The sequence below is a fragment of the Pseudomonas sp. Q1 genome (assembly GCF_009935975.1).
Taxonomy (GTDB): domain Bacteria; phylum Pseudomonadota; class Gammaproteobacteria; order Pseudomonadales; family Pseudomonadaceae; genus Aquipseudomonas; species Aquipseudomonas palleroniana.
The window spans coordinates 1-57,450 of the sequence record NZ_QODI01000024.1 but is presented as its reverse complement, the minus strand read 5'-3'; the positions used below and the strand labels follow the sequence as shown (position 1 = coordinate 57,450).

The following is a 57,450-nucleotide window of genomic DNA, read 5'->3' as shown; positions in this document are numbered from 1 at the left end:
TTCACCTTCGCCGCTACCTTTGTGCAGGCCGGTTTCTTCGCCGAGGATGCCGTGGGTAGGGTAGGCCTTGCGCAGAGCGTCGATGATTTTCTGTTCGGCGGCGCGATCCACCTCGGATACATAATCCTTGGCGTCTTTTTCGTCGACCTTGATGGTATCCAGGCGCTCGATGGAGCGGAAGATCAATTCACTGGCGCTGCGGGCGGCGCGCAGCGCGATATTCAGCATGGGCTGCATGGATGTGTCACCTAAGGTTGTTAAAGAAAGCCGCGCATTCTAGCAGAAACTTTCTTCAGGTGAAGGACGACGTTCGCTTTCGTGGCATAACCTTAGGCTGTTCTGTAAGATTTGCTCCCCTTTCCCGTGTCCGAGAGCGCCTCCCTTGCTGCAAAACATTCGTGTCGTCTTGGTCAATACCAGTCATCCCGGCAACATCGGTGGGGTGGCGCGAGCCATGAAAAACATGGGGCTGACGCGCCTGGTGCTGGTCGAACCGCGTGTGTTCCCGCACCACGAGGCCGATGCTCGCGCTTCGGGCGCCAATGACATTCTTGCGAAGGCTCAGGTTGTTGCTACCTTGGAAGACGCCTTGGTCGGCTGCAACCTGGTGCTCGGCACCAGTGCGCGTGACCGTCGTATCCCATGGCCACTGCTGGACCCGCGTGAATGCGGTACCAAAGTGGTGGAGGAGGCGGCTGGTGGCGCTGAAATCGCCTTGGTGTTCGGCCGTGAAGACTCCGGCCTGACCAATGAAGAGCTGCAGCGATGTCATTACCACGTGCACATTCCATCAGACCCCGGGTTCAGTTCGCTGAACCTTGGGGCGGCCGTGCAGGTGTTGACCTATGAAGTGCGCATGGCCTGGCTGGCGGCTGCCGGCCAGCCGAGCAAAGTGGAAAAGGAAGAGGTTGCCTCGACCAAAAGTGGCGAACTGGCCACCATGGACGAGCTGGAACGATTCTATGAGCACCTGGAGCAAACCCTGGTAGCCATCGAGTTCCTCGATCCTGAAAAACCACGGCACTTGATGGCGCGCCTACGCCGCTTGTACGGGCGTAGCTCGGTGAGCCGGGCAGAAATGAATATATTGCGTGGCATCCTCACGGAAACCCAGAAAGCGGCCCGTGGTGAGCTTCTTGAGCGGAAGGATTAAAAATGTTCGAGCGTTTGCGAGAAGATATCCAGAGTGTTTTCCACCGTGACCCGGCGGCGCGCAACGCCTTTGAAGTGCTGACCTGCTATCCGGGCATGCACGCGATCTGGCTTCACCGCCTGTCCGGCGCCTTGTGGGGCGCGGGCTGGAAGTGGCTGGCGCGACTGGTCTCGAACTTCGGGCGCTGGTTGACCGGTATCGAGATTCACCCGGGGGCCAAGGTAGGGCGCCGCTTCTTCATCGACCATGGCATGGGCATCGTGATTGGCGAGACGGCCGAGATTGGTGATGACGTCACTCTCTATCAGGGCGTGACGCTCGGCGGTACCAGTTGGAATAAAGGCAAGCGCCACCCGACGCTGGGTGATGGCGTGGTGGTCGGGGCTGGGGCCAAGGTGCTCGGGCCGTTTACCGTCGGTGCCGGTGCCAAGGTCGGCTCCAACGCGGTGGTGACCAAGGCTGTCCCACCGGGGGCTACCGTTGTCGGCATTCCGGGCCGAATTATCGTCAAGCCGCAGGCCGACGACGAGCAGGAAGCCAAGCGCAAGGCCATGGCCGAGAAGATCGGCTTCGATGCCTATGGCGTCAGCGAAGACATGCCTGACCCGGTGGCGCGTGCCATTGGTCAGTTGCTCGACCACCTGCAGGCGGTCGATGGCAAGTTGGATGGCATGTGTGGCGCGCTGAAGGAGCTGGGTAGCAGCTACTGTGCGAAAGATCTTCCTGAGCTGCGCGAAGAAGACTTCGCCGAGATCAAGAGCGAAGCCGCTACCAAGGCCAGCTGAGGCTCGATGAGCCCCAAAAATCCAGTGTGGGAGGGGGCTTGCTCCCGATGGCAGGGTGTCAGTCGCCACATTTGTGACTGATGCACCGCTATCGGGAGCAAGCCCCCTCCCACATTTTGATCTCCATTGGTCCCTGGGTTTCTACGCGGCCTTGTTCGCGCTGTTCGTCCCCAGCCCATCCTGCTATGATTCGCGCGCCCTTTTTACGGGTAATCCTGACTAAAGTACTAGGTCTTATAGTTGACTTAAATACTCGGGAATCGCATACTTGCTCCCATTCTGAAACACCTTGGTACTTGTCCATGAGACTGACTACAAAAGGCCGATACGCGGTGACCGCCATGCTCGACTTGGCCTTGCACGCGCAAACTGGGCCGGTGTCCCTGGCCGATATCTCCGAGCGCCAAGGCATTTCCCTGTCCTACCTCGAGCAACTGTTCGCCAAATTGCGTCGGAGTAACTTGGTTTCCAGCGTGCGTGGGCCGGGTGGCGGCTACCAACTGTCCCGCGATATGCAGGGCATCCAGGTAGCCCAGGTGATCGATGCGGTCAACGAATCCGTCGACGCAACCAAATGCCAGGGCCTGGGTGATTGCCATGCCGGCGACACCTGCCTGACGCACCACCTGTGGTGCGACTTGAGCCTGCAGATCCATGAGTTTTTGAGTGGTATCAGCTTGGCTGATCTTGTGACTCGCCGTGAGGTGCAAGAAGTAGCCCAGCGTCAGGACCAGCGCCGTTGCAACACCAAGGCGCCGCGTCTGGACAAGATTGAAGCGTCCGCCGTCGAGTGACAGCCGAAGAGCTAACGGTGCGCCAGCCAGCCTGATTTAGGAGAAAGTCCATGAAATTGCCGATTTACCTTGATTACTCAGCGACCACCCCGGTTGATCCGCGTGTCGCGCAAAAGATGAGCGAATGCCTGCTGGTTGACGGAAACTTCGGCAACCCAGCCTCCCGTTCCCACGTTTTCGGCTGGAAAGCCGAGGAAGCGGTCGAGAACGCTCGTCGTCAGGTCGCGGACCTGGTTGGCGCCGACCCTCGTGAAATCGTCTGGACTTCCGGTGCTACCGAGTCCGACAACCTGGCAATCAAGGGCGCCGCGCATTTCTACGCGACCAAAGGCAAGCACCTGATCACCACCAAGATTGAGCACAAGGCTGTCCTGGACACCATGCGCCAGCTGGAGCGTGAAGGTTTCGAGGTTACCTACCTTGAGCCAACCACCGACGGTATCGTCACCCCGGCCATGATCGAAGCCGCGCTGCGTGAAGACACCATCCTGGTTTCCGTGATCCACGTGAACAACGAAATCGGCACCATCAACGACATCGCGGCCATCGGCGAGCTGACCCGCTCCAAAGGTATCCTGCTGCACGTCGACGCTGCCCAGTCCACTGGCAAGGTCGATATCGACCTGTCGAAACTGAAAGTCGACCTGATGTCGTTCTCTGCCCACAAGACCTATGGCCCTAAAGGCATCGGCGCGCTGTACGTGAGCCGCAAGCCTCGCGTGCGCATCGAAGCCACCATGCACGGTGGCGGTCACGAGCGCGGCATGCGTTCCGGTACCCTGGCGACCCACCAGATCGTCGGCATGGGCGAAGCGTTCCGTGTGGCCAAGGAAGACATGGCTGCCGAAAACGTGCGCATCAAGGCGTTGAGCGATCGCTTCTACAAACAGGTCGAAAACCTTGAAGAGCTGTACATCAACGGCAGCATGACTGCTCGTGTACCGCACAACCTGAATTTGAGCTTCAACTACGTCGAAGGCGAGTCGCTGATCATGGCGCTCAAGGACCTGGCGGTTTCGTCCGGTTCGGCCTGCACCTCGGCCTCTCTTGAGCCGTCCTACGTGCTGCGCGCCCTGGGCCGCAACGACGAACTGGCACATAGCTCGATCCGCTTTACCTTCGGCCGCTTCACCACTGAAGAACAAGTCGACTACGCCGCGCAGAAAGTCTGCGAAGCCGTCAACAAGCTGCGCACCCTGTCGCCGCTGTGGGACATGTTCAAAGACGGTGTCGATATCTCCAAGATCGAGTGGGCGGCACACTAAATATAGAAGCCGCCACCCAAGCTCTGTAGGAACGTGGCGGAAAACGCAGGCGTTTCTACAGGGTTCCAGAGCGGCCCTGATGAGTGAGGATTCAGTACCATGGCTTACAGCGAAAAGGTCATCGACCACTACGAAAACCCGCGCAACGTCGGCAAGATGAACGCGGAAGACCCTGATGTCGGCACCGGCATGGTCGGTGCTCCGGCGTGCGGCGACGTGATGCGCCTGCAGATCAAGGTCAACGAGCAGGGCATCATCGAAGATGCCAAGTTCAAGACTTATGGCTGCGGTTCGGCCATCGCCTCCAGCTCCCTGGCGACCGAGTGGATGAAAGGCAAGACTCTGGATGAAGCAGAGACCATCAAGAACACTCAGCTGGCCGAAGAACTGGCCCTGCCGCCCGTGAAAATCCACTGCTCGGTACTCGCGGAAGACGCCATCAAGGCGGCCGTTCGCGACTACAAGCAGAAGAAAGGCTTGATCTAAGCATTTGGCGACGAGTAAGGAGTCAACGATGGCTATCAGCATGACAGAAGCGGCTGCACGGCACGTGCGACGCTCCCTGGATGGGCGCGGTAAAGGTGAGGGGATTCGTCTGGGTGTGCGCACCACGGGCTGTTCCGGCCTTGCCTATGTGCTGGAGTTTGTCGACGAGGTGGTTGCGGAAGACCAGGTGTTCGAAAGTCACGGCGAGAAAGTGATCATCGACCCTAAAAGCCTGACTTACCTGGACGGCACCGAACTCGATTTCGTCAAGGAAGGGTTGAACGAAGGCTTCAAGTTCAACAACCCCAACGTGCGCGGTGAGTGTGGCTGCGGCGAAAGCTTCAACATCTGAGGCTATTCGTGGGTACTCCTTGTCATTTCGCTTTATTCGAGCTGCAGCCGAGCTTTCGGCTGGACCTTGAGCAGCTTGCCACGCGCTACCGAGAACTGGCGCGCGGCGTACATCCGGACCGCTTCGCTGACGCTTCCGAGCGTGAGCAACGCCTGGCGCTGGAGCAGTCTGCCAGCCTCAATGAAGCCTATCAGACGCTCAAGAGCCCGCCCAAGCGCGCGCGTTACCTGCTCGCGATGAAGGGTGGCGAGTTGCCGCTGGAAGTGACGGTGCACGATCCGGACTTCCTGATGCAGCAGATGCAGTGGCGCGAAGAGCTTGAAGACTTGCAGGACGAAGCCGATCTGGCCGGTGTCGCGGTCTTCAAGCGTCGTCTGAAAGCGGCCCAGGATGAGCTCAACGAAAGCTTCGCAGCCTGTTGGGATGATGCAGCGCAACGTGAGCAGGCCGAACGCCTGATGCGGCGCATGCAGTTCCTCGACAAGCTCACCTACGAAGTGCGCCAGCTAGAAGAGCGCCTCGACGATTAACCCAGTGCTGCCCGTGTCGCACGCCTGATAGACAGATAAGACCTGATTACCATGGCTCTACTGCAGATCGCCGAACCCGGCCAAAGCCCTCAACCGCACCAGCGTCGCCTGGCGGTCGGGATTGACCTGGGCACCACCAATTCCCTGGTTGCTGCCTTGCGCAGCGGCCTGTCCGAGCCGCTGCCCGATGCTGACGGCCAGGTTATCCTGCCGTCCGCCGTGCGCTACCACGTCGATCGCACCGAAGTCGGTGAGTCGGCCAAGTTGGCAGCGTCTACCGATCCTTTGAATACCGTACTGTCGGTGAAGCGCTTGATGGGTCGTGGTCTGTCCGACGTCAAGCAATTGGGCGACCAGCTGCCTTACCGCTTTGTCGGCGGCGAGTCGCACATGCCGTTCATCGACACCGTGCAGGGCCCGAAAAGTCCTGTGGAAGTGTCGGCCGATATCCTCAAGGTGCTGCGCCAGCGTGCTGAACACACCTTGGGCGGCGAACTGGTCGGTGCGGTGATCACGGTTCCCGCTTATTTCGATGACGCCCAGCGCCAGGCCACCAAGGATGCGGCCAAGCTCGCCGGCCTGAACGTGCTGCGCCTGCTCAACGAACCGACCGCTGCGGCTGTGGCCTATGGCCTGGACCAGCACGCCGAGGGCCTGGTTGCAATCTACGACCTGGGCGGCGGCACCTTTGATATCTCGATCCTGCGCCTGACCGGCGGTGTCTTCGAAGTGCTGGCCACCGGTGGCGACAGCGCCCTGGGCGGCGATGACTTCGATCACGCTATCGCTGGCTGGATCATCACCAATGCCGGTTTGTCCGCCGATCTGGACCCGGGCGCCCAGCGCAACCTGCTGCAAGCTGCCTGCGCGGCCAAGGAAGCGCTGACGGATGCGGCCTCTGTGCAAGTGTCCTACGGCGACTGGTCGGCCGAGCTGACTCGCGAAGCCTTCGATGCGTTGATCGAGCCGATGGTGGCCCGTAGCTTGAAAGCCTGCCGTCGCGCGGTGCGTGACTCCGGTGTCGAGCTGGAAGACGTCGGTGCGGTGGTGATGGTCGGCGGTTCTACCCGCGTGCCGCGTGTCCGCGAGGCGGTGGCCGAAGCTTTTGGTCGTCAGCCGTTGACTGAAATCGACCCGGACCAGGTCGTCGCTATCGGCGCAGCGATCCAGGCCGACACGTTGGCGGGTAACAAGCGTGACGGCGGCGAACTGCTGTTGCTTGACGTGATTCCGCTGTCCCTGGGGCTGGAAACCATGGGTGGCCTGATGGAGAAGGTGATTCCACGCAACACCACCATCCCGGTCGCCCGCGCTCAAGACTTCACCACTTATAAAGATGGCCAGACGGCCATGATGATTCATGTGCTGCAAGGCGAGCGCGAGTTGATCAGCGACTGCCGCTCCCTGGCGCGCTTTGAATTGCGCGGTATTCCGGCAATGGTGGCGGGTGCGGCGAAGATTCGCGTGACCTTCCAGGTTGACGCCGACGGCTTGCTGAATGTGGCTGCGCGTGAGCTGGGGTCGGGGGTTGAAGCCAGTATCCAGGTCAAGCCGTCCTACGGCCTGACTGACGGCGAAATCGCCAAGATGCTCAAGGATTCGTTCCAATATGCCGGTGATGACAAGGTCGCCCGTGTCTTGCGTGAGCAGCAGGTGGATGCCCAACGTCTGCTCGAAGCGGTGCAGGGCGCCCTCGATGCGGATGGCGAACGCCTGCTGGATGCCGAAGAGCGCATGGTCATCGACCTGCAGATGCAGGAATTGGCCGAACTGATGAAAGGCACCGATGGGTACGCCATCGAGCAACAGACCAAGCGCCTGTCGCAAGTGACCGATGCTTTTGCCGCCCGCCGCATGGATCAGACGGTGAAAGCCGCACTGGCCGGGCGCAACCTGAATGAAATCGAGGAATAATTAATGCCGCAGGTCATTTTTCTGCCACACGCCGAGCATTGCCCGGACGGTATGGTCGTGGAGGCTGAGACCGGCAAGTCCATCCTCGAAGTTGCCCATGACAACCACATCGAGATCGAGAGTGCCTGTGGCGGTGTCTGCGCCTGCACCACCTGCCATTGCATCATTCGCGAGGGTTTCAACTCCCTTGAAGAAGCCGATGAGCTGGAGGAAGACTTTCTTGATCGTGCGTGGGGCCTTGAGGCGCAATCGCGCCTAAGCTGTCAGGCAAAGGTCGGGACTGAAGACATCACTGTCGAAATTCCGAAGTATTCGCTCAACCATGCGGCCGAAGCGCCGCATTGATTCAAGGAAATGTCATGAGCCTGAAATGGGTTGATGTACAAGAAATCGCCATTCTGCTGGCTGATGGTTATCCGGATCTGGACCCTTATTCGCTGAACTTTGTCGCTTTGCGTGACATGGTCATGGCTTTGCCGGGGTTTGAGGATGAGCGGGACCGTGGCGGCGAAAAGGTCCTGGAAGCTATCCAGACCGCCTGGAAAGAAGAACAGGACTGACGCCTTCCTCACGCAGTTAGGCAATACCCAATAACCCGCGTATAATTCTCGGGTTTAATTTTTCGTAAATTACCGTTTCTGGAGTTACACCATGGCTGTTCAACGTACTTTCTCCATCATCAAGCCTGACGCTGTTGCAAAAAACGTCATCGGCGAGATCACCACTCGTTTCGAAAAAGCCGGCCTGAAGGTTGTAGCTTCGAAACTCAAGCAACTGTCCAAGGCTGAAGCTGAAGGCTTCTACGCTGAGCACAGCGCTCGTGGTTTCTTCGGCGACCTGGTTGCCTTCATGATCTCTGGTCCTGTTGTTGTTCAGGTTCTGGAAGGTGAAAACGCTATCGCTCTGAACCGTGAGCTGATGGGCGCTACCAACCCTAAAGAAGCCGCTGCCGGCACCATCCGTGCTGACTTCGCCGAGTCCATCGACGCCAACGCTGTTCACGGTTCGGACTCCGAAGCCGCTGCTGCTCGCGAAATCGCTTACTTTTTCGCTGCTACTGAAGTAACCGCTCGCTAAGCATCGGCTTAAAGAGTGAGGGTGAATCCATGACTACATCGACTGTTAAAACCAACCTGCTGGGGCTGACTCAACAGGAAATGGAAAAATTCTTCGACTCAATCGGGGAGAAGCGTTTCCGTGCCGGTCAGGTAATGAAGTGGATTCACCACTTTGGCGTCGACGATTTCGATGCCATGACGAACGTCAGCAAGGCCCTGCGCGACAAGCTCAAGGCCATTGCCGAAGTCCGTGGTCCTGAAGTGGTCAGCGAGGACATCTCCAGCGACGGCACCCGTAAGTGGGTGGTGCGCGTGGCGTCCGGCAGCTGCGTCGAGACCGTATACATTCCCCAGGGCAAGCGCGGCACCTTGTGCGTTTCGTCCCAGGCAGGCTGTGCCCTGGACTGCAGTTTCTGCTCCACCGGCAAGCAAGGCTTCAACAGCAACCTCACCGCCGCCGAAGTCATCGGCCAGGTGTGGATTGCCAACAAATCCTTTGGCAGCGTCCCGGCGACCGTCGACCGTGCCATCACCAACGTGGTGATGATGGGCATGGGTGAGCCGCTGCTGAACTTCGACAACGTTGTTTCGGCCATGCACCTGATGATGGACGACCTGGGCTACGGCATCTCCAAGCGCCGTGTGACCCTGTCGACCTCCGGCGTGGTACCGATGATCGATGAGCTGTCCAAGCACATCGACGTCTCCCTGGCGTTGTCGCTGCACGCACCCAATGACGCATTGCGTAACCAATTGGTGCCGATCAACAAGAAGTATCCGCTTAAGATGCTGCTCGAATCTTGCCAGCGCTACATGTCGTCCCTGGGCGAAAAGCGCGTGCTGACCATCGAGTACACCTTGCTCAAAGACATCAACGACAAGGTTGAACACGCGGTCGAGATGATCGAGTTGCTCAAGAACATCCCGTGCAAGATCAACCTGATTCCGTTTAACCCGTTTCCTCATTCTGGCTACGAACGGCCGAGCAACAACGCCATCCGTCGTTTCCAGGATCAACTGCACCAGGCCGGTTACAACGTCACCGTACGCACCACGCGTGGCGAGGACATCGACGCCGCCTGTGGCCAATTGGTAGGGCAGGTGATGGACCGCACCCGCCGCAGCGAGCGTTACATCGCGGTGCGTGAATTGAACGCCGCCGACGATTTGCCGCAAATTGCTGTGAATCGAATCTGAGAGAGGATCTCTATGCCCTTGCGCCTTGCGCTGCTCTTGCTTGTTGCCGGCCTTGCGGCCGGTTGTGTTTCATCGGGCCATGAGCGCCCGTTGCAGACCGGTAAAGGCCGTGATGAGGCGCGAGTTGCCTATGTGCAATTGGGCTTGGGTTACCTGCGCCAAGGCATGAGCGAGCAGGCCAAGGTGCCCTTGAAAAAGGCCCTTGAACTGGACGGTGGCGATGCCGACGCGAATGCCGCCCTGGCCCTGGTGTTCCAGGCCCAGGCCGAGCCTGAATTGGCCGAGCAGTATTTTCTCAAGGCCCTGGCCTCCCGACCTGCTGACCCACGGTTGCTGAACAATTACGGCAGCTTCCTGTTCGAGCAGAAACGCTATGACCAGGCCGCAAGTTATTTCCAGCAGGCATCCGCCGATACTCTTTACCCGGAGCGGTCGCGGGTATTCGAGAACCTGGGCGTCACTTCGGTGCGTCTCGGTCAGCGCGACAATGCCCGCCAGCAACTGGAAAAAGCCCTGCATTTGAATAGTCGCCAGCCACGGGCCTTGCTCGAAATGGCTGAGTTGTCTTACGAAGACAGGCATTATGTGCCGGCACGTGACTATTACGAGCGCTTTAGCCTGCTCAGCGGGCAAAATGCACGTAGTCTATTGCTCGGTGTGCGCTTGGCGACGGTTCATGACGAACCTGATACCGCCGCACGTTTTGGCCAGCAACTCGAACGACTCTATCCCGGTACGCCGGAATATCAGCAATACCTGTCGGAGTAATGATGAAAGCGGCGCCCCCGGAAGTTGTAGCAGCTAATCGCGTAAACCCAGGCGAGACCTTGCGTCAGGCCCGCGAAAGCAATGGCTGGTCGCTGGCAGAAGTGGCCCTCAAGCTCAATTTGACCAGCACGTCCCTGGCCAACCTGGAGGCCGGCGCGTTCGACAAGTTGCCGGGGCATACCTTCGCCCGCGGCTATATCCGTGCCTACGCCAAGTTGCTGGGCATCGACCAGGCCGTGCTGGTCCAGGAATTCGACCAGTTCACCGGTACCGACTCCCAGGGCAGCAATGTCCATGGCCTGGGGCGTATCGAAGAGCCCGTGCGTGTATCCCACACCATTTTGCGTATTGTCAGCCTGTTGCTGCTGGTCGCCGTGATCGGCGGTGGTTTCGTCTGGTGGCAGGACCAGACCTCCCAGCGCAACAAGGATTTGACCAGTAACGCCCTGGAGCACGTCGAAGTCGAAAGTGCCGACGGCACCACCCAGATCCATCCGTTGGATGAGCCGGAAGACCAGGCCGTTACCGAAGCCCAGGCTGCGCCTCAAGCGCCGGCTGTCGCCGATCAGCCGGCCCAGCAAGAGCAAACCCCGCCTGCTGCGACTGCTGCCGTACCGACGCCAGCCGTACCCGCTACGCCTGCCGCTCCAGTTGCCCAGGCTCATGTGCCGGTCGCACCGGTGCCGGCGCAAGCCGCGGCCGTGCCGGCTACCCCGTCCGCTCCGGCGGTTTCCGCGCCGACCACGCCTGCGTTGATCGCCGGTGATGGCCACATCCAGATCACGTTCATCGCTGACTGCTGGACACAAGTCACCGATGGCAATGGCAAAGTGCTGTTTAGCGGTCTGAAGCGTAAGGGAGATACGCTCGACCAAGGCGGCAAGCCTCCTTTGACGCTGCGTCTGGGCTATGCCCGTGGCGCGCAAGTGGCCTACAACGGCCAGCCTGTGGACGTGGCGCCGTTCACCAGTGGCGAGACTGCTCGCCTCAAGTTGGGACAATAGTCATGCACGGCGAATCTCCAATCAAACGTCGCGTATCGCGCAAGATCTGGGTCGGCTCGGTGCCGGTGGGTGGTGATGCCCCCATCGCGGTACAAAGCATGACCAACAGCGACACCAACGATGTGGCTGCCACCGTTGCCCAGATCAACCGTCTGGAAGCCGCCGGCGTCGACATCGTGCGGGTTTCCGTGCCGGATATGGACGCTGCCGAAGCGTTCGGCCGCATCAAGCAGTTGGTCAAGGTGCCCTTGGTCGCCGACATTCACTTCGACTACAGGATCGCCTTGCGCGTCGCCGAGCTGGGCGTGGACTGCCTGCGCATCAACCCGGGCAACATCGGTCGCGAAGACCGGGTACGTGCGGTGGTGGATGCGGCCCGTGACCGTGGCATTCCGATCCGTATCGGCGTCAACGCCGGCTCCCTGGAAAAAGACCTGCAAAAGAAATACGGCGAGCCTACCCCGGCGGCGCTGGTTGAATCGGCGTTGCGCCACGTTGAACACCTCGAGCGCCTGAATTTCCAGGACTTCAAGGTCAGCGTAAAGGCCTCCGACGTATTCATGGCGGTCGAAGCCTACCGCTTGCTGGCCAAGGAAATCGTGCAGCCGCTGCACCTGGGTATCACTGAAGCGGGCGGTTTGCGTTCAGGCACAGTGAAATCTGCAGTGGGTCTCGGTATGCTGCTCGCCGAAGGGATTGGCGATACTATCCGCATCTCCCTGGCGGCAGACCCGGTAGAGGAAGTGAAGGTCGGTTACGACATTCTCAAATCCCTGCATTTGCGCTCCCGTGGCATCAACTTCATTGCCTGCCCGAGCTGCTCGCGGCAGAACTTCGACGTGGTGAAAACCATGAACGATCTTGAAGGGCGCCTCGAAGACCTGCTGGTGCCGCTGGATGTTGCGGTGATCGGTTGCGTGGTCAACGGCCCCGGTGAAGCCAAAGAGGCGCACATCGGTTTGACCGGTGGCACACCGAACCTGATCTACATCGACGGCAAGCCGGCGCAGAAGTTGACGAATGACAATCTGGTGGATGAGCTTGAAAGGCTGATCCGCGAGAAAGCGGCCGAGAAGGTCGCGGCTGACGCAGCGCTGATCGCGCGCGGCTAAGAACGAATTTAAGGATTAGATGTGAGCAAGTCTCTGCAAGCCATCCGTGGCATGAACGACATCCTGCCGGAGCAGACGCCACTGTGGCGTTACTTCGAGAGCACGGTCGCGCGTCTGTTGGATAACTACGGTTACAAGCAGATCCGCATGCCGATCGTCGAGTTCACCGAGCTGTTCAAGCGCTCCATCGGTGAAGTAACCGACATCGTTGAAAAAGAGATGTACACCTTTGAAGACCGCAATGGCGACTCCCTGACCCTGCGTCCGGAAGGTACCGCCGCGTGCGTGCGCGCCGTGCTCGAACATGGCATTACCGGTGGTGGCCAGACCCAGAAGCTCTGGTACATCGGCCCGATGTTCCGCCACGAGCGTCCACAGAAAGGGCGTTATCGCCAGTTCCACCAGATCGGTTGCGAAGTCTTCAACCTGGACGGCCCGGACATCGACGCCGAGCTGATCGTGCTGACCTGGCGCCTGTGGGGCCAGTTGGGCATCCGCGATGCGGTCAAGCTCGAACTCAACAGCCTGGGCACCAGCGAATCCCGGGGCCGCTATCGCGAAGCCCTGGTCGAGTACCTGTCCGCCCACCTGGACAAGTTGGATGAAGACAGCCAGCGTCGTCTGAAAACCAACCCGTTGCGCGTATTGGATACCAAGAACGCCGACACCCAGGCCGTACTGGTCGACGCGCCGAAAATGGCCGACTACCTGGACGACGAGTCCCGTACGCACTTCGAGGGCCTCAAGGCTCGCCTGGATGCCGCCGGTATTCCGTACGTGATCAACCCGAAACTGGTTCGCGGCCTCGATTACTACAGCAAGACCGTGTTCGAGTGGGTCACCGACAAGCTTGGCGCCCAAGGTACCGTGTGTGCCGGTGGTCGCTACGACGGCCTGGTTGAGCAGATGGGCGGCAAGCCGACTACCGGCGTGGGTTTCGCCATGGGGATCGAGCGGCTGATCCTGCTGCTGGAAACCCTGGAGCAGATCCCTGAAGAGATTTCCCGTCAGGTGGACGTGTACCTGTGCGCCTTTGGCGAGGCCGCCGAACTGGCGGCCCTGGCCTTGAGCGAAAAAGTACGCGACCAACTGCCGAACCTGCGCCTGCAGATCAATGCCGGTGCCGGCAGCTTCAAGAGCCAGTTCAAGAAGGCTGACAAGAGCGGTGCACTGTATGCGCTGATCCTCGGCGATGACGAGCTGGCCCAGCAAGTGATAGGTTTCAAACCCCTGCGTGGCCAGGGCGAACAACAAAACATTGCCTTTGATGCGCTCGCCGCGCACTTGGCCACCTGCGTCGTGCAGGGTTGAGCTGTCGAACAGCCGAATTTAGCGATTAAGGAGTATTGGGGTGTCGAGTACTGATGATGAGCAACTGGCCGAGTTCAAGGACTGGTGGCAGCGTAACGGCAAGCCCCTGGTTACTGGCGGTCTGCTGGCGTTAGTGGTGGTGTTCGGCTGGCAAGCCTGGCACAAGTATCAGGCTAACCAGTCCCAAGGCGCCTCGATCCTCTATCAGCAATTGCTGGAAACCACGCTGACCCCGAATGGCAAGCCTGACCCGGCGCAGGTTGCCGACCTGGCCGGCAAGCTGAAAAGCGAATTTGGCGGTAGCACCTACGCCCAGTACGGTAGCCTGTTCGTCGCGAAAGTCGCGGTCGACACCGGCAAGCTGGATGATGCAGCCGTTGAGCTGAAGGCTATCGCCGACAAGCCGACCAACCCGACCCTGGGTGAGATCGCACGTCAGCGCCTGGCACAGGTATTGGCGGCACAGAACAAGGCTGACGAAGCACTCAAACTGCTCGACGGCGATGCTGACAAGGCATTTGTGGCCACTCGTGAAGAGCTCAAGGGCGACCTGTTGGTCCAATTGGGTCGTACCGACGAAGCCCATGCTGCGTACCAAAAAGCCAAGGCCGCGCTGTCTGATGAAGCGGCGGTCGGTGGCTTACAAATCAAGCTGGACGACTTGGCCAAAGGGGATGCGTGACGTGATCCGTTGGAAACATGCAGCATTGCTGGCTCTGGCCGTTCTGGCCGCGGGTTGCAGCAGCAACAGCAAAAAAGAACTGCCTCCGGCCGAGCTGACCAGCTTCAAGGAAGAAGTGGTCCTGCAAAAGCAGTGGAGCCGCTCCGTCGGTGACGGCCAGGGTGATCTCTACAACCTGTTGCAGCCGGCAATCGACGGCGACAACATTGTGGCCACTGACTCCACTGGCGTCGTTATGTCCATGGACCGCATGAACGGCGACGTCAAATGGAAGAAAGACCTCGACATGCCGGTTTCCGGTGGTGTGGGCGTCGGCTACGGCATGGTGTTGATCGGTACGCTCAAAGGCGAAGTGGTCGCCTTGGACTCGAGCAACGGTGAAGAGAAATGGCGCGCTCGCGTGACCAGTGAAGTCCTCTCCGCGCCTGCCACCAACGGCGATATTGTCGTGGTGCAGACCCAGGATGACCGTCTGATCGGCCTGGATGCCGCCACCGGCAACCAGCGCTGGTTGTATGACAGCACCCCGGCGGTGTTGACCTTGCGCGGTACCAGTGGTCCGATTGTGACCAATAACCTGGCCGTTGCGGGCCTGTCCACCGGTAAAGTGGTCGCCCTGGATACCCAGAACGGCGTGCCGGCCTGGGAAACCCGTGTTGCCATCCCGCAAGGTCGCTCCGAGCTGGATCGCGTGGTCGACATCGACGGCGGCTTGCTGCTGTCGGGCGAGACGATCTACGTGGCCACTTATCAGGGGCGCGTTGCTGCGCTGGACCTGCAAAGCGGCCGGATCAACTGGCAGCGTGATGCTTCCAGCTACGCCGGTGTCGCCCAAGGTTTTGGCAGCGTCTACGTAAGCCTGGCGTCCGGCACCGTTGAAAGTGTCGACGAGCGTTCCACTACTGCACTTTGGAGCAATGACTCGCTGGCTCGCCGTCAACTGTCGGCGCCGGAAGTGTTCTCCAGCTACGTGGCGGTAGGTGACTTCGAAGGTTACCTGCATCTGCTGAGCCAGGTGGATGGTCGTTTTGTCGGTCGCGAGCGTATCGACAGCGACGGCCTGCGTGTTCGTCCGCTGGTCGTGGGTAACATGCTTTATGTGTTCGGCAACAGCGGCAAGCTGGAAGCCCTGACCATCAAGTAAGAACTATGCTTGGGGCTAGCCCCTCAAGCAGCTTCACCTGTAGGAGCTAGCAAGCTCGCCCCTACAGTCGAGCACCAGCCGCTGCCTTGCAGCGGCTTTTGTATTTTCTGAAATAACGAAGTGGAGAGCCGCATGGTTCCCGTAATCGCCCTGGTGGGCCGACCTAACGTCGGCAAGTCCACCTTGTTCAACCGCCTGACCAGGACTCGCGACGCCATCGTCGGCGACTTGTCCGGTCTGACCCGTGATCGCCAATACGGTGAGGCAAAGTGGCAAGGGCGCTCCTACATTATTGTCGACACCGGTGGTATTTCCGGTGACGAGCATGGCATGGACGAAAAAATGGCCGAGCAGTCGCTGCTGGCCATCGAAGAAGCCGATGTCGTGTTGTTCCTGGTGGATGCCCGTGCGGGCTATACCGCTGCCGACCAGATGATTGGCGAGCACCTGCGCAAGCGCAACAAGCGTTCCTATGTGGTCGCCAACAAGATCGACAACATCGATCCTGAGTTGGCCCGTGCCGAATTCAGCCCGATGGGCCTGGGTGATGCGATCCCGATCGCCGGTGCCCACGGTCGCGGCATCAGCCAGATGCTGGAAATTGCCCTGAGCAGTTTCCCCAAGGATGATGTCGAGGAAGAAGAGGGTGAGGAAGAGATCGTCGCCGAAGGTGAGGAAGCCAAGCGCATTCCAGGCCCGAGCGAGAAAGACGGTATCAAGATCGCCATCATCGGCCGCCCGAACGTCGGCAAGTCGACGCTGGTCAACCGCATGCTCGGTGAGGACCGGGTTATCGTGTACGACCAACCCGGCACCACCCGCGACAGCATCTACATCCCGTTCGAACGTAACGAGGAAAAGTACACGCTGATCGACACCGCCGGTGTGCGCAAGCGCGGCAAGATCCACGAGGAAGTTGAAAAGTTCTCCGTGGTGAAAACCCTGCAGGCCATCAAGGACGCCAACGTGGTGATCTTTGTGATGGACGCCCGCGAAGGCGTGGTAGACCACGACCTCAACCTGCTGGGCTTTGCCCTGGAGGCCGGTCGCGCATTGGTCATCGCGATCAACAAGTGGGACGGCATGACGCCGAGCGAGCGCGATTTCGTCAAGACCGAGTTGCAGCGTCGCCTGTTCTTCGTCGAGTTCGCCGATATCCACTTTATCTCGGCACTGCACGGCACTGGCGTGGGCAACCTCTATGCGTCCGTACAGAACTCGTTCAGGTCTGCGGTTACCCGCTGGCCCACAAGCCGCCTGACCCAGATCCTGGAAGACGCCGTTGGCGAGCACGCGCCGCCGATGGTCAACAACCGCCGGATCAAACTGCGTTACGCCCACTTGGGCGGTGCCAACCCGCCGATTATCGTGATCCACGGTAACCAGATCGAGAAGGTGCCGAAGTCCTATGTGCGTTACCTGGAAAACACCTACCGTCGTGTCTTGAAGCTGGTCGGTACGCCGATCCGTATCGAGTTCAAAGGTGGCGAGAACCCATACGAAGGCAACAAGAACACCTTGACTGACCGTCAGGTGAACAAGAAGCGTCGTTTGATGAGCCACCATAAGAAGGCCGACAAGAAGCGCCGCGATAAGCGCTGATTTCGATCTTGCAAAAAGGGCTCTTGATGAGCCCTTTTTTGTGCACGGTGGTTTGTGCCTTGACCCGATGCAACCAGCAGCTTAAAACTTGAGGCTTACCTGCAGGGGCCTTTCGATGATCACCAGCAAGCTGCCGAATGTCGGCACGACCATTTTCACCACCATGTCGCAACTCGCTGCCGAAACCGGCGCGCTCAACCTGTCCCAAGGGTTTCCGGACTTCAACGGCCCCCAGGGTTTGCTCGACGCGGTGGGCAAGCACATCGCCCTGGGCCACAACCAATATGCGCCAATGACCGGCCTGCCGGTGCTGCGTCAGCAGGTGGCCGCCAAGATCGCCCGCAGTTATGGCGCCACGGTCAATGCTGACACTGAGGTGACCATCACGCCCGGCGCCACTGAGGCGATTTTCTGCGCGATCCAGGCGGTGATTCGCCAGGGTGATGAAGTCATCGTGTTCGACCCTTGCTACGACAGCTACGAGCCCTCCGTCGAACTTGCCGGCGGTCGGTGCATCCATGTGCAGTTGAGCCTGCACGGTTTTGCCCTGGATTTTGAAAAGATCAAGGCTGCACTTTCGCCGCGCACGCGCATGATTATCCTCAACACCCCGCACAACCCTACTGGCGCATTGATCAGTCGTGCCGAGCTGGACCAGTTGGCCGAACTGATCCGCGACCGTGATATTTATCTGGTCAGTGATGAGGTTTACGAACACTTGGTATTCGATGGCGTGCCCCACGTCAGCGTATTGGCCCATGCAGAGCTGTACTCGCGTGCGTTCGTGGTCAGTTCTTTTGGCAAGACCTACCACGTCACCGGCTGGAAAACCGGCTACGTCGTCGCGCCACCGGCCCTGACGGCCGAACTGCGCAAGGTGCATCAATATGTCAACTTCTGCGGAGTGACCCCGCTGCAGTATGCTTTGGCCGACTTCATGGCCGAACATCCGGAGCACGTCGACGAACTGCCGGCGTTCTATCAAGCCAAGCGTGATCTGTTCTGCGACCTGCTGACCCCGTCGCGCTTGAGCTTTACCCGGGTGAGCGGTACTTACTTTCAACTGGTGGATTATTCGCAGATTCGCCCGGACCTGGATGACGTCGCCATGTCACTGTGGATGACCCGTGAACACGGTGTGGCGACCATCCCGGTCTCGGTGTTCTATCAGCACCCACCCCAAGGCCAGCGCCTGGTGCGCCTGTGCTTTGCCAAACGCGAGGAGACGCTGCGACAAGCGGCCGAAAAACTATGCGTGATCTGAGTACATTGCCGAATCTGAATATTGCCCTGGTCCAGACCCACTTGGCCTGGCATGACCGCCAGGCCAACCTTGAACACTTCGAGCTGTTGCTGGAGCAGGTGACAGGGGCTGACCTGATCGTGTTGCCGGAAATGTTCACCACCGGTTTTTCGATGGAGTCGGCCACGCTCGCCGAGCCGGAACAGGGGCCTACCCATCAATGGCTTAAGGCCCAGGCAGCGAAGCACAACGCGGTAATCACCGGCAGCGTCATCATCCAGGCGGCGGACGGCAGCCACCGCAACCGCCTGCTGTGGGCGCGCCCGGATGGCGAGGTGCTGCATTACGATAAACGCCACCTGTTCCGTATGGCGGGCGAGCATGACCACTACACGCCGGGCGAGCGCCAGGTACAGTTTGAATTGAAAGGCTGGCGTATTCGCCCGCTGATTTGCTACGACCTGCGCTTCCCGGTGTGGAGCCGCGACGCCCAGGACACCGATCTGCTGCTGTACACCGCCAACTGGCCGGGTGCCCGCCGCCTGCATTGGAACCGCCTGCTGCCGGCGCGAGCCATCGAAAACCTGTGTTACGTGGCTGCAGTGAACCGGGTGGGCACCGATGGCAAAGGCTTTGCCTATACCGGTGACAGCCAGGTGCTGGATTTCCAGGGCGAGACCTTGCTGAGTGCCGGCGAGGCGGATGGGGTGTTCCAGGTGTGCCTGGTCGCGGCGGAGCTGGCGGATTATCGCACCCGGTTTCCAGCGAACCTGGATGCCGATAGTTTTCAGTTTGTCTGATCGGTTCTCGCTGTTTGTCATTTCGCCATCGGGAGCAAGCCCCCTCCCACCATTTGGAATGCATTCCAAGTGTGGGAGGGGGCTTGCTCCCGATGAGGCCAGACCGAACGCCCTGATATCTCAAACAAAAAAGGCCCCTGGATTCTCACCCAGGGGCCTTTTGCATTTCAGCGGTAGGGCTTACGCCGCTTTCGCTTCCAGCTGGCTCAACGAACGGTTCAGCGCACTGAACACCGCTTTGAAGCTCGCCGTAGTGATGTTTTCATCAATGCCCACGCCGTGCACCGGGCGCTCGCCATTCACACGCAGCTCAATGTAGGCCGCCGCCTTGGCATTGGTACCTGCGCCGATGGCATGTTCGTTGTAGTCCATGATCTCCACCTTGATCGGCAGGGCGGCGACCAGGGCTTCCAGGGTACCGTAGCCCTTGCCGTGCCAGCGCAGGTTGGTTTCACCCTGGCCCTTGCCCGAGACTTCGACTTCTACCGAACTGTTGCCGTTCTCTTCCTGCAGGCGGTGGCTGACCAGCGCGTACGGGGTGTTGGCTTGCAGGTACTCGCGCTGCAGCAACGCGTAGATCTGCTGTGCGGTCATCTCCAGGCCGATGCGGTCGGTTTCGGCCTGCACCACCTGGCTGAATTCGATCTGCATGCGGCGCGGCAAGCTGATGTCGTATTCCTGCTCCAACAGGTAGGCGATACCGCCTTTGCCCGACTGGCTGTTCACTCGAATCACGGCCTCGTAGCTGCGGCCGATGTCGGCCGGGTCGATCGGCAAGTACGGCACTTCCCACAGCGCATCGTCTTTCTGCTGGGCGAAACCCTTGCGGATTGCGTCCTGGTGAGAGCCGGAGAAGGCGGTGTGCACCAGGTCGCCGACGTAGGGGTGGCGTGGGTGCACCTGGATCTGGTTGCACTCCTCGACGACTTTGCGCACGCCGTCGATGTCGGAGAAGTCCAGCTGTGGGTCGAGGCCCTGGGTGTACATGTTCAGTGCCACGGTGACCAGGTCGACGTTACCGGTACGCTCGCCGTTGCCGAACAGGCAGCCTTCGACACGGTCGGCACCAGCCATCAGGCCCAGCTCGGTGGCGGCAACGCCGGTGCCACGGTCGTTGTGGGTGTGCAGGCTGATGATCACGCTGTCACGACGGTTGATATGGCGACCGAACCACTCGATCTGGTCGGCATAGATGTTCGGCGTCGCGCATTCAACGGTGGCCGGCAGGTTGAGGATCATCTTGTGCTCAGGTGTCGGGTTCCACACCTCGATCACTGCATCACACACTTCCTTGGCGAACTCCAGCTCGGTGGCGCTGAAGGTCTCCGGCGAGTATTCGAAGGTCCAATGGGTTTCAGGCTGCTGGGCGGCGTATTTGACGAACAGCTTGGCGGCGTTGACCGCGATGGCCTTGATGCCTTCCTTATCCTGGTTGAACACGATGCGACGGAACGACGGCGACGTGGCGTTATACAGGTGCACGATGGCCTTCTTGGCACCGCGCAGGGATTCGAAGGTCCGCGCAATCAGGTCTTCACGACCCTGGGTCAGCACCTGGATGGTGGTGTCCTCGGGGATGTGGTTGTCTTCGATCAGGGTGCGTACAAAGTCGAAGTCGGTTTGCGAGGCCGCCGGGAACGAAGCCTCGATTTCCTTCACGCCGACCGCCACCAGGGTCTTCCAGAAACGCAGCTTTTTAACCGCGTCCATTGGCTCGATCAGCGACTGGTTGCCATCACGCAGGTCGGAACTGCACCAGATCGGCGCGCTGGTGATGGTTTTCGAAGGCCAGGTGCGGTCCGGGATATCGATAGTCGGGAACGCACGGTACTTGGAAGACGGGTCTTTGAGCATGCTCATCAGAAAAATCCTTGTTGTAGGGCCGAGAAGAGGCGGCCTGCCGGAAAGCGTTTATTAGGGATAAAACCGGGGACGAGACAGATCGATTCAGCCTGGCAGTCGTGCGCTGACGAGGCACAGGCTGCGGTGCTGGCGGAGCTGAATGAGGGTGTGAGAGGTTTTCATAAGCTCAACCCTAACCGCCGAGGTGAAAGATGGCAAGCAGTCGAGAAAAATTGAGAGAAGTTCTGCTATTGGTGCGTAAAACGAGATTTTATAGTGGGTAATTATCTGCGGCCTGGTATTTATTGCGCGCCCTTTGGCGAGCGCGCAATCGAGCCGATCAAGGTTGGAATGCGCCGATAAAGATCGCCGGGTCCACCCGCGCATCATTGAGGCTGACGTTCCAATGCATATGCGGCCCGGTCGCGCGGCCTGTCGAGCCAACCTTGCCGACCACGGCGCCGCGTGCCAGTTGATCGCCGGTTTTCACGTCGATCTTCGACATATGGCAGAACATGCTGATAAAGCCCTGGCCATGGTCAACGAACACAGTGTTGCCGTTGAAGAAGTAGTTGCCGGTCAGGATCACTTTACCCGCTGCCGGGGTTTTGATCGGGGTGCCGGCACCGACGGCGAAGTCCAGGCCGGAATGCGGGTTGCGCTCCTCGCCATTGAAGAAGCGGCGCACGCCGAACTTGCTCGACAGCGGCCCATTCACCGGTTTATCCAGTACGAGGTTGCTCGGCAGGTTGGGGCTGAAGGTGCGGTAGGCCTTGATCTGCACCGCCAGTTCGCCCTCGATGCGCTTGAGCTGGGCCGGGTCGGGGTTGACCTGGCTTTTGTTTTTCAAGGTGATGCGTTGTTCCGGGTATTTCTTGTAACCGACGATAAATGGCAGGTTGCGCCCGCCGCTGATGATGCGCTCGTTGCCCGGCTTGACGGTCAGCGGGATACCCACAATCGCCAGCCAGTTGTCCTGCTCCTTGACCACCAGCACCGGTTTGCCTTGGTAAGTGGCTTTGGGCGCCGTCGCCGAAGGGCCGAGATCGACCACCGCAACGCCGCCGGGCACCGGTTTGTTCAGGGTGCGGGTGATGTAGCTGTCGGCATGGGCATTAAAGGCAAGGCACAGCAGCATTAACAGGCTGAGTAAACGTGGCATCGATCAATCCAATAACGAAAGGGTGACGGGTGTCAGGTGGTTGTCTTCCACCCGCACCTGCAATTGGCCTTCACCAAGACGCGCGGTCAGCCGCTGGCCGGTGTGGGTCTGTGCGGCGTTGCGGATGGCCTGGCCGCGTTCGTCCAGCAGAATGCTGTAACCCCGGCCCAGGGTCGCCAGCGGGCTGACCACCTGCAGCGTCTGCACCTGGCTTTGCAGTTGCAGGCGGCGGGCCTTGAGGCCTTCGCGCATGGCGCGGGGCAGGCGTTCGGCGAGGCTGTCCAGGCGCTGGCGCAACAAGGCCAGTTGGCGCCCCGGGTGTTGGCCGGCAAGGCGGGTTTCCAGGCGAATCAGGCGTTCGCGGCGGGTATTGAGGCTGCGTTCGAACGCACGGCGCAGGCGCATGTCCAGGTCATCCAGGCGCTGGGCTTGCTGGCGCAGGCGTTCGCCGGGGTGGCGCAGGCGGCGGGCCATGCCTTCCAGGCGCAGGCGGTCGTGGGTGAGGCGGTTGCGCATCAGCATCACCAGCCTTCGGTGCAGGCTTTCGACCTGGCGCACCAGGTGGCTGGCATCCGGGGCCAGCAATTCAGCGGCGGCCGAGGGCGTTGGGGCGCGAACGTCCGCGACAAAGTCGCTGATCGATACATCGGTTTCATGGCCGACGGCACTGACGATCGGTGTGACGCAGGCATCCACCGCCCGGGCCACGGCTTCTTCGTTGAAGCACCAGAGGTCTTCCAGTGAGCCGCCGCCACGGGCCAGGATCAACGCATCAAAGCCGCGGGCGTCGGCCAGTTTCAGCGCCCGCACGATCTGCGGGATCGCTTCACGGCCTTGCACGGCAGTGGGGATCAACGTCAATTGCACCTGCGGTGCACGGCGGCGGAACACGCTGATGATGTCGCGGATCACTGCACCGGTTGGTGAGCTGATAATGCCAATGCGCCGAGGGTGCGCCGGCAGCGGTACTTTGCGTTCGGCACTGAACAGGCCCTCGGCGCTGAGTTTTTCCTTCAGGGCATCGAAAGCCAGGCGCAGCGCGCCGTCACCGGCCGGCTCCACCGTGTCGAGGATCAGCTGATAGTCACCGCGGCCCTCGAACAGTGAGACCTTGCCACGCACCTTGACCGCCAAGCCATCCTTCAACGCCTGGCGCACCCGTGCGGCATTGTTGCGAAACAGTGCGCAACGCACCTGGGCGCCACTGTCCTTGAGGGTGAAGTACACGTGGCCGGAGGCTGGGCGGGCAAGGTTGGAGATCTCGCCTTCCACCCAGATATTGGTGAACACGTCTTCCAGCAACATCCGCGCGCGGCCGTTGAGCTGGCTGACAGTCAGGACTTCGCGGTCCAGGCCCAGACGGGCAAAGGGATCTTTAATCATGGCGGCAGTTTATAGGCATTCGTGCAGGGTTTGACAGAATTGCTCCACCAGCGCGCTGGGCGCCTGTGCGCGGGCCAGGGCCACGGTGCTCAGGCAATCCGGTTCGGCGAGGGGCAAAAAGTGCAGGTTGGGAGGCGCAATGTCCTGCATGGATTTTGGTAACAAGGCAATACCGAAACCGGCCTGGATCAGTTGCAGTTGGGTGGTCTTGCGCGACATCACCCGCGCCGCCCTGGGGAAAAAACCGGCGCGCATGCACAGTTCCGCCGACAGGTAACTCAGGCCGCCACGCTGGGGATGAGGGATCGAGATAAACGCTTCATCTTTGAGCTGCGCCCATTCGATCGGCCCGTCTGTGCGGGCGAGTGGATGGTTCGGCGGCACCGCCAGCAGCAGTTGCTCACTATATAAAGGCTCCACCTGCACGCCTTCACGTTGGCGCAGCACCGGCAGGCGTAACAGGCCAACGTCCAGGCGGCCGTTGGCGATTTCCTCCAACTGCGCTTCGGAGGAAAGTTTGGCGATATCCACCGACACGCCGGGGCAGCGCTCCAGCCAGGTGCTGATGCCCTGTAACAATGGGCCGCTCATCGGCACGGTACTTGAGTGGCTCAGGCGCAACGTGCCAAGTTGACCGTGACCCACTTGTGTCGCCATTTCGCTGGCCTTGAGTAGCTCACTCAGCAGGTTGCGCGCCCGTGGATAGAACGCTTCGCCGGCGGCGGTGAGCCTAGGTTGGCGCGCAGTGCGTTCGAACAGTGGGGTTTGCAGCTGGGTTTCCAGCTCCTTGATCTGTCGGCTCAGGGCCGATTGCGCTACAAACAGGCGTTCGGCAGCGGCGCTGAAGCTGCCGCTGTCGGCGATTTCGACGAAGTAGCGCAGTTGGCGGGTGGAGATCACACGTCATGCCTTTTAGAGATAGGTGAAGGGCTTTGAAGATATTAGTCGCATCCCTCACCGATGGCTAAAGTGATGACCTTCTCCTTAAAGGAATAACCCATGAGCCCGGTCGAGTTGATGAGCCAGTGGTCGTTTGGTGGGATCGATTGGGCGGTGATCGGCCTGGGCGTGGTCGTGGCTTATATCGTGTTCGGTATTGCCGGTTTCGGTACGGCGCTGGTGGCGGGGCCAATCCTGATTGTGTTTATGCCGCTGTCGAAGATCATCCCGCTGCTGGTGCTGCTGGATTTCGTCGCGGCGTTTGGCAATCTGCTGCAGTCGCGGCGTGATGTGAACCAGCCGGAGCTGTTGCGCTTGCTGCCGTGCATGGCCGTGGGCTGCACGCTCGGGGTGGTGTTTCTGCTCAATCTGCATTCGGATCTGTTGCTGCTGTTGATGGGGCTGTTCATCAGCGCCTATGCGATCTACAGCTTGGCCGTGAAGACCCGGCCCACTCAATTGGCGGCGGGTTGGTCGGTGCCCATGGGCACTGTCGGCGGTCTGTTTGGCGCGCTGTTCGGCAGTGGCGGCTTTTTATACGCGATCTACTTGAACAGTCGTTTGCCCAAGGACGCGGCGCGCGCCACACAAAGCGCGTTGATCAGTTGCAGCACGGTGGTGCGCCTGAGCCTGTTCCTGATCGCCGGGGTGTACGCCGACGGGCCGTTGCTGATGCTGGCGCTGTGCTTGTTGCCGGCGATGGCGCTCGGGCTGTGGTGTGGGCGCAGGCTGACGATGCGCATGTCCCGTGAGGCTTTTGTGCGTTTGGTGACTTGGCTGGTGCTGGCCAGTGGTATTGCCTTGATCGGGCGGTATTTGAGTACTTGACCTGTGTGAGGCAGGGATTAAGCTGCCTGCCTTTAGAGCCTCATCGGGGGCAAGCCCCCTCGCACATTTTGAATTGTGAATACCTTCAAAGGTGGGAGGGGGCTCGCCCCCGATGAGGCCAGTGGCCATACCGCAGGACTCCCATGAACTCCCAAAGCATCCTTGTCCCGAAAATCTCCACCTTGCCCGTCCACGAACCCCGCGCCCGCGCGATCGTGCGCTGGCTGGTGCGTAAGAACATCATCAAGGAAGAGCTGAGCACCTGCGGGCGTACCGGCAACCGCATGGCTTACGCGCTGGCCGATGGCGCCCGCGCCGTGGTGCTGCACCCCGAAGCGCTGCCGTTCAACGAGCCGGTCAACGGCCTGGAGATCATCTACAAGCGTTGCATCTATACGCCAGCCAAAGGTTTTCTCGAAGAAGCCGGCTGCCCGGAATGCCTTAAGGAGGTCGGCGAGGCATTGTTCGAAAGCCTGGAAGACTGGATGCCTGGCCACACTGACAACTTCACTTGCCCGCTGTGTGGGCATGAGGATGACATCAACGGTTTTCTGTTCCTGCAGGAATGCGGATTTTCCAACCTGGGATTCATTTTCAACAATTGGGCGGAGGCTGGGTTCAAGCAAAGCTTTATCGACGAATTTGCCGACTGGCTGGACCAGAAGATCAGTTGGGTCAAAGTCGAGCTGTAACCCACCTGAAAAGCTGCAGGTTTTCTCCATCTATCAGTATTACCAAGTTTGTCAGAGTTTTACATTGAGCCTAGCAGGGTGCGTGTATATAATGGCGCGCTTCCATTTTCCCGCTCGGGAGCCCCCGCGATGCTGCGTATCAGCCAAGAAGCTCTGACATTCGACGACATTCTCCTAGTGCCTGGTTATTCCGAGGTGCTTCCTAACGAAGTCAGTCTCAAGACCCGCCTAACCCGTGGCATCGAGCTGAATATTCCTCTGATTTCCGCTGCCATGGACACCGTCACTGAAGCCCGTCTGGCCATCGCCATGGCTCAGGAAGGCGGCATTGGCATCATCCACAAGAACATGACCATCGAGCAGCAAGCTGCCGAAGTGCGCAAGGTCAAGCGTTACGAAGCCGGTGTGGTGAAAGATCCGATCACCATCGAAGCCGACGCTACCGTGCGTGACTTGTTCGACCTCACTCGCACGCACAACATCTCCGGTGTTCCGGTGCTGCACGATGGCGACCTGGTCGGCATCGTCACTTCCCGTGACGTGCGTTTCGAGAACCGTCTTGAAGTCACCGTCCGCGAAGTGATGACGCCTAAAGAGCGTCTGGTCACCGTCAAGGAAGGCGCCGACAAGAACGATGTGCGCGAACTGCTGCACAAGCACCGCATCGAGCGCGTGCTGATCGTCGACGACAAGTTCGCCCTCAAAGGCATGATGACCGTCAACGACATCGAAAAAGCCAAGGCTTACCCGCTGGCCAGCAAGGATGACCAAGGTCGTCTGCGCGTGGGCGCCGCCGTCGGTACCGGTAAAGATACCGGCGACCGCGTTTCGGCCCTGGTCGCCGCCGGTGTTGACGTGGTGGTGGTCGACACTGCCCACGGTCACTCCAAAGGTGTGATCGACCGCGTCCGCTGGGTCAAAGAGAACTTCCCTGAAGTGCAGGTGATCGGTGGCAACATCGCTACCGGCGCAGCCGCCAAGGCCCTGGCCGAAGCGGGCGCCGACGCCGTCAAGGTCGGTATCGGCCCTGGCTCGATCTGCACCACCCGTATCGTCGCCGGTGTCGGCGTGCCGCAAATCAGCGCCATCGCCAACGTCGCCGCCGCCCTTGAAGGCACTGGCGTGCCGTTGATCGCCGACGGCGGCATCCGCTTCTCCGGTGACCTGTCCAAGGCCATCGTTGCCGGTGCCTCCTGCGTGATGATGGGCTCGATGTTCGCCGGTACCGAAGAGGCCCCGGGTGAAGTCGAACTGTTCCAGGGCCGTTCGTACAAGGCTTACCGCGGCATGGGTTCGCTGGGCGCCATGTCCCAGGCACAAGGCTCTTCCGACCGTTACTTCCAGGACTCCTCGGCAGGCGCCGAGAAGCTCGTACCGGAAGGGATCGAAGGCCGTGTACCGTACAAAGGCCCGCTGAGCGCCATCATCCATCAACTGATGGGCGGCCTGCGTTCCTCGATGGGCTACACCGGTAGCGCCAACATCGAAGAAATGCGCACCAAGCCAGAGTTCGTAAGGATCACCGGCGCCGGCATGGCTGAATCCCATGTCCACGACGTGCAGATCACCAAGGAAGCGCCAAACTACCGCGTAGGTTGAGGCTTCCAGCAAAACGTTAAGTAACCGGGGCTGTTCTTCAGCCCCGAGTTGTTTCTGATTCATTAGACGAGACTGACTTCATGGCCCTCGACATTCACGCCCACCGCATCCTGATCCTCGACTTCGGTTCCCAGTACACTCAGCTGATCGCCCGCCGCGTGCGTGAAATCGGCGTGTACTGCGAACTGCATCCGTTCGACATGGACGACGCAGCGATCCGCGAATTCGCCCCCAAGGGTGTCATCCTCGCCGGCGGCCCCGAGTCCGTGCACGAAGCCAACAGCCCGCGCTGCCCGCAAGCGGTATTCGACCTGGGCGTGCCGGTCTTCGGTATCTGCTACGGCATGCAGACCATGGCCGAGCAACTGGGCGGCAAGGTTGAAGGTTCCGAGCTGCGTGAATTCGGTTATGCCCGTGTGGACGTGGTCGGCAAGAGCCGCCTGCTGGACGGCATCGAAGATCACATCGACGCCGACGGCCTGTTCGGCCTCGATGTGTGGATGAGCCACGGTGACAAGGTCACCAAGATGCCGGAAGACTTCCACATCCTGGCCAGCACCCCGAGCTGCCCGATCGCCGGCATGTTCAACGACGAGCGTCGTTACTACGGCGTGCAGTTCCACCCGGAAGTGACCCACACCAAGCAGGGCGGTCGCATCCTGTCGCGCTTCATCCTCGACATCTGCGGCTGTGAAGCCTTGTGGACGCCGTCGAAGATCGCTGAAGACGCCATCGCCCAGGTTCGCGCCCAGGTCGGCACCGACAACGTGCTGCTCGGCCTGTCCGGCGGCGTAGACTCCTCCGTGGTTGCCGCGCTGCTGCACAAGGCCATCGGCGACCAACTGACCTGCGTGTTCGTCGACAACGGCCTGCTGCGCTTGCATGAAGGCGAGCAAGTGATGGCCATGTTCGCCGAGAACATGGGCGTCAAGGTGATCCGCGCCAACGCCGAAGAGCAGTTCCTGAACAACCTGGCCGGCGAGTCCGACCCGGAGAAGAAGCGCAAGATCATCGGTCGCACCTTCATCGACGTGTTTGATGCCGAGTCCAACAAACTGGACAACATCAAGTACCTCGCCCAAGGCACTATCTACCCCGACGTGATCGAGTCGGCCGGCGCCAAGAGCGGCAAGGCCCACGTGATCAAGTCCCACCACAACGTGGGTGGCCTGCCTGAGGAAATGAACCTCAAGCTGGTAGAACCGTTGCGCGAACTGTTCAAGGACGAAGTCCGCCGTCTGGGCCTGGAGCTGGGCCTGCCGTACGACATGGTCTACCGCCACCCATTCCCGGGCCCGGGCCTGGGCGTGCGCATCCTGGGTGAAGTGAAGAAGGAATACGCCGACCTGCTGCGTCGCGCCGACCACATCTTCATCGAAGAACTGCGCAAGGCCGACTGGTACCACAAAGTCAGCCAGGCGTTCGTGGTGTTCCAGCCGGTGAAATCGGTGGGTGTTGTAGGCGATGGCCGCCGTTACGCGTGGGTCGTGGCCCTGCGTGCCGTAGAAACCATCGACTTCATGACCGCCCGTTGGGCACACCTGCCATACGAACTGCTGGAAACGGTCAGCGGCCGTATCATCAATGAAATCGAAGGCATTTCGCGCGTGACGTATGACGTGTCGAGCAAGCCGCCGGCGACGATTGAGTGGGAGTGATCCTGCAATAGCAGGTGAGTGCTGAATAACAAAACCCCGGCCATATGCCGGGGTTTTGTGTTTCAGGTGGCAGGCGAGGTCAGAAAAACTCGTCCAGCAAACAATAGAACTTCATGCGCTGTTCATCGGGTTCAACACCATAAAGCTCAAAAAAGGCTTTCACCCATGCCTGCCCCAGGTTGCGTTCAATACTTCGCGCTGCCAGGGCCAGGTCTTGATAACGGTCACTGATTCCCAGGCGGCCGCAGTCGATGAAGCCGCTGAAGCGAGCGTCTGCCGTCATGAAGTTCGGTAGGCAGGCATCGCCATGGGTGACAACCTGATCTTGGACCTTTGGCCGAGTCGACAGCAGTTCGGCAAACACGTCCTCTGCACTTCGTCCCAGTCGCTCATCGTCGAAGTCCGCCTCGTCCACGAGCCCGGCACTGACATGCTTCTGGGCGCGTGCGATACGTTGCTCAACTGAATGGTCGAAGGGGCAAAGCGCGACGGGGACTTGATGCAAAGTCCGCAGCGCTGTCGCCAGTATGTTGATGACCTGCGCGGCAGAAAGCCCGCTGGCACTGGCCAGGTCCTGTCCCGGCACGGCGGTCATCAGCAGCCAATGGCGATGGTCGTCTTGCACTTCATCCAGGACCACAGGTGCAGGCAGATCCATTTGCCGCAGCCAACGAAGCCGTTCGATTTCGTCTGCCAGCTCGCTGTGTTCATCGAGCCGCTCTGATTTCAGGAACATATCCGTGCGGCCATCCTGGCGCAGGCGAAAGACGTCTGCCCGCGACTCGCCGATGGCTTGCTGCTCGATGAGTGCATGGGGGTATTGTCTATGCCATTTGCTTGGGATTTTCATGTTTGTTTCCGGCTTATCGACGTGCAATATCCGAAAAATAAAACTTATCCAACGTATGCCGCGACTCGGTGTACTCGAACTGCCGCCCGTCCTGCAAAAACGTCTGGTTACTCACCACGATCACATGGCTCTGGCCTTCGAGGTCGAGGTGAGTCTGGTCGTCTTTGCCGCGCGGCAGGGCTTCGATGGTGCGTTGGGCGTAGGCAATCTGCAACTGCAGGGTCTGTTCGATAAACGCGTAGATCGATTGTTCGGCAATGTCGCGATCCAGCCCCGGGATCACGTCCGCGACGAAGTGGTTGATGTCCAGGATCACGCGTTTGCCGCCGATGCGCCGTACCCGTTTGATGCGGGTGATCAGGGTGCCGGGCTCTGCTTCGATGTGTTGCAGCAGTGTGCCTTCCAATGGGAACTGGGTGAACTCGACGACTTCGGTGCGTACGTCATCGCCCAGGTCGGCGTGGGTTTCGTGGAAGCTGACGATACCGCCCAGTTGGAACTCGATCGGGTTGGGCGACAGCACGAAGGTGCCCTTGCCGTGGATCTTTTGTGCAAAACCACGTTCCTGCAACTGTTCGATGGCCCGGCGCACGGTGCCTCGGCTGGCCTGGTAGCTGTCCATCAATTCGGTTTCGGAGGGAAGGCGCGTGCCGCGTTGCAGGCGTTCAGTGGTGATGCTGGCAAGCAGATCCGTATAGATCTGGTTGTATTTGCTCATGGAGATGGCTCTGTGCCCGACTGATGAAGGTGACTGCGCGTTCAGGCAGGAACCTTAGTGGCAGAGGTGGGGTTTGTCCATTGCAGGCCGGCGTAAGAGCTGAAATGTCTGACTCAAGGTTCGGAAAAGTAAACAATTTGTAACTCGTCTGTACGAGTTGTTGCTTTAACTCGTACAGACGAGTACTTTTGCCCTCGGCGTGCTGCCAATGACTGCCCTCCAATAAAAAAATCAAAGTGGAAACCAAGCATGAGCCACGACTATTCGACGATTGCCCGCGAGATTCTCGAAAACCTCGGGGGCAGCGAGAACCTTGAGCAAGCTGCCCACTGCGTGACCCGCCTGCGCCTGGCGCTCAAGGACCCAAGCCTGGTCAAGAGCAGCGCGTTGAACCAGGTCGATCTGGTCAAGGGCTCGTTCTTCACCGGCGGTCTGTTCCAGGTGGTGATCGGCCCCGGTGAAGTGGAAAAGGTCTACGCCGCCTTGCGCGAGCAGACCGGCCTTGCGGCCGCCACCATCGCCGACGTGAAGAAGAAGGGCGCCGACAAGACCAACGCCATGCAGCGCCTGGTGCGGGTGTTCTCCGACGTGTTCATGCCGATCCTGCCCGCGTTGATCATCGCCGGCCTGTTGATGGGCGTGAACAACCTGATGGGCGCCAAGGGCATGTTCATCGAGGGCAAGACGCTGCTGGAGGCCTATCCGAACCTGGATGGCTTGTGGAGCCTGATCAACCTGATGGCCAACACCTCGTTCGTGTTCCTGCCGGCGCTGGTGGGCTGGTCAGCGGCCAAGCGCTTTGGCGGCAGTGAAATCCTCGGCATCGTGCTCGGCCTGATGCTGGTACACCCGGACCTGCTCAATGCCTGGAACTACGGCAAGGCAGTGGCCGGGCTCGACGGCCAGAGCCTGCCGTACTTCGATATTTTCGGCTGGTTCAAGATTGAGAAGGTGGGCTACCAGGGGCAGATCCTGCCGATCCTGATGGCGGCATATGTGATGAGCGTCATCGAGAAATGGCTGCGGGCGCGGGTGCCGAATGCGATTCAACTGCTCGTGGTGCCGATCACCACCATCGTCGTGACCGGTGTGCTGGCGCTGGCGATCATCGGCCCGGTGACCCGTCACCTGGGCATCCTGATCACTGAAGGCGTGGTGACGCTGTTTGATCTGGCACCGATGATCGGCGGGGCGATTTTCGGCCTGCTGTATGCGCCGTTGGTCATCACCGGCATGCATCACATGTTTCTCGCCGTGGACTTGCAACTGATCGCCACCCAGGGCGGCACCTTTATCTGGCCGATGATCGTCATGTCCAACCTGGCCCAGGGCAGCGCCGCACTCGCGGTGTTCTACACCACCCGCAATGCGCGGGACAAAAGCATGGCGTCCACCTCGGCGATTTCCGCGTACTTCGGCATCACCGAACCGGCGATGTTCGGGGTCAATCTGCGCTTCAAGTTTCCGTTCTATGCCGCCCTGGTGGGCTCGGCGCTGGGCAGCATTTTCCTATCGCTGAACAAGGTGCAGGCGTCGGCCATTGGGGTAGGGGGATTGCCGGGTTTTATTTCGATCGTACCGAGCGCCATTCCGATGTTTGTGATTGGGATGGTCGTCGCGATCGTGGTGCCGTTTGTTTTGACCTGTGCGTTGAGCATGAAGATTGTTCGGCCCGGGTATCGCGTCGCCTGATCAACCGCTATCGGGAGCAAGCCCCCTCCCACTGTTTGATGTGTGAATGCATTCAAGTGTGGGAGGGGGCTTGCCCCCGATGAGGCCCGAGAGGCCAGCCCCCAATCAACTGAAGGAACCCACCATGCAAGACTGGCAACACTCGGTGATCTACCAGGTCTACCCCAAAAGCTTCCACAGCCACGCGGGTAACGCCACCGGTGACCTGCTGGGCATCGTGGACAAACTCGACTACCTCCAATGGCTGGGCGTGGATTGCCTGTGGATCACGCCGTTCCTGCGTTCGCCGCAACGCGACAATGGCTACGACATCAGCGACTACTACGCCATCGACCCCAGCTACGGCACCATGGCCGACTGCGACCTGCTGATCAGCGAAGCGGCCAAGCGCGGCATCAAGCTGATGCTGGATATTGTGGTCAACCACACCTCCATCGAACATGAGTGGTTCCAGCAAGCGCGCAGCAGCCTCGACAATCCGTACCGCGACTTCTACATCTGGCGCGACCAGCCGAACAACTGGGAGTCCAAGTTCGGCGGCTCGGCCTGGGAATACGAAGCGCAAACCGGGCAATACTTCCTGCACCTGTTCGACCACACCCAGGCCGATCTCAATTGGGATAACCCCCAGGTGCGCGCCGAGGTGTTCAAGTTGATGCGCTTCTGGCGCGACAAGGGCGTGGGCGGTTTCCGCCTGGACGTGATCAACCTGATCTCCAAGCCTGCCGATTTTCCCGAAGACAACAGCGATGGCCGGCGCTTCTACACCGACGGCCCGAACGTGCACGAATACCTGCAGGAAATGCACCGCGAAGTCTTCGAAGGGCACGACCTGATCAATGTCGGCGAGATGTCCTCCACCAGCCTGGAGCACTGCGTGCGCTACTCACGGCCGGAGTCGAAAGAGCTGTCGATGACCTTCAACTTTCATCACCTGAAAGTCGATTATCCGAACTTGCAGAAGTGGGTGAAGGCCGACTTCGATTTCCTGCAACTCAAGCAGATCTTTTCCGACTGGCAACTGGGCATGCAGGCCGGTGGTGGCTGGAACGCATTGTTCTGGTGTAACCACGACCAGCCCCGTGTGGTCTCGCGCTTTGGCGATGACGGCGAGCACCGCGTGGTCTCGGCCAAGATGCTCGGTACTGCGTTGCACTTCCTGCAGGGCACGCCGTTTGTGTACCAGGGTGAAGAACTCGGCATGACCAATCCGGGTTTCGACAACATCTCGCAGTACCGCGATGTGGAGACCCTGAACATCTTCCGTCTCAAGCGCGATGCCGGAGAGTCCGAGGCTTCGAGCATGGCGGCGATCATGCAGAAGTCCCGCGATAACAGCCGCACGCCGATGCAGTGGAGCAACGAAGCGAATGCCGGTTTCAGCACGGGAGAACCGTGGATCGGCATTCCGGCCAACGCGGCGCACGTCAACGTTGCCAACCAGCTGGATGATCCGGATTCGGTGCTGCATCACTACCGTGCGCTGATCGCTCTGCGGCGCCACGAGCCGCTGATTCAGGCAGGCGTTTACCGCCAACTGCTGCAAGACCATCCGCAAGTCTGGGCCTATGTGCGCGAAGGCCATGGCGAGCGCTTGCTGGTGCTCAACAACTTCTACGGCGAGCACTGCGAAATCCAGTTGCCGGAAACGCTCATCACCGCGGCGACTGAGCAACGCCTGCTGATCAGCAACTACCCCGACTGCCCGCGTCGTTCGAACCGGGTGGTGTTACGCCCCTATGAATCGTTCGTGCTGCACCTCAAGGATTGAGACCGGCTGGAACCCCTGTATGGGAGTGCAGGGGCGCTTCAAAAAACATAATAAAAAAAGTGGAGTGCTTCATGAAAACAACAATCAAGCTGGGCCTTATTGCGTCGTGTCTCACTGCCCCCTTTGCCGCTCAGGCCCTGGAGTTCGCCGGCTACCTGCGCAGCGGCGCGGGCACTTCGACCGGCAGTGGCAAACAGCAGTGCTTTCAATTACCGGGGGCGCAAACGAAATATCGTTTGGGGAATGAATGTGAGCAGTACGCCGAGTTGGAATTGCGCCAGGACCTGCTCACCCTGGATGACGGTTCGGTGTTGAGCGTCGATGCCATGGCGTCCCTCTACAACCGGTACGACCGTGCCCTGAAGTTCCAGGGCGAGGACAACGGCTCGGCACGTATGCCGCAGATGTATGCGCAGTGGTCCAACCTGCCCAGCCTCAATGGCGGTTCGCTGTGGGCGGGGCGGCGTTACTACAAGCGTAACGATATCCATATCTCCGATTTCTACTACTGGAACCAGAGCGCCACGGGCGGTGGCGTCGAGGACGTATTGATCGGCGACCTCAAATACAGCTACGCGATTTCCCGCAAGGACAATCTGTACCAGAAGGAATACGCCACCCGTCACGACTTCAACGTGGCGGGCTTCAAGACCAACCCAGGCGGCGAGCTGGAGTTCGGCTTGAGCTACATCGACAAAGCGGGCGGCCGCGACGCTCACAGCGGATGGGCGATCACGGCGCAGCATGTGCAAAAACCTTTCCTGGGTGGCAAGAACAAATTCGCCCTGCAATACGGTGAAGGCCCCGGCACCGGCCTCGGTTATACCGGCGATACGGCGCTGGACAAAAGCAGCAAGAGCTACCGCGCCGTGGAGTTTTTCGACTGGCAGGTGACCCCGCGCTTCGGCGGGCAGGTCGAAGCGGTGTACCAGAAAGACATCCGTCCCGGCAGCCAGGACCAGACCTGGATGTCCATCGGCGTGCGCCCGGCGTATGCGATCAGCGAACAATTCAAACTGGTCACCGAGCTTGGCCATGATCAGGTCGAGGCCAGCGGTGGCACGCGCAAACTGAGCAAATTCACGTTTGCGCCGACCTGGTCGCCTAAAGGCCCGGACTTCTGGGCGCGACCGGAGGTGCGCTTGTACTACACCTATGCAAGCTGGAACGAGGCGGCCAAGCGTGCGGCGAATGAACTGGCGGCGGGTTCGGCGTTGTCCGACACCGGCGCCTACGGCACGGCACGGCATGGCTCGAATGTGGGTGTGCAAGTCGAATACTGGTGGAAATAGCGTGGCCCCATGTGAGAGGGGGCTTGCTCCCGATAGCGGTATATCGAGTGGCAAATGTGCAGGCTGAACCACTGCCATCGGGGGCAAGCCCCCTCCCACATTTGATTCCTGTCACTGATGGGATTAGCTCCCACCCAATGATTTTTAAAGAACAAGACAGCAGGTGAAGTCATGACCACAACTCAACCCCTGGAACTGCTGGCGCCCTTGTCCGGTGTCCTGCTGGCGCTGGATCAGGTGCCCGATCCGGTGTTTGCCAGTCGCCTGATCGGCGACGGCCTGTGCATCGACCCGACCTCGCAGACCCTCTGCGCGCCGTTGGCCGGGGTTATCAGCAATATCCAGGACAGTGGGCATGCCGTCAGCGTGACCGACGACAATGGTGTCCAGGTGCTGCTGCATATTGGCCTGGATACCGTAAACCTGGCGGGGCAGGGCTTCACCCGACTGGTGCAGGAAGGCCAGCGGGTGCTGCTGGGGCAGCCGCTGATCGAATTCGATGCCGACTACTTGGCGCTCAATGCGCGTAGTTTGCTGACCCTGATGTTGGTGGTCAGCGGCGAACCCTTCACGCTCCTGGCTAACGGACAAGTGGAGGTGGGCCAGCCGCTGCTGCGGGTTTCAGCCTCTCAACCCGCTGATGAGGAGGTTGAAGAGGAGGGCGAGGCGCTGTTCTCCAAGCCGTTGACCTTGCCTAATGCCAACGGCCTGCACGCCCGCCCTGCGGCGGTGTTGGCCCAGGCGGCGAAAGGGTTTAAGGCGAGCATTTACTTGCACAAGCAAACCCAGAGCGCCAATGCCAAGTCATTGGTGGCGATCATGGCGCTGCAAACCGTACAGGGCGATACCTTGCAGGTGAGCGCTGCTGGTGAAGATGCCGAGGCAGCGATCAAGGCGCTGGTGACGTTGTTGAATGAGGGCTGTGGTGAGGCGGGCGTGGCGACGGTCGAGGTGGCTGAGCCGTCGGCGCCTGCGGCGTCATCGACAGTGCTGCGCGGCGTTTGTGCCTCGCCAGGGTCGGCGTTTGGCCAAGTGGTGCAGGTGGCCGAGCCTGAACTGACGATCACCGAAGCCGGCGCTGGCGAAGCGCTCGAGCGCGCGGCCCTGGACCGTGGCCTGCTGGCGGCGACCGTCGCCCTGCAAAGGTTGCAAGACAACGCGACAGGCAGTGCCCAGGCCGAGATTTTCCGCGCCCACCAGGAGTTGCTCGAAGACCCGAGCTTGCTGGAACAAGCCCACGACCTGCTGGCGCAAGGCAAGAGCGCTGCGTTTGCCTGGCACAGTGCCACGGTGACCACCGGCAAATTATTCCAGGGCCTGGGCAGTACATTGCTCGCCGAGCGTGCGGCTGACCTGGCCGATGTCGGCCAGCGCGTCTTGAAGTTGATCCTCGGCATTCAGGACCGCGCCTGGGATTTACCCGAGCGCACGATCCTGATCGCCGAACAACTGACCCCCTCGCAAACCGCCAGCCTGGACACGCACAAGGTGCTCGGCTTTGTCACCGTCGGCGGTGGCGCGACCAGCCACGTCGCAATTCTTGCGCGGGCGTTGGGGTTGCCGGCGATCTGCGGCGTGCCGGTGCAGGCACTGGCGCTGGCCAACGGCAAGCAGGTGCTGCTCGACGCCGACCAAGGCGAACTGCACCTGGAGCCGAACCTGGCTGAAATCGAACAGTTGGAAGCGGCGCGCCAGCAGCAAGTGCTCAGGCGTCAGCGTGACGTGGCGCAGGCGGCTTTGCCGGCCACTACCCGCGACGGCCATCACGTCGAAGTCACGGCTAACGTCGCCTCGTTGCAGGAGGTAGAACAATCCCTGGCCCTCGGTGGTGAGGGCGTCGGGCTGCTGCGTTCGGAGTTTCTGTACCTGGACCGCAACCGTGCACCTAGCCCGCACGAACAAGCCGGCACCTACGCCGCCATTGCCTGTGCCTTGGGCACAGAGCGCAATCTGGTGGTACGCACTCTGGATGTGGGCGGCGACAAACCATTGGCCTATATACCGATGGACAGCGAGGCCAACCCCTTTCTCGGTTTGCGCGGTATTCGCCTGTGCCTGGAGCGCCCGCAGTTGTTGCGTGAACAGTTGCGCGCGATCCTTGCCAGTGCCGGTTTCGCACGCCTGCACATCATGTTGCCGATGGTCAGCCTGCTGTCGGAGTTGCACCTGGCCCGCACGATGCTTCAGGAAGAAGCGCTGGCGCTCGGGCTCACCGAGCTGCCGAAGCTGGGCATCATGATCGAAGTGCCGTCTGCCGCCTTGATGGCTGATGTGTTTGCGCCGCATGTGGATTTCTTCTCCATCGGCACCAACGACTTGACCCAATACACCCTGGCCATGGACCGTGACCACCCGCGCCTGGCCAGCCAGGCCGACAGCTTTCACCCAGCGGTATTGCGTTTGATCGCGACCACCGTCAAGGCCGCCCACGCCCACGGCAAGTGGGTAGGGGTGTGCGGCGCGTTGGCGTCCGAGGCGCTGGCGGTGCCGGTGTTGATTGGCCTGGGGGTGGATGAGCTGTCGGTCAGCGTGCCGTTGATCCCGACCATCAAGGCCACTGTGCGCGACCTGGACCTGGCTGACTGCCAGCTCATCGCCCGACAGGTACTGGGCCTGGAAGAAGCCGCCCAAGTACGTGAAGCCCTGCGCCTGTACCACGCGGCTACCGTTGAAACCTCACCTGTTGTGGAGCACTGAGCATGTTCGAGAAAATACAGCGGGCGTTCTGGAAAGCCCTGACCCCGGATCTGGTTGCCGAGACGGCCACTGCGCCGACGCAGAGTCTGTTGTCGGCCGAAGTGCTGAGCGCATTGGGTGGGGCCGATAACCTCAAGTCGCAGCAGCGTGTGGCGCTGACGCGGGTGCGGGTACAGTTGCAGGATGTGGGACGCCTGGATGAGATGAGGTTGAAGGCGGCGGGTGTGCCTGCCGTGATGGTGTTGGCGGGTGGGGTGGTGCATCTGCTCACCGGCTTATAGCCAAGTGAAGATCCAAGTGTGGGAGGGGGCTTGTCCCCTCCCACATGGCTGTTTGCAACGTTCTTATAGCTGCGGGGTGTCTTCCGGCGGCTTGGTTTTGTCGATACCCGGCACGTGCAGGTTGCCCTCGACCACCTGGTTGCCCTCCAGCTGCGGCTGGGTTACCCAGGTCAGGATGTCGTAGTAACGGCGGATGTTCGCCACAAAATGCACCGGCTCACCGCCGCGGGCATAGCCGTAGCGGGTCTTGCTGTACCACTGCTTCTGCGAGAGGCGCGGCAGCATCTTTTTCACATCCAGCCACTTGTTCGGGTTCAGGCCGTCGCGCTTGGCCAGGGTGCGCGCATCTTCCAGGTGGCCGGTGCCGACGTTGTAGGCGGCGAGGGCGAACCAGGTGCGATCGGGCTCGGCGATGCTGTCGTCCAATTCATCCTTGATTCTCGCCAGGTACTTGGCACCGCCCATGATGCTTTGCTTGGCGTCCAGCCGGTTGGACACGCCCATGGCCTGGGCGGTGTTCTGGGTCAGCATCATCAGGCCGCGCACGCCGGTCTTGGAGGTGACGGCCGGTTGCCACAGGGATTCCTGATAGCCGATGGCCGCCAACAGGCGCCAATCGACTTTTTCTTCCTTGGCGTAGGTGCGAAAGTGTTTTTCGTACTTGGGCAGGCGCTGCTGCAGATGCTGCGCGAAGGTGTAGGCGCCGACATAGCCGAGCACATCGACATGCCCGTAGTAGCGGTCTTTCAGGCGCTGCAGGGTGCCGTTCTTCTCGACCTTGTCCAGGTAGCTGTTGATCTCGTTGAGCAGGCTGTTGTCATCACCCGCCGCCACGGCCCAGCTCTGGTTGCTGGCGTTGCCCAGGTCAAACGCCACGCGCACATTGGGGAAATACACCTGGTTCATCGCCACTTCGTTGGAGTCCACGAGGGTCAGGTCGATCTGACCCTCGTCCACCATGCGCAGCAGGTCGACCACTTCAACGGCGTCGGATTCTTCGTATTCGATTGCAGGATTTTGCTTTTTAAGCGCCGCCAGTTGTTCGGCGTGGGTGCTGCCCTTGAGCACCATGATCTTCTTGCCGACCAGGTCCGCCGCGTTGGTCGGGCGCGACTGGCCGTTGCGGTAGATGATCTGCGGGGTCACTTCAAGATAAGGATGGGAGAACCGCACCTGTCGCTGGCGCTGTTCACTGCTGACCAGGCCGGCGGCGGCGAGCACCGGGCCTTTGGGTTTGCCCAGCTGGCCGAACAGGTCGTCGAGATTGTCGGCGGTCTCGATTTCCAGCTTCACCCCCAGTTCGTCGGCAAAGCGCTTGACCAGTTCGTACTCGAAACCGGTTTCACCGTTGCGATCCTGGAAATAAGTCGCCGGGCTGTTTCGGGTAACCACCCGCAACACACCATCCTCCTTGATTCGCTCGAGCGTGCTGGGTTTATCAACACAGGCGCTGAGCAGCAGGAAGAGTCCGGTGACGAAGAGCCATTTGGCGCATCGCTGGCGCAAAGCAGTTGGGGAGAACATTGGCGCAGTATACGCAAACGGCCCTCGGCGCCATATCTCGACAGCAGGGGACTTGTCTGCTAGCGCCCGTAAAACCGGGCTGCAGCCCGCAGAAACGCGGGTTGGCAAAGGTTTATGACGGTTAAAATAACTGCATGCGCGGCCCGGCAAAACGCCCCGGGAGCGTGCATTACCTGCCAACTGACGTTCGGCAGCGGCCGGCCGTAGCGTTTCGGGTGCCGTTGGCGGCGGTTTACGCTAGAATGCACGGCCTCAAAGCACACCCCCTTCCCGAGGCTGTCCCGAAGATGTTGATCCTGCGCGGCGCTCCTGCCCTTTCTGCCTTTCGCCACAGCAAACTCCTTGAGCAACTGAGCCAGAAGGTTCCAGCTGTTACAGGCCTGTATGCTGAATTTGCTCACTTCGCCGACGTTACCGGCGTCTTGACCGCCGACGAACAGCAAGTGCTCGCACGCCTTCTGAAGTACGGCCCCAGCGTTCCCGTTCAAGAGCCGACCGGCCGCTTGTTCCTGGTTCTGCCGCGGTTCGGCACCATCTCGCCCTGGTCGAGCAAGGCCAGCGATATCGCCCGCAACTGCGGCCTTTCGAACATCCAGCGCCTGGAACGCGGTATCGCTTTCTACGTCGCCGGCCAGTTCAGCGAGGCCGAAGCCGAGCTGATCGCCAGCAGCCTGCACGACCGCATGACCCAGATCATCGTCAGCCAGCTGGAACAGGCTGCCGGCCTGTTCAGCCATGCCGAACCCAAGCCGCTGACCGCGATCGACGTGCTCGGCGGTGGCCGTGCCGCCCTCGAGAAGGCCAACACCGAACTGGGCCTGGCCCTGGCCGAAGACGAGATCGACTACCTGGTCAACGCCTTCAACGGCTTGAAGCGCAACCCGCACGACATCGAACTGATGATGTTTGCCCAGGCCAACTCCGAGCACTGCCGTCACAAGATCTTCAACGCCAGTTGGGACATCGACGGCGAAAGCCAGGAAAAAAGCCTGTTCGGCATGATCAAGAACACCTACGTGATGCACAGCGAAGGCGTCCTGTCGGCTTACAAGGACAACGCCTCGGTGATCGTCGGCTCCGTCGCCGGCCGTTTCTTCCCGGACCCTGAAACCCGCCAGTACGGCGCGGTGCAGGAGCCGGTGCACATCCTGATGAAGGTTGAAACCCACAACCACCCGACCGCGATTGCCCCGTTCCCGGGCGCAGCCACCGGTTCCGGCGGCGAGATCCGCGACGAAGGCGCCACCGGCCGTGGCGCCAAGCCAAAGGCGGGCCTCACCGGTTTCACCGTGTCGAACCTCCAGATCCCGGGCTTCGAACAGCCGTGGGAAGTGCCGTACGGCAAGCCTGAGCGCATCGTCAACGCACTGGACATCATGATCGAAGGCCCGCTGGGCGGCGCGGCGTTCAACAACGAGTTCGGGCGTCCGGCGCTGACCGGCTATTTCCGTACCTTCGAACAATCCATCACCACCCCGCGTGGCGATGAAGTGCGCGGTTATCACAAGCCGATCATGTTGGCCGGCGGCATGGGCAACATCCGTGAAGAACACGTCAAGAAAGGCGAGATCCTGGTCGGCTCCAAGCTGATCGTGCTCGGTGGCCCGGCGATGTTGATCGGCCTGGGCGGCGGCGCGGCTTCCTCCATGGCCACCGGCACCAGCTCGGCGGACCTGGACTTCGCCTCCGTACAGCGCGAAAACCCGGAGATGGAGCGCCGCTGCCAGGAAGTCATCGACCGTTGCTGGCAGTTGGGCGACAAGAACCCGATCAGCTTCATCCACGACGTCGGCGCGGGTGGTCTGTCCAACGCCTTCCCGGAACTGGTCAACGACGGCGACCGGGGTGGCCGTTTCGAATTGCGCAATATTCCAAACGACGAGCCGGGCATGGCCCCGCACGAAATCTGGAGCAACGAATCCCAGGAACGTTACGTGCTGGCCGTTGGCGCCGAAGACTTCGCGCGCTTCCAGGCCATCTGCGAACGCGAGCGTTGCCCGTTTGCCGTGGTCGGTGAAGCCACTGCCGAACCGCAGTTGACCGTGACTGATAGCCACTTCGGCAACAGCCCGGTGGACATGCCGCTGGAAGTGCTGCTGGGCAAGGCCCCGCGCATGCACCGTTCGGCCGTGCGTGAAACCGAGCTGGGCGACGATTTCGACCCAAGCCCCCTGGACCTGGCCGACAGCATCGAACGCGTGCTGCACCACCCGTCCGTGGCAAGCAAGAGCTTCCTGATCACCATCGGCGACCGCACCATCACCGGCCTAGTTGCGCGTGACCAGATGGTCGGCCCGTGGCAAGTTCCGGTGGCCGACGTTGCCGTCACCGCCACCAGCTTCGACGTCTACACCGGTGAAGCCATGGCCATGGGCGAGCGTACCCCGCTGGCCCTGCTGGACGCTCCGGCGTCGGGGCGCATGGCCATTGGCGAAACCCTGACCAACCTTGCCGCGTCGCGCATCGGCAAGCTGTCCGACATCAAATTGTCGGCCAACTGGATGTCCGCTGCCGGTCACCCGGGTGAAGATGCACGTCTGTACGACACGGTTAAAGCGGTCGGCATGGAACTGTGCCCTGAGCTGGGCATCACCATCCCGGTGGGCAAGGACTCCATGTCCATGGCCACCCGCTGGAACGAGAACGGTACGGACAAGAGCGTCACCTCGCCGTTGTCGCTGATTGTCACCGGTTTCGCACCCGTGACCGACATCCGCCAGACCCTGACCCCGCAACTGCGCATGGACAAGGGCACCACCGATCTGATCCTGATCGACCTGGGCCGTGGCCAGAACCGCATGGGTGCCTCCATCCTGGCACAAACCCATGGCAAACTCGGCAAGCAGGCCCCGGACGTCGATGACGCCGAAGACCTGAAAGCCTTCTTCGCCGTGATCCAGGGCCTCAACGCCGACGGCCACTTGCTGGCTTACCACGACCGTTCCGACGGTGGCCTGCTGACCAGCGTTGTCGAGATGGCCTTCGCCGGCCACTGCGGCCTGAACATCGTGCTCGACAGCGTTGCCGAGGCGGCGGCTGAAATCAACGGCATCCTGTTCAACGAAGAATTGGGCGCGGTGATCCAGGTTCGCCAGGACGCTACCCCGGATGTCCTCGCACAGTTCAGCGCCGCCGGCCTGGACGACTGCGTGGCGGTGATTGGCCAGCCGGTCAACAACGGCGAAATCAATATCTCCTTCGATGGCGATACGGTGTTCTCGGGTCAGCGCCGCTTGCTGCAGCGCCAGTGGGCCGAGACCAGCTACCAGATCCAACGCCTGCGTGATAACGCCGACTGCGCCCAGCAGGAATTCGACGTGATCCTGGAAGAAGACAACCCGGGCCTGAGCACCAAGCTCAGCTTCGACGTCAACCAGGACATCGCCGCGCCTTACATCAAGAAAGGCATCCGCCCACAAGTTGCCGTACTGCGTGAGCAAGGCGTCAACGGCCAGGTGGAAATGGCGGCTGCGTTCGACCGTGCCGGCTTCAATGCGATCGACGTGCACATGAGCGACATCCTCGCCGGTCGCGTTGACCTCAATGAGTTCAAGGGCCTGGTCGCCTGCGGCGGTTTCTCCTACGGCGACGTGCTGGGTGCCGGTGAAGGCTGGGCCAAGTCGGCCTTGTTCAACAGCCGTGCCCGCGATGCGTTCCAGGGCTTCTTCGAACGCAACGACAGCTTCACCCTGGGTGTGTGCAACGGTTGCCAGATGATGTCCAACCTTCACGAGCTGATCCCGGGCAGCGAGTTCTGGCCGCACTTCGTGCGCAACCGTTCCGAGCAGTTCGAAGCCCGTGTCGCCATGGTGCAGGTGCAGGAATCCAACTCGATCTTCCTGCAAGGCATGGCCGGTTCGCGTATGCCGATCGCCATCGCTCACGGTGAAGGCCATGCCGAGTTCGCCAGCGAAGAAGCCTTGCTCGAAGCCGACCTGTCCGGTTGCGTGGCCATGCGTTTCGTCGACAACCACGGCAAGGTCACCGAGGCCTACCCGGCCAACCCGAACGGCTCGCCGCGCGGGATCACCGGCCTCACCAGCCGCGACGGTCGCGTCACCATCATGATGCCGCACCCGGAGCGTGTATTCCGCGCCGTGCAGAACTCGTGGCGTCCGGAAGAGTGGAACGAAGACGGCGCCTGGATGCGCATGTTCCGCAACGCCCGCGTGTGGGTGAACTAAGGCTGTGTACAAGCTCGCCTTCTTTGTGCCCGCCAGCCACGTGGAGACGGTAAAGACCGCCGTCTTCGCTGCGGGTGGCGGGCGCATCGGCAACTACGACAGCTGCGCCTGGCAAGTGCCGGGCCAGGGCCAATTCCGCGCGTTGGACGCCAGTCAGCCGTTTATCGGGCAGGTGGGCCAGGTTGAGGTGGTTGAAGAGTGGAAGGTTGAGCTGGTGGTGGCGGATGAGTTGATCGTGGCTGTCGTGGCTGCGCTCAAACTCAGCCATCCGTACGAAACGCCGGCGTATGAGGTGTGGCAGTTAGCGGATTTTTGATTCGCACGCTGCATAAACAAGAAACCCGCTGGGCCAGTTTGGTCAGCGGGTTTTTTGTTGAGGGTGAAATCCCATCGCCGGCGCTTAATCTGGCGTTTGACATCGACAGCACACACCTTTTTCCACTTGTCGGAATACCTCGCGCACCTGTTAACTTTGACAGTTACGGTAGGAGTTCCAGTCATGTTTACTAGCTTTTCATCTAATAGAAAGGAGAAGTGACATGTCAGTTTCTATCATCAGAGTCGCCGATGGGGGAACAGCCATTCCGAACCCCGGCACGACGCCTGCTAGAACGCTCAGAATTGTCGGAGAGTCAACGGTGGCCAATCAATACATCAAGATCACTGATGGCGTTGGCGGGCCCGTTCTAGTGATTTCCAAGGAACCTGTGAATGGTGATTTTTCTCTCGAAGTCTCTAACCTGAAGGCAATGACTTACAATTTCGTGGCTTCGACGCGAGGTGATACACATCATTCGGCGCCATGGGTGGTAACAGTAACGTAGTCACGACCACTGATCATTCCTACCCGTGTGGGTGGGAATGATCAGCTGTCGCCTGAGAAGCTAAGCTCTTGCGTTGACTACACGGCCACTGACCAAGCGTTCCAGTGCCTCACCCAATCCTGAAGCTTTGTCACCAATCAGCAAGTGCCAGATACCGCTATCGAGTTGGCTCACGCCTTGGCAACCCAGCGCAGTCAGGTCCGTTTCCGATAACACTGAATCATCCCCCAACTCCACCCGCAACCGCGTCATCGCCACCGTTTCCAACTGCCGCACATTGGCCCGACCACCCAGCGCATTCAACCATTTCTCGGCTTCCTGCACATTCACCGTCATCGGCTTATCCACAGGCACAACGCTCACCGGCGTATTGGGCACAAACGACGGCATGGCCAGGCGAATCTCATCGGCGATGCTGTCGGCCATCGGCCCGACCACCACCTGCAAACTCCCACCGTTGCCCGGCCGCACGACAGCCATTGCGCCCAGCGCTTTGAGTTGCGCATCCACCGCCTTGTTGCGATCCACCATGTCCAATCGCAGGCGCGTGGTGCAGGCGCCGACGCTCAGCAGGTTCTCTGCGCCGCCCAAGGCCTGGATGTAAGCCGTAGCACGTTGGTTGTCGCTCATGACCTCGGCCTGCACCACCTGGATATCTTCACGCCCTGGCGTCTTCAGGTTGAACCGACGAATGCAGTAATTGAACACGCTGTAATAGATCAGCGCGTAGGCCAGGCCCACCGGGAACACCAACCAGCCGTTGGTGGACTTGCCCCAGCCCAGCACCATGTCGATAAACCCACCGGAGAAGGTAAACCCGAGGTGGATATTCAGCAGATTGGTGACCGCCATCGACAGGCCGGTCAGCACCGCATGGATCAGGTACAGGAACGGCGCCAGGAACATGAACGCGAATTCAATCGGCTCGGTCACCCCGGTCAAGAACGAGGTCAGTGCCATCGACAGGAAAATCCCGCCCATGACTTTACGGCGTTCCGGCAGTGCATTGCGGTACATCGCCAGGCAGGCGGCAGGCAGGCCGAACAGCATCACCGGGAACATGCCGGTCATGAACTGGCCACCTTTGGGGTCGCCGGCGAAATAGCGGGTAAGGTCGCCGGTCACGACCGCACCGGTGGCCGGGTCGGTAAAGCTGCCGAACACAAACCACGCCATATTGTTGAGGATGTGGTGCAGGCCGGTGACGATCAGCAGGCGGTTGAACACGCCGAACACAAACGCGCCGAGGCTGCCGCTTTCCATCAGCAGCACGCCAAAACTGTTGATGCCATGCTGGATGGGCGGCCAGATCAAGCCAAAGATCACGCCCAGCCCGACCGCACTGAACCCGGTCACAATCGGTACGAACCGTCGTCCACCGAAGAACGCGAGGTACTCCGGCAGCTTGATGTCCTTGAAGCGGTTGTACAGCCCGCCGGCCATCAAGCCGCTGGCGATCCCGGCGAGCATGCCCATGTTGATGCTGGTGTCCATCACCTTGAGGGTGGAGATCATCACCAGGTAACCAATCGCGCCGGCCAGACCCGCGGTGCCGTTGTTGTCACGGGCAAAGCCTACCGCGATGCCGATGGCGAAGATCAGCGCCAGGTTGGCGAAGATCGCCTGACCGGCGTCGTGCATCACCGCGATATTCAAAAGATCGGTGTCGCCCAGGCGCAGCAAGAGGCCGGCGATCGGCAAGATCGCAATCGGCAGCATCAGGGCACGGCCCAGGCGTTGCAGACCTTCGATAAAGTGTTGGTACATGGCGTGTCTCCTTTTTTCTTGTTGTTGTCAGCTCAGCGGCCAGTGGTGTTGACAGGCTTGGCGAACCGCCCTGGCGCTGCTCAGGTCGAGCAGGCCCTGGCTCAGTTGCCGGCATTGCGCTGCGTCCAGGTGCCGGACGCGGTCCTTGATTTCGCCGATCTGCAGCGGGCTCACCGACAGCTCGCTGACCCCCAGGCCGACCAATACCGGCGTGGCCAGCGGGTCGGAAGCGAGGGCGCCACACACACCCACCCAACGCCCATGCCGGGCCGCGCCGGCACAGGTCTGGGCGATCAATCGCAGCAGGGCCGGGTGCAAGGCGTCGACCCGGGCGGCGAGGCCGGCGTGGTCGCGGTCCATGGCCAGGGTGTATTGGGACAGGTCGTTGGTGCCGATGGACAGGAAGTCCGCGTGCTCGGCCAGTTGTTCGGCCATCAGCGCAGCGGCCGGCACTTCGATCATCACCCCCAGTTCCGGGCGCGTGGTCAGTTCCAACGTTGTGCATAACTCATCGAGGCGCTGGCGAATCTGCAGCAGTTCGTCGACTTCGCTGACCATCGGCAACAGGATGCGGCAGCGCCCCAACGGGTTGACTTGCAGCAGGGCGCGCAATTGCTGGTCGAGCAATTCGGGGCGCGCCTGCGCCATGCGGATGCCGCGCAGGCCCAGCACCGGGTTGGCTTCCACAGGCAGCGGTAAATAGTCGAGCTGCTTGTCGCCGCCCACATCGATGGTGCGGATAATCACGGACTTATCGCCCATCGCGTCCAGCACGGCTTGATAGGCTTGGCGTTGTTCCTGCTCATCCGGCGCGGTACGGCGGTCAACGAAGAGGAATTCGGTGCGCAGCAGGCCGACGCCGTCAGCGCCGTTGTCAAACGCCACCTGGGCCTCGGCGCTGGAGGCGACATTGGCGGCAATTTCAATGCGTACGCCATCGGTGGTGCATGCCGGTTCCCGGGCCTGTGCCTGTTGCTGCTGGCGGCGGCGTTTGTGTGCGTCGCGAATCTGGTGCACTTCGGCGTGGCGCGCTTCGCTGGGCGCCAGTTCCAGGCGGCCGTTGGCGGCGTCGAGCACGACGCGTTGGCCTTGCGGCACGTCGAGGACTTCGCTGCCCAGCGCGACCACACACGGCAGCCCCTTGCCACGGGCCAGAATGGCGACGTGGGAGGTGGCGCCGCCTTCAGCCATGCAAATGCCGACGGCGTTCTGCGCAGTCAGTTGCAGCAGGTCGGATGGCGTCAGCTCATGGGCGCTGACAATCGCGCCGGCGGGCAGTTCGAAATGCCAGGCTTCGCCCAGCAGCGCACGCAGCACACGTTGCTGCAAATCGCGCAGGTCGTTGGCGCGCTCGGCAAACAGCGGCTTGCCCAGGGCCAGCAGTACGGCACATTGCGCCTGGATTGCGTCGCGCCAGGCGTGGGTGGCGGCGCTGCCCTGTTCGATGGCGGCAGTGGCGGCTTCCAGCAGGGTTGGGTCTTCGAGCAGGGCGAGGTGGGCGGTGAAGATGTCTTCTTCTTCGATGCTCTTGCGCTGGCGGGCGTGGTCCAGCGTACTGCGGATTTCACCGCGTACCTGCTCCAGCGCAGTGTCCAGCCGGCGCAGTTGTTCACTGGCGATGTGATTGCCGCTATCGTGCGGCAGTTCGATGCCGGCCAGGCGGAACAACGGCCCGCAGACCAGCCCCGGCGCGGCGCACACGCCTTGCAGTACGCCGGCTTCGGTGTTGGCCCGACGCGGCGCGGCGACTGCTGGCGCGTGGTGCTCCTCTTTAATGCTGGCGGACAGGGCGGCGACCAACGCTTGCACAGCCGCCTCGGCATCCTTGCCACGACAGGTCACCTGCACCTCATCGCCTTCGCCGATGCCCAGCCCCAACAAGCCGATCAGGCTGTCACACGCGGCGTATTTCTCGCCGAAGCGCAGATGGGCGGTGCTGCTGAAGCCCTGCGCGGTCTTGCGGATCAACGCAGCAGGGCGGGCATGCAAACCGCCACGGTGGGTAATGCGTACGCTGGCGCTGGCCTCCAAGGCGCAGTTATCCACAGCCGCCTCAACCGCTGACGTCGAGCGCGCAGTGATCTGCAGCAACGGCTGGCCGACCTCAACGGTTTGCCCTGCAAGCGCGCGTAGTTCAAAACGCTCGCCATTGGTCAGAATGATCAGGCTGACCAGGCTTTTGCACTGGCGCGCGATGCGGTCCAGATCAAACTGCACCAGCGCCTGGCCCAGTTTCACCCGTGCGCCGTTCTCAACCAACAACGCAAAGCCTTCGCCATTGAGTTCTACCGTGTCGATGCCCACATGCATCAAGATTTCGGCGCCGTTCTCGGCACGGATCGTCAGTGCATGCCCGGTGCGGGCCACATGGATGATCACCCCGTCACACGGCGCGTGCAGGCGATCATTCAGCGGGTCGATGGCAATCCCATCGCCCATGGCGTGGCTGGCGAACACTTCGTCGGGAACGTTGCCCAGGCTCAGCACCGGTCCGCTTAAGGGGGCGCTGAGGGTCAATGCATTATTGTTGTTGGACATGGACACGGTACTCATCAGGAAAACGGTGCACACCACTCAGTGGGTGCGGGTAACTTTGCTCAGGTGACGCGGTTGGTCCGGGTCCATGCCCCGCGCCACCGCCAGGCCGGCGGCCATCACGTAAAAGCTCTGGATCGCCAGGATCGGGTCCAGGCTCGGGTGTTCGGCGCGACTCAGGGTCAGGTCGCGTTCGCCGATATCATCCGGCGCGGCCAGCAACACGCGGGCGCCGCGCTGGCGCATATCGGCGGCCAGGCTCAGCAGGCCGGCCTGTTCGGCGCCGCGGGGGGCAAACACCAGCAAGGGGTAGTTCTTGTCGATCAACGCCATCGGCCCGTGGCGCACTTCGGCGCTGCTGAAGGCTTCGGCCTGGATCGCCGAGGTTTCCTTGAGCTTGAGCGCGGCTTCCTGGGCGATGGCAAACCCGGCACCACGGCCGATCACCATCAGTTGCCGGCAGTCGCGCAGGGCGTCTATCGCCAGGCTCCAGTCCTGCTGGGCGGCGGTACGCAGCTCGTCCGGCAAGGCGCGGCAGGCTTGCAGCAAGGCCTCTTCCTGGTTCCAGTGGCCGATCAGCAGCGCGCTGGCACTCAAGGTGGCGATAAAGCTTTTAGTCGCGGCAACGCTTTGTTCCGGCCCCGCGCACAGCGGCACGTGGAATTCGCAGGCGGCCTCCAGTGGCGAGCCCTCTGCGTTGACCAGCGAAATGCTCAGGGCGCCGCGTTTGCGCAGCAGACGCAGGCTGTTGACCAGGTCCGGGCTCTGCCCCGACTGGGAGAAACCGAACGCGACCTGGCCGCTGACCTTCAACGGCGCCTGCAACAAGGTCACCACCGACATCGGCAACGACGCCACCGGGATACCCACGTGCTGCATGGCCAGGTAGGCAAAGTAACTGGCGGCGTGGTCCGAGCTGCCGCGGGCGATAGTCATCGCCACTTGCGGCGGCTGGCGGCGCAGACGGCCGGCGATTTCTTCCAGCAACGGATCCAGGCGCTGCAGTTGCGCTGCGACGGCGTCACATGAGGCCAGGGCCTCTTCAAGCATTTTTGAAGTCAATGGTTTCTCCTTCGACCATTACGTCGGTCAGATGCAGGGAGCGGTCCAGGCGCACGCAATCGGCAAAACTGCCGGGTTGCAGGCGACCGCGTTCTTCCAGGCCCAGGTAGTCCGCGGGAAACTGCGACAGGCGTTGTGAGGCTTCGCTGATCGGCAGGCCGATTTTCACCAGGTTGCGCAGTGCCTGATCCATGGTCAGGGTGCTGCCGGCGAGGGTGCCGTCGGCCAGGCGTACACCGCCCAGGCATTTGGTCACGGTGTGGCTGCCCAGCTTGTATTCGCCGTCGGGCATGCCGGCGGCGGCAGTGGAGTCGGTGACGCAGTACAGGCAGGGAATCGCACGCAGGGCCACATGCATGGCGCCGGGGTGGACATGCAGCAGGTCCGGGATCAATTCGGCGTACTTGGCGTGGGCCAGCGCCGCACCGACGATGCCCGGCTCGCGGTGATGCAGCGGGCTCATGGCGTTGTACAAATGGGTGAAACTGGTGGCCCCGGCGGCGAGGGCGGCGACGCCTTCTTCGTAGCTGCCCAGGGTGTGGCCGATCTGCATGCGCACGCCGCGCTCGCTGAGGGCACGGATCAGCGCGTCATGCCCGGCGATTTCCGGGGCGATGGTGATCACGCGGATCGGCGCCAGGCGCAGGTAGCCTTCCACTTCGGCCATCAGCGCGGTGTGGGCGAAATTGGGTTGGGCGCCGAGTTTTCCTGGATTGATGTAGGGGCCTTCCAGATGTACGCCAAGCACTCGGGCGGCGCCTGTCGGGCGCTGCTCACAGAACGTGCCGAGCTGGCCAAGCACGCGGGAGATTTCGTCTACCGGCGCAGTCATGGTGGTGGCCAGCAGCGATGTCGTCCCAAATCGCACGTGGGTGCGGGTGATGGTCTCGAAGGCGTCGCTGCCCTCCATGATGTCCGCGCCACCACCGCCGTGTACGTGCAGGTCGATAAAGCCTGGTAGCAGGTACGGCAAATCGTTTTGCGCCGGGTCGCACGGCGTGCCTTCGACGGCGATCACCTTGCCGTGTTCGTGCACCAGGCGGCCGCGAATCCAGCCGCCGGGCGTGAGGATATTGTCTTCGGACATTGGCAGTTCTCTAAGGCCGCAACTCGGCGGCAAAGTCATACCTGCGCAGCTCGGCTACGAAGTCGTAGTAGTCGTTGCGGCAGTAGGTGTCGGTGATTTCAATCGGCGTGTTATCGGCGGTGTAGCCGACCCGAGTCATCAGCAGCATGGCGGTGCCGGGGGCGATGCCCACCAGCTTGGCGAACTCGTCGGAAGCGTTGATCGCCTGGATATGTTGCAGGGCACGCACGATGGGTTTGCCGATGCCTTCGAGGTATTCGTACAGCGAATTGCCGATGGCCTGCGGTTGCGGCAGCACCGAGGCGGGCATCGCGGTCATTTCAATTGCCATTACGGTGTCATCGGCTTTGCGCAAACGCTTGAGGCGCGCCACTTTGTCGGTGGGCGACAGGCCCAGGCGGATCAGCTCTTCATGGGTCGGCGGGGTGATTTCGCGTTCCAGCCATTGGGAGCTGGGCACAAAGCCCTTGAGCCTTAACATTTCGCTGAAGCCCGACAGGCGTGACAGCGGCTGTTCCAGGCGCGGGGTAATAAAGGTGCCGGAGCCCTGGCTGCGGCGGATCAGGCCCTGGGCCAGCAGCACCTCCAGCGCTTTGCGGGCGGTGACCCGTGAGAGGCCCAATTGCTCGCTGAGGACGCGTTCCGATGGCAACGCCTGCTCGGATTTCCACTGGCCGGCGTGGATCGCCGCTTCCAGGTTACGCGCCAGTTGCAGGTACAGCGGCGTGGATTGTTTGTCGTCGGGGCGCAGGGTCTGGATGGCATTCATCTGTCAGGTGTCCGATGCGGTTATTGGAGTGTTGTCGCCCGGTATTGGCCGGAAATTAATACCACTTAAATACCATGTCAATGCGTCAAAAACGGTGCAATCCATGGTTTTAAGGCCATGTAATGGGGCTTGTTATCAAGTGGTATTAGAGAGGTCTGTACCGCGTGCAGAACGGCGCAGCGCGGCGCGGTGAACTGGTATTCACCGGCAGGCGCTGTAGGGGGGCAGGATTTTTTTCGAATTATTTTACGAACGGTGCGAGATTACGGACGAATCTCGATCAGGGTGCCATCTTTGACCAGGTTCCAGACTTCGCGCATGTCCACGTTGCGCATGCCGATACAACCGTCGGTCCAGTCCAGCGTGTGGAACAACTGCTCCGGGTACTCCTCGCTGTCGGGCGTGCCATGGATCATGATCATGCTGCCCGGTTTCACCCCTTCACGGCGGGCGCGGGCGGCGTCGCTGATGTTGGGGTAGGAAATGTGCATCGACAGGTTGAACTTGTCGCTGGTCTTGCGCCAGTCGATCCAGTAGAGGCCCTCCGGCGTGCGGCGGTCGCCCTCGATCAGCTTGGCACCCTTGGGGTTGCGGCCCAGGGAAATGCGGTAGGTCTTGAGAGGCTTGCCGTCGTTGATCAACTGCAACTGACGGGCAGACTTGAGCACCAGGATTTTTTCGACCGGCTTGCCGCCGATGATTTCCACCGTGGAGGCCGAAGACAACGTAGCGAATGACAAGCAGATAACAGCGAGCAACCAACGCATTGAAACGGTTTCCATTGTGGACGATGCCGCCTTGAGTGTTATTTGGCCGGTGGCTTCATGGGCGGCACCGACTCGCTGCGCACCGGGAATACGTGTTGGCGGCGGTCAGCGAAGAAGCATTCTAAGGTACGCCCGACCGTGCGGAAAGCCAGCTCTGACCAAGGGATCTCGGCTTCATCGAACAGCTTCACTTCAAGGCTTTCGGGGCCTGCGGCAAAACCCAGGTCGAGCAGTTCGGCGCGGTAGAAAATATGCACCTGGCTGATGTGCGGCACATCGATCAGGGTATAGATGCACAGGTTGCGTACGCGGGCGCAGGCTTCCTCGAGGGTTTCGCGCGTGGCCGCCTGCTCCACGGTCTCGCCGTTCTCCATGAAGCCTGCGGGCAGCGTCCAGTAGCCCAGGCGCGGCTCGATGGCGCGGCGGCACAGCAGCACTTTGTCGCCCCACACCGGCACCGTGCCGGCGACGATATTGGGGTTCTGGTAGTGAATGGTCGAGCAGTGGTCGCATACATAGCGCAGGCGGCTGTCGCCTTCGGGAATGCGCTGGGTGACCGGTTTACCGCACTGGCTGCAGAAGTTCATGCTGGGGTTCCTGGAGAGTGGGCCTATCTTGGCTTGGCGGGCAGGGCCCTGCAAGTTGTCGTTTCGCGACATGCACCGGGTTTTGGGGTTGGGTGCCTGCCCGCTTTGGTGCATGATGCAAGGTAGCCAACAGACCGAGATGACTCATGCTGGACGAGCTACTTCGCCGGGTAAGCAATCACACTCCCCACACGCTTGAGACTGATGGGCGTTTCCCCGAGGCTGCCGTGCTGGTGCCGATTACCCGCAGTGACGAACCGGAGCTGATCCTGACCTTGCGCGCCAGCGGCCTGTCGACCCACGGCGGTGAAGTGGCTTTTCCCGGTGGGCGCCGCGATCCGGAAGACCCCGACCTGATCTTTACCGCGTTGCGCGAAGCCGAAGAAGAAATCGGCCTGCCACCTGGTCTGGTGGAGGTGATCGGGCCGTTGAGTCCATTGATTTCCCTGCATGGCATTCGGGTCACGCCCTACGTCGGGGTGATCCCGGATTACGTCGAATACCTGGCCAACGATGCCGAGATCGCCGCAGTCTTCAGCGTGCCCCTGGAGTTTTTCCGCCAGGACCCGCGCGAACACACCCACCGAATCGATTACCAGGGACGCAGTTGGTACGTGCCCAGTTATCGGTTTGGCGAATACAAGATCTGGGGCCTGACGGCGATCATGATTGTCGAACTGATCAACCTGCTGTACGACGACGCTCAGATCAGCCTGCACCAACCCCCCAAGAGTTTCATCAACACCTGAGCCACCGCTTGAGTGGCAACGCCGTGAGGACACACCATGAAATATCGCCTGGGCGAAGCCCGCGTCGAGACCCATCCCCACAGCTGGGTGGCGCCCAATGCCACGCTGGTGGGCAAGGTCAAGCTGGAGGAGGGCGCGAACGTGTGGTTCAACGCGGTATTGCGTGGCGACAACGAACTGATCCTGATCGGCAAGAACAGCAATGTGCAGGACGGCAGTGTGATGCACACCGACATGGGCTACCCGCTGACCCTGGGCACCGGCGTGACCATTGGCCACAACGCCATGCTGCATGGCTGCACCGTCGACGACTACAGCCTGATCGGCATTAACGCGGTGATCCTTAATGGCGCCAAAATCGGCAAGCATTGCATCATCGGGGCCAACTCGCTGATTGGCGAGGGCAAGGAGATTCCCGACGGCTCGCTGGTGATGGGCTCGCCGGGCAAGGTGGTGCGTGAGCTGACCGAGGCGCAGAAACGCATGCTCGAAGCCAGTGCCGCGCACTATGTGCATAACGCGCAACGCTATGCGCGTGACCTGGTCGAGCAGGCAGAATGAACCCCGTTGAACGCCCCGTCGCCTCACCGTGCGTGAGCATTTGTGCGCTGGATGATGATGACATTTGCACCGGTTGCCAGCGCACCGTGGATGAAATCACCCGCTGGAGCCGCATGGACAATGCCGAGCGGCGGGTGGTACTCGGGCTGTGCCATGAGCGGGCGAAAGCGAGTGGGTTGGTGTGGATGATGCCCGGCAAATCCGGTGCCTGATAGATCGCTTTCGCGAGCAAGCCCGCTCCCACATTTTGACCGCGTTCCTACAGGATGAACACAGTCAACTGTGGGAGCGGGCTTGCTCGCGAAGAGGCACTCCCAGACGATATGTCTTTATTTGTGTACCCTGTGTGGCATTACCCACAGGTCCCTTCCCATGCTTTTCCTGATCGCCTACATCAGCAGCGTCGTGCTGATCAATTTCGCCTTTTCCACCGCCCCGCACCTGGATGTCATCTGGTCCGCCTGGGGTGGCCTGGTGTTTATCCTGCGCGACATGGTGCAGACGCGCTTTGGTCATGGCGCGATCGTCGCCATGCTGGCGGCGCTGGTGCTGTCATATGTGACGTCCGACCCGGCGATTGCCCTGGCCAGTGCCACGGCGTTCGCGGTGTCCGAGTGTATTGACTGGCTGGTGTTCACCATCACCAAGCGCCCCCTCCACGATCGCCTGTGGATAAGTTCGGCGCTGAGCATTCCGCTCGATACCTTTATTTTCTTCGGCCTGATTGGTGCGCTCACACCGGCGGTGGTGGGGACGGCATTGGTGTCGAAATTTGCCGGGGTTACGGTGGTGTGGCTGGTCATGGCGTGGCGCCTGCGCAAGCGTGCCGTCGCCAACTGAGGCCAATTTTTACAGTTCATGTAAAATGCCGGCCTTTCTCCCCCATGATCCGCTCCCCTGAGGACCTGAGATGACCCGAATCGGAACTCCATTGTCGCCAACCGCGACCCGCGTTTTGCTGTGTGGCTGCGGTGAGCTGGGCAAGGAAGTGGTGATCGAGCTGCAACGCCTGGGCGTTGAAGTGATTGCCGTGGATCGCTACGCCAACGCGCCGGCCATGCAGGTCGCCCATCGCAGCCATGTGATCAACATGCTCGACGGCGCGGCCCTGCGCGCAGTGATCGAGGCCGAGAAACCGCACTTCATCGTGCCGGAAATCGAAGCCATCGCCACCGCCACCCTGGTGGAACTGGAGGCCGAAGGCTTCACTGTGATCCCGACCGCGCGTGCCACCTCGCTGACCATGAACCGCGAAGGCATCCGTCGCCTGGCCGCCGAAGAGCTGGACCTGCCGACCTCGCCGTACCACTTCGCCGATACCTTCGAAGACTACAGCAAGGCCGTTCAGGACCTGGGTTTCCCCTGCGTGGTCAAGCCGGTAATGAGTTCGTCGGGCAAGGGCCAGAGCCTGCTGCGCAGCACTGACGACGTGCAGAAAGCCTGGGATTACGCGCAAGAGGGCGGGCGCGCCGGCAAAGGCCGCGTGATCATCGAGGGTTTTATCGACTTCGACTACGAAATCACCTTGCTGACTGTGCGCAACATCGGCGGCACGACCTTCTGCGCGCCGGTTGGCCATCGCCAGGAGAAGGGCGATTACCAGGAATCCTGGCAGCCGCAAGCGATGAGCCCGATTGCCCTGGCGGAGTCCGAGCGTGTCGCCAAGGCGGTCACCGAGGCGCTGGGTGGGCGTGGCCTGTTTGGCGTGGAGTTGTTCATCAAGGGTGATCAGGTGTGGTTCAGCGAAGTGTCGCCACGCCCCCATGACACTGGCCTGGTGACCCTGATCTCCCAGGACCTGTCGCAGTTCGCGCTGCACGCGCGCGCCATTCTGGGTCTGCCGATCCCGTTGATCCGTCAGTTCGGGCCTTCGGCGTCGGCGGTCATCCTGGTGGAAGGGCAGTCGACCCAGACCGCATTCGCCAACCTGGGCGCCGCACTGAGCGAGCCGGACACGGCGTTGCGACTGTTCGGCAAGCCAGAAGTGAATGGTCAGCGCCGCATGGGTGTGGCGTTGGCGCGGGATGAGTCGATTGAAGCCGCTCGGGCCAAGGCGACCCGTGCTTCCCAGGCTGTGGTTGTAGAGCTGTAATCGCGTACAGATCGTTCCCACGCTCTGCGTGGGAATGCCGCTTGTGACGCTCTGCGTCACGCTTTGGGACGCAGAGCGTCCCGGTCTGCATTCCCACGCGGAGCGTGGGAACGATCATCGACCGCATTCGCCAACCTGGGCGCCGCGCTGAGCGAGCCGGACACGGCGTTGCGACTGTTCGGCAAGCCAGAAGTGAATGGTCAGCGCCGCATGGGTGTGGCGTTGGCGCGGGATGAGTCGATTGAGGCGGCACGGGCCAAGGCGACCCGTGCTTCCCAGGCTGTCGTTGTAGAGCTGTAATCACGTACAGATCGTTCCCACGCTCTGCGTGGGAATGC

Annotated in this window: 53 protein-coding genes and 1 pseudogene (1 of these 54 only partly in view); 39 read left to right on the top strand and 15 right to left on the bottom strand. The window is 61.0% G+C overall.

Annotated elements, in window-relative coordinates:
• A protein-coding gene (gene suhB, locus DK870_RS27400) for an inositol-phosphate phosphatase (protein ID WP_005791195.1) crosses the window boundary here: on the bottom strand, positions 1-237 show its start. It extends 579 nt beyond the left edge of the window; the window shows 237 of its 816 coding nt (coding positions 1-237); its start codon is at positions 235-237; the stop codon falls past the left edge of the window.
• Between the two features lie 145 nt (positions 238-382).
• On the opposite strand from suhB, the gene trmJ reads away from it, so the two are divergent.
• The 21 genes from trmJ (at position 383) to DK870_RS27295 (ending at position 19,200) form a co-directional block, all read left to right on the top strand.
• Positions 383-1,153: a tRNA (cytosine(32)/uridine(32)-2'-O)-methyltransferase TrmJ gene (trmJ, locus tag DK870_RS27395; RefSeq protein WP_161550257.1), complete on the top strand. Its 771-nt coding sequence runs from the start codon at positions 383-385 to the stop codon at positions 1,151-1,153.
• A 2-nt stretch (positions 1,154-1,155) separates the two neighbouring features.
• A complete protein-coding gene (cysE, locus tag DK870_RS27390) occupies positions 1,156-1,938 on the top strand; it encodes a serine O-acetyltransferase (protein WP_060754324.1) in 783 nt (260 codons plus the stop codon).
• Positions 1,939-2,240: 302 nt separating this feature from the next.
• Positions 2,241-2,732: a Fe-S cluster assembly transcriptional regulator IscR gene (gene iscR / locus DK870_RS27385; protein WP_003194020.1), complete on the top strand. Its 492-nt coding sequence runs from the start codon at positions 2,241-2,243 to the stop codon at positions 2,730-2,732.
• A 50-nt stretch (positions 2,733-2,782) separates the two neighbouring features.
• A complete protein-coding gene (locus tag DK870_RS27380) occupies positions 2,783-3,997 on the top strand; it encodes an IscS subfamily cysteine desulfurase (RefSeq protein WP_060754323.1) in 1,215 nt (404 codons plus the stop codon).
• 99 nt (positions 3,998-4,096) lie between these two features.
• Positions 4,097-4,483, top strand: a complete 387-nt coding sequence (gene iscU, locus DK870_RS27375) for a Fe-S cluster assembly scaffold IscU (protein ID WP_007929523.1) — start codon at positions 4,097-4,099, stop codon at positions 4,481-4,483.
• 28 nt (positions 4,484-4,511) lie between these two features.
• Positions 4,512-4,835 carry an iron-sulfur cluster assembly protein IscA gene (gene iscA, locus DK870_RS27370; RefSeq protein ID WP_010565230.1) on the top strand — a complete coding sequence of 108 codons (324 nt, stop codon included), beginning with the start codon at positions 4,512-4,514 and terminating at the stop codon, positions 4,833-4,835.
• Positions 4,836-4,843: 8 nt separating this feature from the next.
• Positions 4,844-5,365, top strand: a complete 522-nt coding sequence (gene hscB / locus DK870_RS27365) for a co-chaperone HscB (protein WP_060754322.1) — start codon at positions 4,844-4,846, stop codon at positions 5,363-5,365.
• Positions 5,366-5,416: 51 nt separating this feature from the next.
• Positions 5,417-7,279, top strand: a complete 1,863-nt coding sequence (gene hscA / locus DK870_RS27360) for a Fe-S protein assembly chaperone HscA (protein WP_161550256.1) — start codon at positions 5,417-5,419, stop codon at positions 7,277-7,279.
• Between the two features lie 3 nt (positions 7,280-7,282).
• Positions 7,283-7,624 (top strand): ISC system 2Fe-2S type ferredoxin, encoded by a 342-nt coding sequence (fdx, locus tag DK870_RS27355; RefSeq protein WP_032890689.1) that lies wholly within the window; start codon positions 7,283-7,285, stop codon positions 7,622-7,624.
• Positions 7,625-7,638: 14 nt separating this feature from the next.
• The gene (gene iscX, locus DK870_RS27350; RefSeq protein ID WP_060754320.1) at positions 7,639-7,839 is read left to right on the top strand and encodes a Fe-S cluster assembly protein IscX; all 201 of its coding nucleotides are present in this window, start codon (positions 7,639-7,641) and stop codon (positions 7,837-7,839) included.
• Positions 7,840-7,930: 91 nt separating this feature from the next.
• Positions 7,931-8,356: a nucleoside-diphosphate kinase gene (gene ndk, locus DK870_RS27345; RefSeq protein ID WP_060754319.1), complete on the top strand. Its 426-nt coding sequence runs from the start codon at positions 7,931-7,933 to the stop codon at positions 8,354-8,356.
• A gap of 29 nt (positions 8,357-8,385) precedes the next feature.
• Positions 8,386-9,534 (top strand): 23S rRNA (adenine(2503)-C(2))-methyltransferase RlmN, encoded by a 1,149-nt coding sequence (rlmN, locus tag DK870_RS27340; RefSeq protein ID WP_060754318.1) that lies wholly within the window; start codon positions 8,386-8,388, stop codon positions 9,532-9,534.
• 12 nt (positions 9,535-9,546) lie between these two features.
• Positions 9,547-10,302, top strand: a complete 756-nt coding sequence (gene pilW / locus DK870_RS27335) for a type IV pilus biogenesis/stability protein PilW (protein WP_060754317.1) — start codon at positions 9,547-9,549, stop codon at positions 10,300-10,302.
• A 2-nt stretch (positions 10,303-10,304) separates the two neighbouring features.
• Complete coding sequence (locus DK870_RS27330) at positions 10,305-11,306, top strand: RodZ family helix-turn-helix domain-containing protein (protein ID WP_161550255.1); 1,002 nt, start codon at positions 10,305-10,307, stop codon at positions 11,304-11,306.
• A gap of 2 nt (positions 11,307-11,308) precedes the next feature.
• A complete protein-coding gene (ispG, locus tag DK870_RS27325) occupies positions 11,309-12,418 on the top strand; it encodes a flavodoxin-dependent (E)-4-hydroxy-3-methylbut-2-enyl-diphosphate synthase (protein WP_060754315.1) in 1,110 nt (369 codons plus the stop codon).
• A gap of 21 nt (positions 12,419-12,439) precedes the next feature.
• Complete coding sequence (gene hisS, locus DK870_RS27320) at positions 12,440-13,729, top strand: histidine--tRNA ligase (RefSeq protein ID WP_060754314.1); 1,290 nt, start codon at positions 12,440-12,442, stop codon at positions 13,727-13,729.
• A gap of 40 nt (positions 13,730-13,769) precedes the next feature.
• On the top strand, positions 13,770-14,411 hold the full coding sequence (locus DK870_RS27315) for a tetratricopeptide repeat protein (RefSeq protein ID WP_060754313.1): 642 nt from the start codon (positions 13,770-13,772) through the stop codon (positions 14,409-14,411).
• Complete coding sequence (gene bamB / locus DK870_RS27310) at positions 14,404-15,555, top strand: outer membrane protein assembly factor BamB (protein ID WP_161550254.1); 1,152 nt, start codon at positions 14,404-14,406, stop codon at positions 15,553-15,555. The genes DK870_RS27315 and bamB overlap by 8 nt, the downstream gene beginning before the upstream one ends.
• Before the next feature lie 132 nt (positions 15,556-15,687).
• Positions 15,688-17,157 carry a ribosome biogenesis GTPase Der gene (gene der / locus DK870_RS27305; protein WP_090368723.1) on the top strand — a complete coding sequence of 490 codons (1,470 nt, stop codon included), beginning with the start codon at positions 15,688-15,690 and terminating at the stop codon, positions 17,155-17,157.
• 115 nt (positions 17,158-17,272) lie between these two features.
• A complete protein-coding gene (locus DK870_RS27300; protein ID WP_161550253.1) occupies positions 17,273-18,421 on the top strand; it encodes a pyridoxal phosphate-dependent aminotransferase in 1,149 nt (382 codons plus the stop codon).
• Positions 18,409-19,200, top strand: coding sequence for an amidohydrolase (locus DK870_RS27295; RefSeq protein ID WP_161550252.1), 792 nt, complete (start codon positions 18,409-18,411; stop codon positions 19,198-19,200). The genes DK870_RS27300 and DK870_RS27295 overlap by 13 nt, the downstream gene beginning before the upstream one ends.
• 180 nt (positions 19,201-19,380) lie before the next feature.
• Here the strand turns inward: DK870_RS27295 and leuA are convergent, their stop codons facing one another.
• From leuA to DK870_RS27275, 4 genes are all read right to left on the bottom strand, one after another.
• Entirely contained in the window at positions 19,381-21,060 is a 1,680-nt protein-coding gene (gene leuA, locus DK870_RS27290) for a 2-isopropylmalate synthase (RefSeq protein ID WP_090368728.1), read from the bottom strand.
• A 322-nt stretch (positions 21,061-21,382) separates the two neighbouring features.
• Positions 21,383-22,204, bottom strand: a complete 822-nt coding sequence (locus DK870_RS27285; protein WP_104994742.1) for a M23 family metallopeptidase — start codon at positions 22,202-22,204, stop codon at positions 21,383-21,385.
• 3 nt (positions 22,205-22,207) lie between these two features.
• A complete protein-coding gene (gene xseA, locus DK870_RS27280) occupies positions 22,208-23,587 on the bottom strand; it encodes an exodeoxyribonuclease VII large subunit (protein WP_161550251.1) in 1,380 nt (459 codons plus the stop codon).
• A 9-nt stretch (positions 23,588-23,596) separates the two neighbouring features.
• The gene (locus DK870_RS27275; protein ID WP_060754305.1) at positions 23,597-24,487 is read right to left on the bottom strand and encodes a LysR family transcriptional regulator; all 891 of its coding nucleotides are present in this window, start codon (positions 24,485-24,487) and stop codon (positions 23,597-23,599) included.
• Positions 24,488-24,586: 99 nt separating this feature from the next.
• On the opposite strand from DK870_RS27275, the gene DK870_RS27270 reads away from it, so the two are divergent.
• The 4 genes from DK870_RS27270 (at position 24,587) to guaA (ending at position 29,303) form a co-directional block, all read left to right on the top strand.
• Complete coding sequence (locus DK870_RS27270) at positions 24,587-25,354, top strand: sulfite exporter TauE/SafE family protein (protein ID WP_161550250.1); 768 nt, start codon at positions 24,587-24,589, stop codon at positions 25,352-25,354.
• A 143-nt stretch (positions 25,355-25,497) separates the two neighbouring features.
• A complete protein-coding gene (locus DK870_RS27265; RefSeq protein WP_060754303.1) occupies positions 25,498-26,046 on the top strand; it encodes a hypothetical protein in 549 nt (182 codons plus the stop codon).
• Between the two features lie 129 nt (positions 26,047-26,175).
• Positions 26,176-27,645: an IMP dehydrogenase gene (gene guaB, locus DK870_RS27260; protein ID WP_060754302.1), complete on the top strand. Its 1,470-nt coding sequence runs from the start codon at positions 26,176-26,178 to the stop codon at positions 27,643-27,645.
• Between the two features lie 80 nt (positions 27,646-27,725).
• A complete protein-coding gene (guaA, locus tag DK870_RS27255; RefSeq protein WP_060754301.1) occupies positions 27,726-29,303 on the top strand; it encodes a glutamine-hydrolyzing GMP synthase in 1,578 nt (525 codons plus the stop codon).
• Positions 29,304-29,382: 79 nt separating this feature from the next.
• Here the strand turns inward: guaA and DK870_RS27250 are convergent, their stop codons facing one another.
• Both DK870_RS27250 and treR read right to left on the bottom strand, forming a co-directional pair.
• On the bottom strand, positions 29,383-30,153 hold the full coding sequence (locus tag DK870_RS27250) for an APH(3')-II family aminoglycoside O-phosphotransferase (RefSeq protein ID WP_161550249.1): 771 nt from the start codon (positions 30,151-30,153) through the stop codon (positions 29,383-29,385).
• Between the two features lie 13 nt (positions 30,154-30,166).
• Positions 30,167-30,871 carry a trehalose operon repressor gene (gene treR, locus DK870_RS27245; RefSeq protein WP_060754299.1) on the bottom strand — a complete coding sequence of 235 codons (705 nt, stop codon included), beginning with the start codon at positions 30,869-30,871 and terminating at the stop codon, positions 30,167-30,169.
• 249 nt (positions 30,872-31,120) lie between these two features.
• Between treR and treP the strand changes: the two genes are divergently transcribed.
• From treP to DK870_RS27220, 5 genes are all read left to right on the top strand, one after another.
• Positions 31,121-32,563 carry a PTS system trehalose-specific EIIBC component gene (gene treP, locus DK870_RS27240; RefSeq protein ID WP_060754298.1) on the top strand — a complete coding sequence of 481 codons (1,443 nt, stop codon included), beginning with the start codon at positions 31,121-31,123 and terminating at the stop codon, positions 32,561-32,563.
• 124 nt (positions 32,564-32,687) lie between these two features.
• Positions 32,688-34,334, top strand: coding sequence for an alpha,alpha-phosphotrehalase (treC, locus tag DK870_RS27235; protein ID WP_161550248.1), 1,647 nt, complete (start codon positions 32,688-32,690; stop codon positions 34,332-34,334).
• Between the two features lie 71 nt (positions 34,335-34,405).
• Complete coding sequence (locus DK870_RS27230; protein ID WP_060754296.1) at positions 34,406-35,626, top strand: carbohydrate porin; 1,221 nt, start codon at positions 34,406-34,408, stop codon at positions 35,624-35,626.
• A 171-nt stretch (positions 35,627-35,797) separates the two neighbouring features.
• The gene (ptsP, locus tag DK870_RS27225) at positions 35,798-38,323 is read left to right on the top strand and encodes a phosphoenolpyruvate--protein phosphotransferase (protein ID WP_161550247.1); all 2,526 of its coding nucleotides are present in this window, start codon (positions 35,798-35,800) and stop codon (positions 38,321-38,323) included.
• A gap of 2 nt (positions 38,324-38,325) precedes the next feature.
• On the top strand, positions 38,326-38,604 hold the full coding sequence (locus DK870_RS27220; RefSeq protein WP_104994733.1) for a PTS transporter subunit EIIB: 279 nt from the start codon (positions 38,326-38,328) through the stop codon (positions 38,602-38,604).
• A 63-nt stretch (positions 38,605-38,667) separates the two neighbouring features.
• On the opposite strand, the gene mltF is transcribed toward DK870_RS27220, so the two are convergent.
• A complete protein-coding gene (mltF, locus tag DK870_RS27215; RefSeq protein WP_060754293.1) occupies positions 38,668-40,128 on the bottom strand; it encodes a membrane-bound lytic murein transglycosylase MltF in 1,461 nt (486 codons plus the stop codon).
• Positions 40,129-40,415: 287 nt separating this feature from the next.
• On the opposite strand from mltF, the gene purL reads away from it, so the two are divergent.
• From purL to DK870_RS27200, 3 genes are all read left to right on the top strand, one after another.
• The gene (gene purL / locus DK870_RS27210; RefSeq protein WP_060754292.1) at positions 40,416-44,312 is read left to right on the top strand and encodes a phosphoribosylformylglycinamidine synthase; all 3,897 of its coding nucleotides are present in this window, start codon (positions 40,416-40,418) and stop codon (positions 44,310-44,312) included.
• Between the two features lie 4 nt (positions 44,313-44,316).
• Complete coding sequence (locus tag DK870_RS27205) at positions 44,317-44,628, top strand: NGG1p interacting factor NIF3 (protein ID WP_161550246.1); 312 nt, start codon at positions 44,317-44,319, stop codon at positions 44,626-44,628.
• A gap of 223 nt (positions 44,629-44,851) precedes the next feature.
• Positions 44,852-45,136, top strand: coding sequence for a hypothetical protein (locus tag DK870_RS27200; RefSeq protein WP_060754290.1), 285 nt, complete (start codon positions 44,852-44,854; stop codon positions 45,134-45,136).
• Positions 45,137-45,196: 60 nt separating this feature from the next.
• Here DK870_RS27200 and nagE read toward each other — a convergent pair whose 3' ends face one another.
• The 7 genes from nagE to DK870_RS27165 form a co-directional block, all read right to left on the bottom strand.
• A complete protein-coding gene (gene nagE, locus DK870_RS27195; protein ID WP_060754289.1) occupies positions 45,197-46,903 on the bottom strand; it encodes an N-acetylglucosamine-specific PTS transporter subunit IIBC in 1,707 nt (568 codons plus the stop codon).
• 27 nt (positions 46,904-46,930) lie between these two features.
• Positions 46,931-49,441 (bottom strand): phosphoenolpyruvate--protein phosphotransferase, encoded by a 2,511-nt coding sequence (ptsP, locus tag DK870_RS27190; RefSeq protein ID WP_161550245.1) that lies wholly within the window; start codon positions 49,439-49,441, stop codon positions 46,931-46,933.
• 36 nt (positions 49,442-49,477) lie between these two features.
• The gene (locus DK870_RS27185) at positions 49,478-50,500 is read right to left on the bottom strand and encodes an SIS domain-containing protein (RefSeq protein ID WP_104994728.1); all 1,023 of its coding nucleotides are present in this window, start codon (positions 50,498-50,500) and stop codon (positions 49,478-49,480) included.
• Positions 50,481-51,587: an N-acetylglucosamine-6-phosphate deacetylase gene (nagA, locus tag DK870_RS27180; RefSeq protein WP_161550244.1), complete on the bottom strand. Its 1,107-nt coding sequence runs from the start codon at positions 51,585-51,587 to the stop codon at positions 50,481-50,483. The genes DK870_RS27185 and nagA overlap by 20 nt, the downstream gene beginning before the upstream one ends.
• A 10-nt stretch (positions 51,588-51,597) precedes the next feature.
• Positions 51,598-52,356, bottom strand: coding sequence for a GntR family transcriptional regulator (locus DK870_RS27175; RefSeq protein ID WP_161550243.1), 759 nt, complete (start codon positions 52,354-52,356; stop codon positions 51,598-51,600).
• Positions 52,357-52,619: 263 nt separating this feature from the next.
• Positions 52,620-53,123, bottom strand: coding sequence for a murein L,D-transpeptidase family protein (locus DK870_RS27170; protein WP_161550242.1), 504 nt, complete (start codon positions 53,121-53,123; stop codon positions 52,620-52,622).
• Positions 53,124-53,161: 38 nt separating this feature from the next.
• Positions 53,162-53,710, bottom strand: a complete 549-nt coding sequence (locus tag DK870_RS27165; protein ID WP_161550241.1) for an NUDIX hydrolase — start codon at positions 53,708-53,710, stop codon at positions 53,162-53,164.
• Positions 53,711-53,856: 146 nt separating this feature from the next.
• Between DK870_RS27165 and DK870_RS27160 the strand changes: the two genes are divergently transcribed.
• The 6 genes and pseudogenes from DK870_RS27160 to purT (DK870_RS27135) form a co-directional block, all read left to right on the top strand.
• Positions 53,857-54,459 carry a CoA pyrophosphatase gene (locus tag DK870_RS27160; RefSeq protein ID WP_060754282.1) on the top strand — a complete coding sequence of 201 codons (603 nt, stop codon included), beginning with the start codon at positions 53,857-53,859 and terminating at the stop codon, positions 54,457-54,459.
• Between the two features lie 36 nt (positions 54,460-54,495).
• A complete protein-coding gene (locus tag DK870_RS27155) occupies positions 54,496-55,020 on the top strand; it encodes a gamma carbonic anhydrase family protein (protein ID WP_060754281.1) in 525 nt (174 codons plus the stop codon).
• The gene (locus DK870_RS27150; protein WP_090368760.1) at positions 55,017-55,232 is read left to right on the top strand and encodes a DUF1289 domain-containing protein; all 216 of its coding nucleotides are present in this window, start codon (positions 55,017-55,019) and stop codon (positions 55,230-55,232) included. Before DK870_RS27155 ends, DK870_RS27150 begins: the two co-directional genes overlap by 4 nt.
• 160 nt (positions 55,233-55,392) lie before the next feature.
• Positions 55,393-55,860, top strand: coding sequence for a VUT family protein (locus DK870_RS27145; protein WP_090368762.1), 468 nt, complete (start codon positions 55,393-55,395; stop codon positions 55,858-55,860).
• 70 nt (positions 55,861-55,930) lie between these two features.
• On the top strand, positions 55,931-57,112 hold the full coding sequence (gene purT / locus DK870_RS27140) for a formate-dependent phosphoribosylglycinamide formyltransferase (protein ID WP_161550240.1): 1,182 nt from the start codon (positions 55,931-55,933) through the stop codon (positions 57,110-57,112).
• Positions 57,113-57,232: 120 nt separating this feature from the next.
• A pseudogene (gene purT, locus DK870_RS27135) lies at positions 57,233-57,412 on the top strand (phosphoribosylglycinamide formyltransferase 2); the annotation flags it as partial.
• Between the last annotated feature and the right edge of the window lie 38 nt (positions 57,413-57,450).

Bases quoted from the DNA above. Each gene is read 5' to 3' on its own strand.
- cysE (WP_060754324.1), top strand. From the start codon at position 1,156: ATGTTCGAGCGTTTGCGAGAAGATATCCAGAGTGTTTTCCACCGTGAC.
- iscR (WP_003194020.1), top strand. From the start codon at position 2,241: ATGAGACTGACTACAAAAGGCCGATACGCGGTGACCGCCATGCTCGAC.
- DK870_RS27380 (WP_060754323.1), top strand. From the start codon at position 2,783: ATGAAATTGCCGATTTACCTTGATTACTCAGCGACCACCCCGGTTGAT.
- iscU (WP_007929523.1), top strand. From the start codon at position 4,097: ATGGCTTACAGCGAAAAGGTCATCGACCACTACGAAAACCCGCGCAAC.
- iscA (WP_010565230.1), top strand. From the start codon at position 4,512: ATGGCTATCAGCATGACAGAAGCGGCTGCACGGCACGTGCGACGCTCC.
- hscA (WP_161550256.1), top strand. From the start codon at position 5,417: ATGGCTCTACTGCAGATCGCCGAACCCGGCCAAAGCCCTCAACCGCAC.
- fdx (WP_032890689.1), top strand. From the start codon at position 7,283: ATGCCGCAGGTCATTTTTCTGCCACACGCCGAGCATTGCCCGGACGGT.
- iscX (WP_060754320.1), top strand. From the start codon at position 7,639: ATGAGCCTGAAATGGGTTGATGTACAAGAAATCGCCATTCTGCTGGCT.
- ndk (WP_060754319.1), top strand. From the start codon at position 7,931: ATGGCTGTTCAACGTACTTTCTCCATCATCAAGCCTGACGCTGTTGCA.
- rlmN (WP_060754318.1), top strand. From the start codon at position 8,386: ATGACTACATCGACTGTTAAAACCAACCTGCTGGGGCTGACTCAACAG.
- pilW (WP_060754317.1), top strand. From the start codon at position 9,547: ATGCCCTTGCGCCTTGCGCTGCTCTTGCTTGTTGCCGGCCTTGCGGCC.
- DK870_RS27330 (WP_161550255.1), top strand. From the start codon at position 10,305: ATGAAAGCGGCGCCCCCGGAAGTTGTAGCAGCTAATCGCGTAAACCCA.
- ispG (WP_060754315.1), top strand. From the start codon at position 11,309: ATGCACGGCGAATCTCCAATCAAACGTCGCGTATCGCGCAAGATCTGG.
- bamB (WP_161550254.1), top strand. From the start codon at position 14,404: ATGCGTGACGTGATCCGTTGGAAACATGCAGCATTGCTGGCTCTGGCC.
- der (WP_090368723.1), top strand. From the start codon at position 15,688: ATGGTTCCCGTAATCGCCCTGGTGGGCCGACCTAACGTCGGCAAGTCC.
- DK870_RS27300 (WP_161550253.1), top strand. From the start codon at position 17,273: ATGATCACCAGCAAGCTGCCGAATGTCGGCACGACCATTTTCACCACC.
- DK870_RS27295 (WP_161550252.1), top strand. From the start codon at position 18,409: ATGCGTGATCTGAGTACATTGCCGAATCTGAATATTGCCCTGGTCCAG.
- leuA (WP_090368728.1), bottom strand. From the start codon at position 21,060: ATGAGCATGCTCAAAGACCCGTCTTCCAAGTACCGTGCGTTCCCGACT.
- DK870_RS27285 (WP_104994742.1), bottom strand. From the start codon at position 22,204: ATGCCACGTTTACTCAGCCTGTTAATGCTGCTGTGCCTTGCCTTTAAT.
- xseA (WP_161550251.1), bottom strand. From the start codon at position 23,587: ATGATTAAAGATCCCTTTGCCCGTCTGGGCCTGGACCGCGAAGTCCTG.
- DK870_RS27270 (WP_161550250.1), top strand. From the start codon at position 24,587: ATGAGCCCGGTCGAGTTGATGAGCCAGTGGTCGTTTGGTGGGATCGAT.
- DK870_RS27265 (WP_060754303.1), top strand. From the start codon at position 25,498: ATGAACTCCCAAAGCATCCTTGTCCCGAAAATCTCCACCTTGCCCGTC.
- guaB (WP_060754302.1), top strand. From the start codon at position 26,176: ATGCTGCGTATCAGCCAAGAAGCTCTGACATTCGACGACATTCTCCTA.
- guaA (WP_060754301.1), top strand. From the start codon at position 27,726: ATGGCCCTCGACATTCACGCCCACCGCATCCTGATCCTCGACTTCGGT.
- DK870_RS27250 (WP_161550249.1), bottom strand. From the start codon at position 30,153: ATGAAAATCCCAAGCAAATGGCATAGACAATACCCCCATGCACTCATC.
- treR (WP_060754299.1), bottom strand. From the start codon at position 30,871: ATGAGCAAATACAACCAGATCTATACGGATCTGCTTGCCAGCATCACC.
- treP (WP_060754298.1), top strand. From the start codon at position 31,121: ATGAGCCACGACTATTCGACGATTGCCCGCGAGATTCTCGAAAACCTC.
- treC (WP_161550248.1), top strand. From the start codon at position 32,688: ATGCAAGACTGGCAACACTCGGTGATCTACCAGGTCTACCCCAAAAGC.
- DK870_RS27230 (WP_060754296.1), top strand. From the start codon at position 34,406: ATGAAAACAACAATCAAGCTGGGCCTTATTGCGTCGTGTCTCACTGCC.
- ptsP (WP_161550247.1), top strand. From the start codon at position 35,798: ATGACCACAACTCAACCCCTGGAACTGCTGGCGCCCTTGTCCGGTGTC.
- DK870_RS27220 (WP_104994733.1), top strand. From the start codon at position 38,326: ATGTTCGAGAAAATACAGCGGGCGTTCTGGAAAGCCCTGACCCCGGAT.
- mltF (WP_060754293.1), bottom strand. From the start codon at position 40,128: ATGTTCTCCCCAACTGCTTTGCGCCAGCGATGCGCCAAATGGCTCTTC.
- purL (WP_060754292.1), top strand. From the start codon at position 40,416: ATGTTGATCCTGCGCGGCGCTCCTGCCCTTTCTGCCTTTCGCCACAGC.
- DK870_RS27200 (WP_060754290.1), top strand. From the start codon at position 44,852: ATGTCAGTTTCTATCATCAGAGTCGCCGATGGGGGAACAGCCATTCCG.
- nagE (WP_060754289.1), bottom strand. From the start codon at position 46,903: ATGTACCAACACTTTATCGAAGGTCTGCAACGCCTGGGCCGTGCCCTG.
- ptsP (WP_161550245.1), bottom strand. From the start codon at position 49,441: ATGTCCAACAACAATAATGCATTGACCCTCAGCGCCCCCTTAAGCGGA.
- nagA (WP_161550244.1), bottom strand. From the start codon at position 51,587: ATGTCCGAAGACAATATCCTCACGCCCGGCGGCTGGATTCGCGGCCGC.
- DK870_RS27175 (WP_161550243.1), bottom strand. From the start codon at position 52,356: ATGAATGCCATCCAGACCCTGCGCCCCGACGACAAACAATCCACGCCG.
- DK870_RS27170 (WP_161550242.1), bottom strand. From the start codon at position 53,123: ATGCGTTGGTTGCTCGCTGTTATCTGCTTGTCATTCGCTACGTTGTCT.
- DK870_RS27165 (WP_161550241.1), bottom strand. From the start codon at position 53,710: ATGAACTTCTGCAGCCAGTGCGGTAAACCGGTCACCCAGCGCATTCCC.
- DK870_RS27160 (WP_060754282.1), top strand. From the start codon at position 53,857: ATGCTGGACGAGCTACTTCGCCGGGTAAGCAATCACACTCCCCACACG.
- DK870_RS27155 (WP_060754281.1), top strand. From the start codon at position 54,496: ATGAAATATCGCCTGGGCGAAGCCCGCGTCGAGACCCATCCCCACAGC.
- DK870_RS27150 (WP_090368760.1), top strand. From the start codon at position 55,017: ATGAACCCCGTTGAACGCCCCGTCGCCTCACCGTGCGTGAGCATTTGT.
- DK870_RS27145 (WP_090368762.1), top strand. From the start codon at position 55,393: ATGCTTTTCCTGATCGCCTACATCAGCAGCGTCGTGCTGATCAATTTC.
- purT (WP_161550240.1), top strand. From the start codon at position 55,931: ATGACCCGAATCGGAACTCCATTGTCGCCAACCGCGACCCGCGTTTTG.